The 55571-nt window shown below is 71.9% G+C and carries 50 protein-coding genes, 2 pseudogenes and 1 riboswitch (1 of these 53 running past the window's edge); of the genes and pseudogenes, 35 read left to right on the top strand and 17 right to left on the bottom strand.

The window, feature by feature from the left end; translation table 11 throughout:
* Both AB0G17_RS18110 and AB0G17_RS18105 read left to right on the top strand, forming a co-directional pair.
* On the top strand, window positions 1-474 hold the 3' portion of the coding sequence (locus AB0G17_RS18110; protein ID WP_361383044.1) for a DUF485 domain-containing protein. Its footprint begins 3 nt before the window's first position; only the last 474 of its 477 coding nucleotides appear in the window; its start codon lies off the left edge, out of view; it ends in the stop codon at window positions 472-474.
* Window positions 471-2069, top strand: a complete 1599-nt coding sequence (locus AB0G17_RS18105) for a cation acetate symporter (RefSeq protein WP_361383041.1) — start codon at window positions 471-473, stop codon at window positions 2067-2069. Before AB0G17_RS18110 ends, AB0G17_RS18105 begins: the two co-directional genes overlap by 4 nt.
* A gap of 186 nt (window positions 2070-2255) precedes the next feature.
* On the opposite strand, the gene AB0G17_RS18100 is transcribed toward AB0G17_RS18105, so the two are convergent.
* On the bottom strand, window positions 2256-2945 hold the full coding sequence (locus tag AB0G17_RS18100) for a response regulator (RefSeq protein WP_361383038.1): 690 nt from the start codon (window positions 2943-2945) through the stop codon (window positions 2256-2258).
* A 150-nt stretch (window positions 2946-3095) separates the two neighbouring features.
* On the opposite strand from AB0G17_RS18100, the gene AB0G17_RS18095 reads away from it, so the two are divergent.
* From AB0G17_RS18095 to AB0G17_RS18085, 3 genes are all read left to right on the top strand, one after another.
* Window positions 3096-3941 (top strand): ABC transporter ATP-binding protein, encoded by an 846-nt coding sequence (locus AB0G17_RS18095; RefSeq protein WP_361383035.1) that lies wholly within the window; start codon window positions 3096-3098, stop codon window positions 3939-3941.
* Window positions 3931-4791 (top strand): ABC transporter permease, encoded by an 861-nt coding sequence (locus tag AB0G17_RS18090; protein ID WP_361383032.1) that lies wholly within the window; start codon window positions 3931-3933, stop codon window positions 4789-4791. Before AB0G17_RS18095 ends, AB0G17_RS18090 begins: the two co-directional genes overlap by 11 nt.
* Window positions 4792-4864: 73 nt before the next feature.
* Complete coding sequence (locus AB0G17_RS18085) at window positions 4865-5908, top strand: ABC transporter substrate-binding protein (protein WP_361383029.1); 1044 nt, start codon at window positions 4865-4867, stop codon at window positions 5906-5908.
* Window positions 5909-5919: 11 nt separating this feature from the next.
* Here the strand turns inward: AB0G17_RS18085 and AB0G17_RS18080 are convergent, their stop codons facing one another.
* The 5 genes and pseudogenes from AB0G17_RS18080 to AB0G17_RS18060 all read right to left on the bottom strand — a co-directional run bounded on the left by AB0G17_RS18080 (window position 5920) and on the right by AB0G17_RS18060 (window position 10157).
* Entirely contained in the window at window positions 5920-6597 is a 678-nt protein-coding gene (locus AB0G17_RS18080; protein ID WP_361383026.1) for a response regulator, read from the bottom strand.
* Window positions 6594-8294, bottom strand: coding sequence for a sensor histidine kinase (locus tag AB0G17_RS18075; RefSeq protein ID WP_361383022.1), 1701 nt, complete (start codon window positions 8292-8294; stop codon window positions 6594-6596). Before AB0G17_RS18075 ends, AB0G17_RS18080 begins: the two co-directional genes overlap by 4 nt.
* 276 nt (window positions 8295-8570) lie before the next feature.
* A pseudogene (locus AB0G17_RS18070) lies at window positions 8571-8808 on the bottom strand (hypothetical protein).
* A 95-nt stretch (window positions 8809-8903) separates the two neighbouring features.
* A complete protein-coding gene (locus AB0G17_RS18065) occupies window positions 8904-9515 on the bottom strand; it encodes a DUF6082 family protein (protein ID WP_361383020.1) in 612 nt (203 codons plus the stop codon).
* A 21-nt stretch (window positions 9516-9536) separates the two neighbouring features.
* Window positions 9537-10157, bottom strand: coding sequence for a DUF6082 family protein (locus AB0G17_RS18060; RefSeq protein WP_361383017.1), 621 nt, complete (start codon window positions 10155-10157; stop codon window positions 9537-9539).
* A gap of 407 nt (window positions 10158-10564) precedes the next feature.
* Here AB0G17_RS18060 and AB0G17_RS18055 point away from each other — a divergent pair, with 407 nt between their 5' ends.
* Window positions 10565-11692: a CobW family GTP-binding protein gene (locus tag AB0G17_RS18055; protein ID WP_361383014.1), complete on the top strand. Its 1128-nt coding sequence runs from the start codon at window positions 10565-10567 to the stop codon at window positions 11690-11692.
* Between the two features lie 256 nt (window positions 11693-11948).
* Here the strand turns inward: AB0G17_RS18055 and AB0G17_RS18050 are convergent, their stop codons facing one another.
* Window positions 11949-14399 carry a DNA topoisomerase IV subunit A gene (locus AB0G17_RS18050; RefSeq protein WP_361383011.1) on the bottom strand — a complete coding sequence of 817 codons (2451 nt, stop codon included), beginning with the start codon at window positions 14397-14399 and terminating at the stop codon, window positions 11949-11951.
* Between the two features lie 181 nt (window positions 14400-14580).
* Here AB0G17_RS18050 and AB0G17_RS18045 point away from each other — a divergent pair, with 181 nt between their 5' ends.
* From AB0G17_RS18045 to AB0G17_RS18030, 4 genes are all read left to right on the top strand, one after another.
* Entirely contained in the window at window positions 14581-15933 is a 1353-nt protein-coding gene (locus tag AB0G17_RS18045) for a pitrilysin family protein (RefSeq protein ID WP_361383008.1), read from the top strand.
* On the top strand, window positions 15930-17318 hold the full coding sequence (locus tag AB0G17_RS18040; protein WP_361383006.1) for a pitrilysin family protein: 1389 nt from the start codon (window positions 15930-15932) through the stop codon (window positions 17316-17318). The genes AB0G17_RS18045 and AB0G17_RS18040 overlap by 4 nt, the downstream gene beginning before the upstream one ends.
* A 239-nt stretch (window positions 17319-17557) precedes the next feature.
* A riboswitch (cyclic di-AMP (ydaO/yuaA leader) is annotated at window positions 17558-17718 on the top strand.
* A gap of 13 nt (window positions 17719-17731) precedes the next feature.
* Window positions 17732-18502 (top strand): M23 family metallopeptidase, encoded by a 771-nt coding sequence (locus AB0G17_RS18035; protein WP_361383003.1) that lies wholly within the window; start codon window positions 17732-17734, stop codon window positions 18500-18502.
* A gap of 206 nt (window positions 18503-18708) precedes the next feature.
* A complete protein-coding gene (locus AB0G17_RS18030; RefSeq protein ID WP_361383000.1) occupies window positions 18709-19386 on the top strand; it encodes a GntR family transcriptional regulator in 678 nt (225 codons plus the stop codon).
* 205 nt (window positions 19387-19591) lie between these two features.
* Here the strand turns inward: AB0G17_RS18030 and AB0G17_RS18025 are convergent, their stop codons facing one another.
* Entirely contained in the window at window positions 19592-19873 is a 282-nt protein-coding gene (locus AB0G17_RS18025; protein ID WP_361382997.1) for an HPr family phosphocarrier protein, read from the bottom strand.
* A 171-nt stretch (window positions 19874-20044) separates the two neighbouring features.
* Between AB0G17_RS18025 and AB0G17_RS18020 the strand changes: the two genes are divergently transcribed.
* From AB0G17_RS18020 to AB0G17_RS18005, 4 genes are all read left to right on the top strand, one after another.
* The gene (locus AB0G17_RS18020) at window positions 20045-23242 is read left to right on the top strand and encodes a GNAT family N-acetyltransferase (protein ID WP_361382994.1); all 3198 of its coding nucleotides are present in this window, start codon (window positions 20045-20047) and stop codon (window positions 23240-23242) included.
* 36 nt (window positions 23243-23278) lie between these two features.
* On the top strand, window positions 23279-23866 hold the full coding sequence (locus AB0G17_RS18015; protein ID WP_283141062.1) for a DUF5998 family protein: 588 nt from the start codon (window positions 23279-23281) through the stop codon (window positions 23864-23866).
* Window positions 23866-25059: a nucleotide pyrophosphatase/phosphodiesterase family protein gene (locus AB0G17_RS18010; protein WP_361382991.1), complete on the top strand. Its 1194-nt coding sequence runs from the start codon at window positions 23866-23868 to the stop codon at window positions 25057-25059. Before AB0G17_RS18015 ends, AB0G17_RS18010 begins: the two co-directional genes overlap by 1 nt.
* 69 nt (window positions 25060-25128) lie before the next feature.
* Complete coding sequence (locus tag AB0G17_RS18005; RefSeq protein ID WP_067165158.1) at window positions 25129-25776, top strand: thymidine kinase; 648 nt, start codon at window positions 25129-25131, stop codon at window positions 25774-25776.
* 114 nt (window positions 25777-25890) lie between these two features.
* On the opposite strand, the gene AB0G17_RS18000 is transcribed toward AB0G17_RS18005, so the two are convergent.
* Window positions 25891-26664, bottom strand: coding sequence for a VOC family protein (locus tag AB0G17_RS18000; protein ID WP_361382988.1), 774 nt, complete (start codon window positions 26662-26664; stop codon window positions 25891-25893).
* A gap of 223 nt (window positions 26665-26887) precedes the next feature.
* Between AB0G17_RS18000 and AB0G17_RS17995 the strand changes: the two genes are divergently transcribed.
* A complete protein-coding gene (locus tag AB0G17_RS17995; protein WP_361382986.1) occupies window positions 26888-27736 on the top strand; it encodes a sulfurtransferase in 849 nt (282 codons plus the stop codon).
* A 95-nt stretch (window positions 27737-27831) separates the two neighbouring features.
* Here the strand turns inward: AB0G17_RS17995 and sepH are convergent, their stop codons facing one another.
* Window positions 27832-28866, bottom strand: coding sequence for a septation protein SepH (sepH, locus tag AB0G17_RS17990; protein WP_361382983.1), 1035 nt, complete (start codon window positions 28864-28866; stop codon window positions 27832-27834).
* Window positions 28867-29365: 499 nt separating this feature from the next.
* Here sepH and AB0G17_RS17985 point away from each other — a divergent pair, with 499 nt between their 5' ends.
* Window positions 29366-30217: a hypothetical protein gene (locus AB0G17_RS17985; protein ID WP_361382980.1), complete on the top strand. Its 852-nt coding sequence runs from the start codon at window positions 29366-29368 to the stop codon at window positions 30215-30217.
* 26 nt (window positions 30218-30243) lie between these two features.
* On the opposite strand, the gene AB0G17_RS17980 is transcribed toward AB0G17_RS17985, so the two are convergent.
* Window positions 30244-31554: a D-arabinono-1,4-lactone oxidase gene (locus AB0G17_RS17980; RefSeq protein ID WP_361382977.1), complete on the bottom strand. Its 1311-nt coding sequence runs from the start codon at window positions 31552-31554 to the stop codon at window positions 30244-30246.
* Window positions 31523-32761 (bottom strand): MFS transporter, encoded by a 1239-nt coding sequence (locus tag AB0G17_RS17975; protein ID WP_361382974.1) that lies wholly within the window; start codon window positions 32759-32761, stop codon window positions 31523-31525. Before AB0G17_RS17975 ends, AB0G17_RS17980 begins: the two co-directional genes overlap by 32 nt.
* A gap of 146 nt (window positions 32762-32907) precedes the next feature.
* On the opposite strand from AB0G17_RS17975, the gene AB0G17_RS17970 reads away from it, so the two are divergent.
* Window positions 32908-34059 (top strand): ferrochelatase, encoded by a 1152-nt coding sequence (locus AB0G17_RS17970; RefSeq protein WP_361382968.1) that lies wholly within the window; start codon window positions 32908-32910, stop codon window positions 34057-34059.
* Between the two features lie 10 nt (window positions 34060-34069).
* Entirely contained in the window at window positions 34070-34951 is an 882-nt protein-coding gene (locus tag AB0G17_RS17965) for an inositol monophosphatase family protein (RefSeq protein ID WP_361382965.1), read from the top strand.
* Window positions 34952-35026: 75 nt separating this feature from the next.
* Here the strand turns inward: AB0G17_RS17965 and AB0G17_RS17960 are convergent, their stop codons facing one another.
* Window positions 35027-35200 carry a hypothetical protein gene (locus AB0G17_RS17960; RefSeq protein ID WP_361382962.1) on the bottom strand — a complete coding sequence of 58 codons (174 nt, stop codon included), beginning with the start codon at window positions 35198-35200 and terminating at the stop codon, window positions 35027-35029.
* Window positions 35201-35599: 399 nt separating this feature from the next.
* Here AB0G17_RS17960 and AB0G17_RS17955 point away from each other — a divergent pair, with 399 nt between their 5' ends.
* The 4 genes from AB0G17_RS17955 (at window position 35600) to AB0G17_RS17940 (ending at window position 39189) form a co-directional block, all read left to right on the top strand.
* The gene (locus tag AB0G17_RS17955; protein ID WP_067165171.1) at window positions 35600-36253 is read left to right on the top strand and encodes a response regulator transcription factor; all 654 of its coding nucleotides are present in this window, start codon (window positions 35600-35602) and stop codon (window positions 36251-36253) included.
* Window positions 36254-36258: 5 nt separating this feature from the next.
* A complete protein-coding gene (locus tag AB0G17_RS17950) occupies window positions 36259-37503 on the top strand; it encodes a HAMP domain-containing sensor histidine kinase (RefSeq protein ID WP_361382959.1) in 1245 nt (414 codons plus the stop codon).
* A 393-nt stretch (window positions 37504-37896) separates the two neighbouring features.
* Window positions 37897-38193 carry a DUF4193 domain-containing protein gene (locus AB0G17_RS17945; RefSeq protein WP_067165176.1) on the top strand — a complete coding sequence of 99 codons (297 nt, stop codon included), beginning with the start codon at window positions 37897-37899 and terminating at the stop codon, window positions 38191-38193.
* Window positions 38194-38205: 12 nt separating this feature from the next.
* Window positions 38206-39189 (top strand): hypothetical protein, encoded by a 984-nt coding sequence (locus AB0G17_RS17940; protein ID WP_361382955.1) that lies wholly within the window; start codon window positions 38206-38208, stop codon window positions 39187-39189.
* Between the two features lie 257 nt (window positions 39190-39446).
* Here the strand turns inward: AB0G17_RS17940 and AB0G17_RS17935 are convergent, their stop codons facing one another.
* Window positions 39447-39911 carry a DUF3093 domain-containing protein gene (locus AB0G17_RS17935; protein ID WP_361382952.1) on the bottom strand — a complete coding sequence of 155 codons (465 nt, stop codon included), beginning with the start codon at window positions 39909-39911 and terminating at the stop codon, window positions 39447-39449.
* A gap of 58 nt (window positions 39912-39969) precedes the next feature.
* On the opposite strand from AB0G17_RS17935, the gene AB0G17_RS17930 reads away from it, so the two are divergent.
* The 8 genes from AB0G17_RS17930 to AB0G17_RS17895 all read left to right on the top strand — a co-directional run bounded on the left by AB0G17_RS17930 (window position 39970) and on the right by AB0G17_RS17895 (window position 47469).
* On the top strand, window positions 39970-40554 hold the full coding sequence (locus AB0G17_RS17930; RefSeq protein ID WP_361382949.1) for a PaaI family thioesterase: 585 nt from the start codon (window positions 39970-39972) through the stop codon (window positions 40552-40554).
* Window positions 40551-41066, top strand: a complete 516-nt coding sequence (gene dut / locus AB0G17_RS17925; protein ID WP_361382946.1) for a dUTP diphosphatase — start codon at window positions 40551-40553, stop codon at window positions 41064-41066. The genes AB0G17_RS17930 and dut overlap by 4 nt, the downstream gene beginning before the upstream one ends.
* Window position 41067: 1 nt before the next feature.
* Window positions 41068-41859 carry a DUF3710 domain-containing protein gene (locus tag AB0G17_RS17920; protein ID WP_361382944.1) on the top strand — a complete coding sequence of 264 codons (792 nt, stop codon included), beginning with the start codon at window positions 41068-41070 and terminating at the stop codon, window positions 41857-41859.
* A gap of 140 nt (window positions 41860-41999) precedes the next feature.
* A complete protein-coding gene (locus AB0G17_RS17915) occupies window positions 42000-42731 on the top strand; it encodes an ABC transporter ATP-binding protein (RefSeq protein ID WP_361382941.1) in 732 nt (243 codons plus the stop codon).
* 181 nt (window positions 42732-42912) lie between these two features.
* Window positions 42913-45456: a sensor histidine kinase KdpD gene (locus AB0G17_RS17910; protein WP_361382938.1), complete on the top strand. Its 2544-nt coding sequence runs from the start codon at window positions 42913-42915 to the stop codon at window positions 45454-45456.
* A gap of 46 nt (window positions 45457-45502) precedes the next feature.
* Entirely contained in the window at window positions 45503-46192 is a 690-nt protein-coding gene (locus tag AB0G17_RS17905; RefSeq protein ID WP_361382935.1) for a response regulator, read from the top strand.
* A gap of 131 nt (window positions 46193-46323) precedes the next feature.
* Window positions 46324-46722: an OB-fold nucleic acid binding domain-containing protein gene (locus AB0G17_RS17900; protein ID WP_361382932.1), complete on the top strand. Its 399-nt coding sequence runs from the start codon at window positions 46324-46326 to the stop codon at window positions 46720-46722.
* Between the two features lie 3 nt (window positions 46723-46725).
* The gene (locus AB0G17_RS17895) at window positions 46726-47469 is read left to right on the top strand and encodes a DUF3159 domain-containing protein (protein ID WP_361382929.1); all 744 of its coding nucleotides are present in this window, start codon (window positions 46726-46728) and stop codon (window positions 47467-47469) included.
* 148 nt (window positions 47470-47617) lie between these two features.
* Here AB0G17_RS17895 and AB0G17_RS17890 read toward each other — a convergent pair whose 3' ends face one another.
* Both AB0G17_RS17890 and AB0G17_RS17885 read right to left on the bottom strand, forming a co-directional pair.
* The gene (locus tag AB0G17_RS17890; RefSeq protein WP_361382926.1) at window positions 47618-48295 is read right to left on the bottom strand and encodes a TrkA family potassium uptake protein; all 678 of its coding nucleotides are present in this window, start codon (window positions 48293-48295) and stop codon (window positions 47618-47620) included.
* Window positions 48295-48963: a TrkA family potassium uptake protein gene (locus tag AB0G17_RS17885; RefSeq protein ID WP_361382923.1), complete on the bottom strand. Its 669-nt coding sequence runs from the start codon at window positions 48961-48963 to the stop codon at window positions 48295-48297. Before AB0G17_RS17885 ends, AB0G17_RS17890 begins: the two co-directional genes overlap by 1 nt.
* Before the next feature lie 157 nt (window positions 48964-49120).
* Here AB0G17_RS17885 and AB0G17_RS17880 point away from each other — a divergent pair, with 157 nt between their 5' ends.
* The 4 genes from AB0G17_RS17880 (at window position 49121) to AB0G17_RS17865 (ending at window position 54212) form a co-directional block, all read left to right on the top strand.
* Window positions 49121-49957, top strand: coding sequence for a hypothetical protein (locus AB0G17_RS17880; RefSeq protein ID WP_361382920.1), 837 nt, complete (start codon window positions 49121-49123; stop codon window positions 49955-49957).
* Window positions 49958-50009: 52 nt separating this feature from the next.
* The gene (locus tag AB0G17_RS17875; RefSeq protein ID WP_361382913.1) at window positions 50010-52061 is read left to right on the top strand and encodes an APC family permease; all 2052 of its coding nucleotides are present in this window, start codon (window positions 50010-50012) and stop codon (window positions 52059-52061) included.
* Between the two features lie 96 nt (window positions 52062-52157).
* Window positions 52158-53492, top strand: a complete 1335-nt coding sequence (locus AB0G17_RS17870; RefSeq protein ID WP_361382910.1) for a class I SAM-dependent RNA methyltransferase — start codon at window positions 52158-52160, stop codon at window positions 53490-53492.
* A 582-nt stretch (window positions 53493-54074) separates the two neighbouring features.
* Entirely contained in the window at window positions 54075-54212 is a 138-nt protein-coding gene (locus tag AB0G17_RS17865) for a hypothetical protein (protein WP_361382907.1), read from the top strand.
* A 15-nt stretch (window positions 54213-54227) separates the two neighbouring features.
* Here the strand turns inward: AB0G17_RS17865 and AB0G17_RS17860 are convergent.
* Window positions 54228-54326 (bottom strand): annotated as a pseudogene (locus AB0G17_RS17860) (DNA-binding protein); the annotation flags it as partial.
* Window positions 54327-54722: 396 nt separating this feature from the next.
* Between AB0G17_RS17860 and AB0G17_RS17855 the strand changes: the two are divergent.
* Window positions 54723-54926: a cold-shock protein gene (locus AB0G17_RS17855; protein WP_030664939.1), complete on the top strand. Its 204-nt coding sequence runs from the start codon at window positions 54723-54725 to the stop codon at window positions 54924-54926.
* Window positions 54927-55571 lie beyond the last annotated feature (645 nt).

Raw genomic sequence — 55571 nt, 5'->3', positions numbered from 1 at the left:
GAGAAACAGGAACGGCACGAACCGGCGGCGGCTCGGATCGACGACCCTTGGTACGACGCGCTTGCCTCCGGGTGGGGCGAGCTGGACGCCACGGTGCCCGCGTTCGCCCCGCCGTGGCAGCGGGCGGCCGAGCCGGAGCCGGGGCGCAGCGCGGCCGAGATCTATCTGGAGGTGCAGCGCAGCGCCGCGTTCCAGGAGGTGCGCAGCCGTTATCGCAGGTTCGTGGTCCCGGCTGTGATCGCGTTCCTCGCCTGGTACATCGCGTATGTCGTCGCCGCGACCACCGCACCGGGCCTGATGGCCCGTCAGGTGAGCGGGGCGGTCAATGTCGCCATGGTCGCCGGGCTCGGCCAGTTCCTCTCCACCTTCCTGCTGACTTGGGCGTACGCCCGTCATGCGCGGCTGCGCCGGGACCGGGCCGCGCTCGAACTGCGCTGGGACACCCAGGAGATGACACGGGGGATGGCCAGGTGAGCGTCGGCAGGGACCATCAGGCGCTGGCGCTGCTGCTGTTCAGCGCGTTCGTGGCGGCGACGCTGGCCATCACCACCTGGGTGAGCCGCAACCGGCACGGGTCGGCGGAGGAGTTCTATGCGGGGGGTCGGCTGTTCTCCCCCATGGAGAACGGTTTCGCCATCGCCGGCGACTACATGTCGGCTGCCTCGTTCCTGGGGATCTCCGGGCTCATCGCGCTCTTCGGGTACGACGGGATGCTCTACTCCGTCGGGTTCCTGGTGGCCTGGCTGGTGGTGCTGCTGCTGGTGGCCGAACTGGTCCGCAACTGCGGGCGGTTCACCCTCGCCGATGTGATCGCCGCCCGGATGAGCGAGCGCCCGGTGCGGATCGCGGCGGGAACTTCCTCGGTCACCGTGTCCGTTCTCTATCTGGTGGCGCAGATGGTCGGCGCGGGCAGTCTGGTGGCGCTGCTGCTCGGCGGCTCCAGCGGCGCGGCTCGTGCGTGGACCGTCATCGGCGTGGGCGCGCTGATGGTGATCTATGTGTCGCTCGGCGGGATGAGGGCGACCACCTGGATCCAGATCGTGAAGGCCGTCCTCCTCATGGCCGGAGCGGTCACGCTCACCGTGCTGGTGCTGATGCGCTTCCACGGAAACATCAACCTGCTGCTCAACACGGCGGCCGAACGGAGCGGCCACGGAAAGGAGTTCCTCTCCCCGGGGCTCAGATACGGCGGTGGCTGGACCGCGCGGCTCGACTTCATCAGCCTGGGCCTGGCCCTGGTGCTCGGTACGGCGGGGCTGCCGCACATCCTCTCCCGCTTCTACACGGTGCCGACCGCCCGGGCCGCGCGCCGCTCGGTCGTCTGGGCGATCTGGCTCATCGGCGGCTTCTATCTGATGACCATCGTGCTCGGCTTCGGCGCGGCCGCCGTGGTCGGCTCCGCCGAGGTGAGGTCCGCGAACGCGGCGGGGAACACGGCCGTACCGCTGCTGGCGCTCGATCTGGGCGGCGGCGCGGCTTCCACAGGCGGAACGGTTCTCTTCGCGGTCGTGGCCGCGGTGGCCTTCGCGACCATCCTGGCCGTCGTCGCCGGGATCACGCTCGCCTCCTCCGCCTCCGTCGCCCATGACCTGTACGCCTCGCTGCGGCGGCGGCACGCCAAGCAGCACGGCGAGGTGGCGGTGGCCCGGGTCGCCGCCGCCGGGATCGGGGCGGTCGCCATCTGCCTAGGGCTGCTGGCCCGGGACCTGAACGTGGCGTTCCTGGTCGGGCTGGCCTTTGCGGTGGCGGCCTCGGCCAATCTGCCCGTGCTGCTCTACTCGCTGTTCTGGCGGAACTTCACCACCCGGGGCGCGGTCTGGTCGGTCTACGGCGGGCTGGTTCCGGCGCTGGTCCTGGTGGTGCTCTCGCCGGTGGTCTCGGGCGGGCCCCATGCGCTGTTCCCCGGGGTGGACTTCCAGTTCTTCCCGCTGGAGAACCCGGGCCTCGTCTCCATCCCGCTGGGCTTCCTGGCCGGCTGGCTGGGCACGCTGACCTCCGCCGAGCCGCCGGACGAGGCCCGCCACGCAGAGACGGAGGTGCGCTCGCTGACGGGGGCGGGCGCGGTCTAGCGGCCCGGCAGGATCGATCCTCCCGAGGTCAGGGACACGCGGATCCTCCCGAGGTCAGGGCCGCGCGGCCAGGAACCCGGCGCCGGGGACGCGCACCGGGGCCGCCCGGCTGTCGGCACCTCTGGCCCGGCGCCCTCTGGCCCGGCGCCCTCCGGCCCGTCGCTGCCGGGTCCGTGCCGCTGTCCCTCACACCGCCCAGGCGTACCGGTGTTCCGGGCGGCCCGTCTCCCCATACCGCAGGGAGAGGCGCAGGCGGCCGGACTGTTCCAGGAGCCGGAGGTACCGCTGGGCGGTGGAGCGGCTCAGGCCGGTGCGCCCCGCGACCTCGTGGGCCGAGAGCGGATGGTCCGCGTGGTGCAGCACCTCGCGGATCAGCTCCGCCGTCGGCAGGGAGTGGCCGCTGGGCAGTCCGGGGGCGGTCGTGGCGGTCCGCAGCGCCCCGAAGATCCGGTCGACCTGGTCCTGTCCGGTGCCCTCGGCGCCGTCCTCCCCGGCCCGGTCCACGGTGCGGCGCAGGGTCGCGTACGCGTCGAGTTTGTTCCGCAGGCTCGCGAAGGTGAACGGCTTCACCAGGTAGTGCAGTGCGCCGTGGCGCATCGCGGCCTGGACGGTGGCCACGTCGCTGGCCGAGGTCACCATGATCACATCGGTGTGGTGGCCGAGCTGGCGCATCCGGCGGACCAGTGAGAGGCCGGTCTCGTCCGGCAGGAAGTGGTCGAGCAGCACCAGGTCGACCCGGTGGCGTTCCAGCGTCGCCAGCGCCTGGGCGGCGCTGTGCGCGCGGGCGACGACCCGGAACCCGGGAACCTTCCCGACGTACGCCGCGTTGATCTCGACGACACGGAAGTCGTCGTCCACGACAAGGACGTCTATCAACGTGCTTCCTTCCCGTCCGTTTCCCTCCCCGTCGAATCCCCGCAGTTGTAGCGCGAGCAAAACGAGCACAACAGGGGTCAGTGAGCAGAAGTGTGTCTTGCGCCCACAAGGCTGCCGCTGTGCCCCGCGCCACATCTACGGTCCCGCTCCATGAGCACAGAGCAGAGGGGCAAAGAGCACAGAAGCCCCGACCGAAGCCCCGCCATCGAGTTGCTGAGCGCGAGCAAAGCGTTCCGTACGCCGTCCGGGGCGCTGCACACGGCCGTGCGGGACCTGGACCTGACCGTGGAGCGGGGTGAGTTCGTCGCCGTGGTCGGTCCCACCGGCTGCGGGAAGTCGACGACCCTGACCCTGGTCAGCGGCTTGGAGGAGCCCACCGAGGGCGAGGTCCTGGTGGCCGGGGAGCCGGTCGACGGCATCGGCGACAAGGTGGGCTTCGTCTTCCAGCAGGACGCGGTCTTCCCTTGGCGGACCGTCCTGTCGAACGTGATGGCGGGGCCGCGCTTCCGGGGCGCGTCCAAGGCGGAGGCCAGGGAGCGGGCCCGCGCATGGCTGGACCGGGTCGGACTCGCCTCCTTCGAGGACCGCTATCCGCACCAGCTCTCCGGCGGCCAGCGCAAGCGCGTCGCCCTCGCCGCGACCTTCGTCAACGACCCCGAGATCCTGCTGATGGACGAGCCGTTCTCGGCGCTCGACGTACAGACCAGGGCGCTGATGTCCGACGAACTTCTCGACCTGTGGTCCGGAACGGGTTCCTCCGTCGTCTTCGTCACCCATGACCTGGAGGAGTCGATCGCCCTCGCCGACAAGGTCGTCGTGATGACCGCGGGCCCCGCGACCGTCAAGCAGGTCTTCGACATCGACCTGCCGCGCCCCCGCAAGGTCGAGTCGATCCGGCTGGAGCCCCGGTTCATCGAGATCTACCGGGAGATCTGGGAGTCGCTCGGCGAAGAGGTCCGCATCACCCGGGAGCTGGGTGCCGCCGATGTCGCCTGACACGATCGCCGCAGCCCCGGTCAAGCCCGCCGAACGCACCAGGGCACGGGCGCGCGCCGCACGCAACCGGCGCTTCCTCGTTCACGGAAGCCGCGTCCTGCTGTTGGTCGCCGTGATCGCGCTCTGGGAGACCCTGGCCCGCACCAAAGCCATCGACCCCTTCAACTTCTCGATGCCGTCGAAGATCTGGGAGCAGATACGCGACTGGGCCGTGCACGGCACCGCGCAGGGCTCCCTTTGGGAGCAGATCTGGTACACGCTGTACGAGGCGCTCCTCGGCTGGATCATCGGCGTCCTGGGCGGTGTCGTCCTCGGCATCACCCTCGGCCGGATCCGCTTCCTCGCCGATGTCCTCGGCCCGTACATAAAGGTCCTCAACGCGATCCCGCGCATCGTGCTCGCGCCGATCTTCCTCATCTGGTTCGGGCTCGGCCCGGCCTCGAAGGTCGCCTCGGCGGTCGTGCTGGTCTTCTTCCCGGTCTTCTTCAACGCGTTCCAGGGCGCCCGCGAGGTCGACCGCAATCTGGTGAACAACGCCCGCATCCTGGGCGCGAGCAACCGCCGGGTCACCCTCCAGGTCGTCGTCCCCTCCGCCACGTCCTGGATCTTCACCAGCCTCCACGTCAGCTTCGGGTTCGCACTGATCGGCGCGATCGTCGGCGAGTACATCGGCGCGACCAAGGGCCTCGGGCTGCTCGTCGCCGCCTCGCAGGGGACGTTCAACGCCGCCGGTGTGTACGCGGCGATGGTCATCCTCGCGGTCGTCGCCCTGCTCACCGAGGGGCTGCTCACCTTCGCCGAACGCCGGCTGTTCCGCTGGCGGCCCGCCGAGCCCGGCGCCGAACGCTGACGGCTCCGCCCCGGACGACCGCCCTGGCCCTCCCCGTATGCCCCCCTCCACAGATCACCGGGACGTGATTGACATGCGCAGCAGCCACCACTTCAGCAGAATCCCCGCCGCCCTCCTGGCGGGCGCCCTGGCCGCGACCACCCTGACCGCCTGCGGCTCGGACGACTCGGGCTCCGGCTCGTCCAACAAGGTCAAGATCATGGTCGGCGGCTTGGACAAGGTCATCTATCTGCCCGCGATGCTCACCCAGCAGCTCGGCTTCTTCAAGGCCGAGGGCCTGGACGTCCAGCTGCTGAGCGAACCCGCCGGGGTGCAGGCCGAGACCGCGCTGATCTCCGGCGACGTCCAGGGCGCCGTCGGCTTCTACGACCACACGCTCGACCTCCAGGTCAAGGGCAAGCAGGTGGAGTCGGTGGTGCAGTTCTCGCACGCGCCCGGCGAGGTCGAGATCGTCTCCACCAAGGCCGAGGGTGACATCGCCACTCCCAAGGACTTCAAGGGGAAGAAGCTCGGCGTCACCGGCCTCGGCTCGTCGACCGACTTCCTCACCAAGTACCTGGCGGTCCGCGACGGGCTCAAGACCAGCGACTTCACCCCGGTCGCGGTCGGCGCGGGACAGACGTTCATCGCCGCCCTGAAGCAGGGCTCCATCCAGGGCGGCATGACCACCGATCCGACGGTCGCCAACGTCCTGGACCAGAAGCTCGGCAAGGTCCTGCTCGACATGCGGACGCCCGAGGGCTCGCAGTCCGCGCTCGGCGGCCCGTACCCCTCGTCGAGCCTCTACATGAACGCGAGTTGGGTGAAGGGGCACCAGGAGACCGTGCAGAAGCTGGCGAACGCGCTGGTCAAGACGTTGCGGTGGATGTCGTCGCACAGCGCGGAGGAGATCGCCGCGAAGATGCCCGCCGACTACGCGAAGGGCGGCAAGGCGCTCTACGCGCAGTCGATCAAGAGCACCCTGCCCATGTTCACCAAGGACGGGGTGATGCCCGCGGGCGGGCCCGAGACGGTCGAGAAGGTCCTGAAGGCGTTCAACCCCAACCTCAAGAACGCGGACGTGGACCTGTCCAAGACGTTCACGACCGAGTTCGTGAACAAGGTCCCCAAGGGCTGACCCCACCCGCCTCAGCGGCCGGTCGCCCACTCGTAGCGGTGCTCGGGGCGGCCGGTCTCTCCGTAGCGCAGACCGAGCCGTACCCGGCCCGCCCGCTCCAGGAGCTTCAGATAGCGCTGGGCCGTCTGCCGGCTCACCCCCGCCCGCTCCGCGATCTCCTGCGTCGAGAGCGGGCCGTCGGCGGCGAGCAGCACCTGGCGCAGCAGCTCGGCGGTGGTGGGGGAGTGGCCCTTGGGCAGGTTGGGCTCGGTAGAGACCGAGAGGGCGCCGAAGATCCGGTCCACCTGGGCCTGTTCGGCCTCGCCGCCGCCGTCGAGGGTGCGGCGCAGCGCGGCGTACGCCTCCAGCTTGGTGCGCAGGCCCGCGAAGGTGAACGGCTTGACGAGGTACTGGAGCGCCCCCTGGCGCATCGCGGCCTGGACGGTGCTCACGTCGCGAGCCGCCGTCACCATGATCACGTCGGTGTGGTGGCCGAGCCTGCGCAGCTCTCGTACGACGGCGAGGCCGTTCTCGTCCGGCAGATAGTGGTCGAGCAGGACCAGATCGATGGGGCGCTGGGCGATGAGCGCGAGCGCCTCCGCAGCCGAATGCGCCTTCGCCACCACCCGGAAACCGGGAACTTTCTCGGCGTACGCGGCATTGATGTCGGCGACCCGCCGGTCGTCGTCCACGACGAGGACGTCGATCATCGCGCCTCCTCGCTCAGTACGGTGACGTCCTGCGGGACGATCAGGCTGTCGGGGGTCGCGTCCGGCTCCCCCTCCAGGGCCTCGCTCAGCGCCTCCGGCAGCACGACGGTGAACTCCGCCCCGCCGGCCGGGCCCGTCGCCACGCGCGCGTGCCCGCCCTGCCGCTCGGCGAACCGGCGGACCAGGGCGAGTCCCAGGCCACGCTTGCCGTGGGCGGGCAGCTCCTTGGTGGTCCAGCCCTCGGTGAAGATCAGTTCGCGCTGCCCGTCCGGGACGCCAGGGCCGCTGTCGAAGACCCGCAGCACGGCCGTACGCCCCTCGGCGCGCAGGGTCACCCCGACCGAGGCGTCCGGAGTACCGGCGGCCGCGTCCAGCGCGTTGTCCACCAGGTTCCCGACGACGGTGACGATCCCGCGCGGGTCGACCAGCCGGTCGGGGAGCAGCGTGTCCGGGGTGATCCGCAGGGCGACCGCGCGTTCGGCGGCCACCGTGGCCTTGCCGACCAGCATCGCCGCGAGCAGCGGGTCGCGGACCTTCTCGGTGACCTGCTCGGCGGTGGTCCGGTGCACCCCGACGACCTCGGTGACGAACTCGACCGCTTCCTCGTGCATCTCCAGCTCCAGCAGGCCCAGCAGGGTGTGCAGCCGGTTGGCGTGCTCGTGGTCCTGGGCGCGCAGGGCGTCGATCAGGCCATGGGTGGAGTCCAGCTCGCGCCCCAGACGCTCCAGCTCGGTGCGGTCCCGCAGGGTGGCGACGGCGCCGCCGTCGTCGGTCGGCATGCGGTTGGCGACCAGGACGCGGTGGCCGCGCACCGTCAGAAGATCGGTGCCCGACACGCGGCCCGCGAGCACATCGGTCGTCCGTCCGGCGCCGAGCACCTCGTCCAGGGGGCGGCCCGCGGCCTCGGGGCCGACGCCGAGCAGCCGCTGGGCCTCGTCGTTGAGCAGCCGGATCCGGCCGCTCCGGTCGAGCGCCACCACGCCCTCGCGGATCGAGTGGAGCATGGCCTCGCGCTCCGCGAGCAGCGCCGAGATATCGGAGAAGGCCAGGTCACGGGTCTGTTTCTGGATCCGGCGGGAGATCAGATACGCGGCGAGCGCGCCGGCCGCGAGGGCGCCGCCCGCGTAGGCCAGCAGCCCAGGAATGGCGGCGAGCAGCCGGGCGCGCACGCTGTCGTACTCGATCCCGACCGACACCGCCCCCACGATGGCGCCGCCGGAGTCCCGCAGCGGCACCTTGCCGCGCGCCGAGCGGCCCAGTGTGCCGCTGTCGATCTCCATCACGTCCTCGCCCGCCAGCGCCTCGCTGGGGTCGGTGGAGACGACCTTGCCGATCTGCTCGCCGTCGGTGTGCGACCAGCGCACTCCGCGCCGGTCCATGACCACCACGTACTCGGCGCCGGTGGCCCGGCGGATCCGCTCGGCCTCGCGCTGCACCGGGCCGCCGGGGGTGGGCCGGGAGGCGACCAGGTCCGCCGCGATCTGCGGCTGCGCGGCCGTGGACTGGGCGATGGCGAGGGCCCGGCGCATCGCCTGGTCGTCGAGCTGGTGGCTGAGCGGGGCGAGGAACAGGCCGGTCGCGAGCACGGTGACACCGGCGGCGATGGCCAGCTGCATCAGCAGCACCTGGGAGAAGACGCGCTGCGGCCAGCCGAACCGCCGCCGTCCGGGTGCGGGCGTGCTGGGGACGGCACTCATGCCTATGCACGGTAGACGGCCCGGCGGCGCATTCGAAATCCGTCCATGGGCCGGTGAGGCTGCCGCCGGTCGCCTCGGCGCTGCTCTTCCCGTACTTCCAGGGCCCCGGCCACGGCCTCTGGCCTGGGCTCGATGCATACGCTCCGCTGCCGGGCGCCACGGCTGCGCCGCACCCTGCCCGGCTTCGCGCGGCGCCGCCCTGCGGCCGCGAGCGTGAATTCCCTATGCGCTTCTTATGTGCTTCTTATGCGCCTCTATTCGTTCCTCGTCCGTTCCTTACGCCTCAGGGATGTCCGCCTTGGCACGCACCAGCGTGTCGCGGGTGATCACGACGATCCGCTCGTCATCGGCACGCGCGGCGGTCAAAGGGCAGCTTGCCGTCCAGGATTTCGGTCACGTCCGTGCCGATGATGGCGAAACGGCCGTCGCTCAGCTCGAAGATGTCGGGGCATGTCTGCCCCGACAGGCTGCCGCGTTCTCGTGGGGAAACACCGACCCTGCGCAGGATATTCACCAGGGACCGTTCCAATGGCTCGGAGGAGTCTGGGTCGTAGGACAGAGAACCAGACTCGCGCAGGCTGCGGTAGATCCCCATGGAATTGGTGAGGATTACCTCAACTGGCTGATGTTTTGCACGATCTCGTCGACACGCCGGCCGAGCCGTGCCTCCTGCGAGTCCTCCTGGAGTACGGCCCGGTGCTGCCGGGTGAACTCCCAGTATTCGCGGAAAATAGGACTGCGGCAGATGACACGCAGATGTCCGCCGACCTCGCTCTCGCTCGTCGAACCGGTCCGGTACGCGTGCAGCACATTGCTGTAGAGCGCGTTGGCGTAGAGAAACTGCCGCTGTTTCACCGGGGGCACATCCTCCTCGAACGTGTCCAGGACGGCTGCCAGCTCGGGGTCGTCCATGGCCTTGCTGAGCAGGTCGAAGTGGAGCCGGTGCTGGTGGGTGAGGGTGATCCGGCGGGCCAGCAGCCGGTGCTGAAGGGCGAGTCCCGCGGCGCCCCCGGCGACCGCGAGCCCGGCGAAGACGCCGCCGGCGGAGGCCCCGCCGGCCGCCGGGGCGATCGCGTGAAACCCGGCGCCGAGCGCCAGGCTGAGGACGGCGGCCAGCGCCACGGCGCCCGCCGCGAGCGCCGCCGTCGCCGCCGTGCCGTCGTGCTGTCCGATTCCGATTCCGATTCCGGTTCCGGTTCCGGTTCTGTGCTGGCTGGTCATGTCTCTTCTCCCGTACGACTGTTACTGCTGTGGGGGAGTGGGCGGCCCCGGGGTGGTCCTGATCTCCTCGTCGATCAGCTCTGCCAATTTCCTTTCGTGGCTGTCCCCGGGGAGAGCGAATTTCGCGCCCCTGGAGAGTGCCCAGTACCGAAGATAGGGCTCACTGCTCCGTAATGACCGTGCGTGTACGCGCAGTTCGTCGTCGGAATAGCTGCCCCACTGGCGGGCGAGCAACAGGTGCCCGAACGTCAGGTTGGCGAACAGGTACTGTCGCTCCTCCTCGTGAGGGATACCCGGAAAGCCGTTCCACACTGCCGCCAGCGACGGATCGTCCATGGCCATCCGGGTCAGCTGGACATGCAGCGAGCGCATATTCGCCTCGGCGCTTCGGTGCAGTTCCTGGCGGGACTGGGTCAGTTCCTCGCGCTGGTCGGCGAGTTCGCGCCGCTGCAGACGCAGTTCCTGGTATTGGAACAGCAGCGCCACCACGAGTATGAGGAATGCCAGGCCGGAGAAGACGGCGCTCGCGGCGCCGAAATAGTTCCCGATCTGGCTGCGGCCCTCGGCGCGGTCAAGGCTGCCTTCGCGCCGCTGGACGCTGTCGATGAGCCAGCCGCTGACCAGGACGGCGGCGGCGCTCACCAGGGCGGTTCCGGCGAGCGTGGCGGCCGTCCAGAGGGCGAACTTCGCGGTGGAGCGGAGTGGGCGCAGTGAGCGGAGTGAGCGGAGCCAGGCGGATGGGCTTGTCGATCCTGTCATGAGGCCTCCCGGGTGTGGGCAGTCAATCTGCCCGCGAGCCCCCCGGGCGACGCGCGGCCGGGACGGCGGGCGCGGGCGTTCCGGCCCCGTGCGGTGGGCGCTCGGGCGCGTGGGGGTGCGCCGGGTGGCGCCGTCCCGGGCGCTCGGTCCCCGGCCGGTCGCCCTCCGGCCGGTCGCCCTCCGGCCGCCAATATCCTGGAGCGGGCCGGGGGAGAACCCCCGCGCCCCGCCGTCCGCGCCCGCCCGCCCCGCGCCCCGCGTCCCGCCTGAGCCTGAGAGAGGTCCCCCTCGTGAGTCCGACCGGTCCGGCCCCGCAGATCCCCGTCGTCGTCCTCGCGGGCTTCCTCGGCTCGGGCAAGACCACCTTGCTCAACCACCTGCTCCGGGCCAGCAGGGGCACCCGGATCGGGGCGATCGTCAACGACTTCGGGGCCATCGAGATCGACGCGATGACCGTGGCCGGACAGCTCGGCGACTCGACGCTGTCGCTGGGCAACGGCTGCCTGTGCTGCGCCGTCGACGCGAGCGAGCTGGACGTCTATCTGGAGAAGCTGACCCGGCCCGCCGCCCGCCTCGACGTCGTCGTCATCGAGGCGAGCGGCCTCGCCGAGCCGCAGGAGCTGGTCCGGATGGTGCTGGCCAGCGACAACCCCCGCGTCGTGTACGGCGGGCTCGTCGAGGTCGTCGACGCGGCCGAGTACGGGGCGACCCGCGAGAAGCACCCCGAGATCGACCGGCACCTCGCGGTCGCGGACCTCGTGGTGCTCAACAAGACCGACCGGGTGCCGAGGCCCGCCCTCGACCGGCTGCGCGCGTCGCTGGGCGGGGCCGCGTCGGTGGTGGAGTCCGTGTACGGGCGGGTCGACCCGGAGCTGTTCTTCGACCGCAGACCGAGCGCCGAGCGGGTCGGGCAGCTGGCCTTCGAGGACCTGCTGGACGACGACGATCACGACGACGATCACGGCGGCGAGCGAGGGGAGGCGTGCGGAGAGGCGGCGTGCGCTCCTGGGTGCGGACACACGGCCCATCTGCACACCGCGTACGAGTCCGTCGCCTTCACCTCGGCCGTGCCGATGGACCCGCGTCGGCTGATGGCCTTCCTCGACAGCCGCCCCGAGGGCCTGTACCGCATCAAGGGGTACGTCGACTTCGGCGCGGCCGATCGGCGCAACCGCTACGGCGTCCACGCCGTGGGCCGCTTCCTGCGCTTCTATCCGGAGCCGTGGCCGTCCGGCGAGGAGCGGCTCACCCAGCTCGTCCTCATCGGGTCCGGGGTCGACGCCGAGGGCTTGCGCAAGGCGCTGGACGAGGCGGTGGCGACGGCCCCGCAGGGCACCCCGGACGAGCACGCCATGTGGGGCGTCCTGCGGTACGTACAGCGGGACGAGGCGGAGGAAGCGCCGGGCGCGGACGACTGACCGCGCTGACGGCCGACTGCGGGCCGGTGCTGCCGGTCGGCCACGGCCGGTGGGGACCGGCCGTCCGGTCCCCACGCCCCTGACGGGGCGAGCCCGCCCGACATGGGGCGCCGGCGGCGCCGGGTGCGGCCCAAGGCCGTCGGGCCCCCGCGCCCCTGAGGGGGCGAGCCCCTCGGCCGCGCGCGGCGGCGCCGGGCGCGGCCCGAAGCCGTCGGGCCCCCGCACCCCCGAGGGGCACGGGGGCCCGCGCCAGCCCCTACAGCGTCGGTCCCGCCAGCGCCGTCACCGTGTGGCCCAGCGGCGTGCCCGAGCCGTCGCGGCGGGGGTCCGGCTCGGGGAGCTCCGCCGGTGTGCCGTTGGCCTGGGCCGCCTTCGCCGGGGCCGCGCCCGCCCAGGCCAGGACCAGCATGTCCTCACCCTTCAGGAACCGCTGGCAGCGCACACCGCCGGTGGCCCGGCCCTTGCGCGGATACTGGTCGAACGGGGTCAGCTTGACCGTCGCCGCCGAGTCCCCGAGCAGCGTGCCGCGCGAGCCCGCCACGGTGAACACCACCGCGTCCGCCGCCGGGTCGACCGCGCTGAAGGCGATCACCTTGGCGCCCTCGGCCACCTTGATGCCCGCCATGCCGCCCGCCGGACGGCCCTGCGGCCGCACCTGCGAGGCCTGGTAGCGCAGCAGCTGGGCGTCGTCCGTGATGAAGACCAGGTCCTCCTCGCCGGTGCGCAGCTCCACCGCGCCGACGATCCGGTCGCCGTCCTTCAGGGAGATGACCTCCAGCTCGTCCTTGTTGGCCGGATAGTCGGGCACCACACGCTTGACCACGCCCTGCTCGGTGCCGATCGCCAGACCCGGTGACGACTCGTCCAGCGTCGTCAGACAGACCAGCGTCTCGTCCGCCTCCAGGGACAGGAACTCCGAGACCGGGGCGCCGCCCGAGAGGTTGGGCGCCGCCGCCGTGTCCGGCAGCTGCGGCAGGTCGATCACGGCGAGCCGCAGCAGCCGCCCGGCCGAGGTGACCGCGCCGACGTCGCCGCGCTGGGTCGCGGGCACCGCGGACACGATCACATCGTGCTTGGTGCGCCGCTCGGCCTCCGCGAGCGGTTCCGCGTTCGCCGTACGCGCCAGCAGGCCCGTCGAGGAGAGCAGCACCCGGCAGGGGTCGTCCGCGACCTCCAGGGGCACGGCCGCGACCGGCGCGCCCGCCGACTCCAGCAGGACCGTCCGCCGCTCGGTGCCGAACTTCTTGGCCACCGCGGCCAGTTCGGTCGAGACCAGCTTGCGCAGTTCGCTGTCCGACTCCAGGATCCCGGTCAGCTCGTCGATCTCGCCGGTGAGCCGGTCGCGCTCGCTCTCCAGCTCGATGCGGTCGAACTTGGTGAGGCGGCGCAGCGGGGTGTCCAGAATGTACTGCGTCTGGATCTCGCTGAGCGAGAAGTGCTCGATCAGGCGCTGCTTGGCCTGCGCCGAGTTGTCGCTCGACCGGATGAGACGGATGACCTCGTCGATGTCGAGGAGCGCGACGAGGAGGCCCTCGACCAGGTGCAGCCGGTCGCGGCGCTTGGTGCGCCGGAACTCGCTGCGGCGGCGCACGACCTCGAAGCGGTGGTCGAGGTAGACCTCCAGGAGCTCCTTGAGGCCCATGGTGAGCGGCTGGCCGTCCACCAGCGCCACGTTGTTGATGCCGAAGGACTCCTCCATCGGCGTCAGCTTGTAGAGCTGCTCCAGGACGGCCTCGGGGACGAAGCCGTTCTTGACCTCGATGACCAGACGCAGACCGTGCGAGCGGTCGGTGAGGTCCTTGACGTCGGCGATGCCCTGGAGCTTCTTCGAGCCGACCAGGTCCTTGATCTTGGAGATCACCTTCTCCGGGCCGACCGTGAACGGCAGTTCCGTGACGACCAGGCCCTTGCGGCGGGCCGTCACGTTCTCCACGGACGCCTTGGCGCGGATCTTGAAGGTGCCGCGGCCCGACTCGTACGCGTCCTTGATGCCGGAGAGGCCGACGATCCGGCCGCCGGTCGGCAGGTCGGGGCCGGGGACGAAGCGCATCAGCGCTTCCAGGTCCGCGTTGGGGTGGCGGATCAGATGGCGGGCGGCGGCGATGACCTCGCCCAGGTTGTGCGGCGGCATATTGGTCGCCATGCCGACCGCGATCCCCGTCGCGCCGTTGACCAGCAGGTTCGGGAACGCGGCGGGCAGGGCCACCGGCTCCTGCTCCTGGCCGTCGTAGTTCGGCGAGAAGTCGACGGTGTCCTCGTCGATCGACTCGGTCATGAGCGAAGTGGCGTCGGCCATCTTGCACTCGGTGTAGCGCATCGCGGCCGGCGGGTCGTCGTTGCCGAGCGAACCGAAGTTGCCGTGGCCGTCGACGAGCGGCAGGCGCATGGAGAAGGGCTGCGCCATCCGCACCAGCGCGTCGTAGATCGACGCGTCGCCGTGCGGATGGAGCTTGCCCATGACCTCGCCGACCACGCGCGCGCACTTCACATAGCCGCGCTCGGGGCGCAGGCCCATCTCGTTCATCTGGTAGACGATGCGGCGGTGGACCGGCTTCATGCCGTCGCGGGCGTCCGGCAGGGCCCGCGAGTAGATCACCGAGTAGGCGTACTCGAGAAAGGAGCCCTGCATTTCGTCCACGACGTCGATGTCGAGGATCTTCTCCTCGAAATCGTCCGGCGGCGGGGTCTTCGTGCTGCGGCGGGCCATCGCGGCTGCGGCTCCTTCACCAACGAGTTCTTCTTAGCGACCACCAACAAGGTCTGCTGCTGACGCCGACCATTGTGGACCGTCCCACTGACAACGCAGACCGCGACCCGGGAACTTCGCCAGGTGTCGGTGCGCTTGCATACAGTGGCAGGACTTCTTCACCGCGATCGAAGGGACGTACATGCCCATGGGTCACACGGCCACCGCCCAGGCCGGCTCCGGCGGCCTGACAGCGACCGAGCACCGGCTGGCCAACGGCCTGCGCGTGGTGCTCTCCGAGGACCACCTGACCCCGGTCGCCGCGGTCTGCCTCTGGTACGACGTGGGTTCCCGCCACGAGGTCAAGGGCCGCACGGGCCTGGCGCACCTCTTCGAGCACCTGATGTTCCAGGGCTCGCACCAGGTCCACGGAAACGGTCACTTCGAGCTGGTGCAGGGCGCGGGCGGCTCGCTCAACGGCACCACCAGCTTCGAGCGCACCAACTACTTCGAGACCATGCCCACGCACCAGCTGGAGCTGGCCCTGTGGCTGGAAGCCGACCGCATGGGCTCGCTGCTCTCCGCGCTCGACGACGAGTCCATGGAGAACCAGCGCGACGTCGTCAAGAACGAGCGCCGCCAGCGGTACGACAACGTGCCGTACGGCACGGCGTTCGAGAAGCTCACCGCGCTGGCCTACCCCGAGGGCCACCCGTACCACCACACGCCGATCGGCTCCATGGCCGACCTGGACGCGGCGACGCTGGAGGACGCGCGCGAGTTCTTCCGTACGTACTACGCGCCGAACAACGCGGTCCTCTCGGTCGTCGGCGACATCGACCCCGAGCGCACCCTCGCCTGGATCGAGAAGTACTTCGGCTCCATCCCGTCCCACGACGGCAAGCAGCCGCCGCGCGACGGCGTGCTGCCCGGCGTCATCGGCGAGCAGCTGCGCGAGGTCGTCCACGAGGACGTCCCCGCGCGCGCCCTGATGGCCGCCTACCGGCTGCCGCACGACGGCACCCGCGAGTGCGACGCCGCCGACCTGGCGCTCACCGTCCTCGGCGGCGGCGAGTCCTCCCGGCTCCACAACCGTCTGGTGCGCCACGACCAGAGCGCCGTGGCGGCCGGTTTCGGCCTGCTGCGGCTGGCCGGCGCCCCCTCGCTCGGCTGGCTGGACGTGAAGACGTCCGGCGGCTTCGAGGTCCCCGACATCGAGTCGGCCGTCGACGACGAGCTGGCCCGGTTCGCCGAAGAGGGCCCCACGGCCGAGGAGATGGAGCGCGCCCAGGCCCAGCTGGAGCGCGAGTGGCTGGACCGGCTCGGCACGGTCGCCGGCCGCGCCGACGAACTGTGCAGGTACGCGGTCCTGTTCGGCGACCCGCAGCTCGCCCTGACCGCCGTCGACCGGGTGCTCGACATCACCGCCGAGGAGGTGCGGGACGTGGCCCGGGCCACCCTGCGCCCGGACAACAGGGCGGTGCTGGTGTACGAGCCGACCGCCGCCGAAGCAGACGACGCGGCCGACGCCGACGCCAAGGGAGCAGAGCAGTGAGCGAGACCGGCGTGACCATGCAGTTCCACCCCCAGCCGGCCGCCGGCACCGCGCGTCCCTGGGCGTTCCCCGCCCCCGGCCGCGCCACCCTGCCCAACGGGCTCACCGTGCTGCGCTGCGACCGCCCCGGCCAGCAGGTCGTGGCCGTGGAGATCTTCCTCGCCGCCCCGCTGGACGCCGAGCCGGCCGGCCTGGACGGCGTCGCCACGATCATGGCGCGCGCGTTCTCCGAGGGCACCGACAAGCGCTCCGCCGAGGAGTTCGCCGCCGACCTGGAGCGCTGTGGCGCCACCCTGGACGCGCACGCGGACCACCCGGGCGTGCGGGTCTCCCTGGAGGTGCCGGTCTCCCGGCTGCCCAAGGCGCTCGGCCTGCTCGCGGAGGCGCTGCGCGCCCCCGCGTTCGCCGACGCGGAGGTCGACCGGCTGGTCCGCAACCGCCTCGACGAGATCCCGCACGAGCTGGCCAACCCGGCCCGCCGCGCCGCCCAGCAGCTCTCCCGGGAGCTCTTCCCGGCCACCGCGCGCATGTCGCGCCCGCGCCAGGGCACCGAGGAGACCGTCACCCGGATCGACGCCGGGGCCGTGCGCGCCTTCTACGAGGCGTACGTACGCCCCGCCGCGGCCACCGCGGTCATCGTGGGCGACCTGGGCGCCACCGACCTGGACGCGGTCCTGGCGGACACCCTGGGCGCCTGGACCGGCACCCCGGCCCAGGAGCGCCCGATGCCGCCGGTCACCGCCGACGACACCGGCCGCGTGGTCATCGTCGACCGGCCCGGCGCCGTCCAGACGCAGCTGCTGATCGGCCGGATCGGCCCGGACCGCCACGACCGCGTCTGGCCCGCCCAGGTGCTCGGGACGTACTGCCTGGGCGGCACGCTCACCTCCCGCCTGGACCGCGTCCTGCGCGAGGAGAAGGGCTACACGTACGGAGTACGTGCGTACGGTCAGGTGCTGCGCTCCGGCGCGGAGGGCACCGGCGCGGCCATGCTCGCCATCAGCGGCTCGGTCGACACGCCCAACACCGGCCCGGCCCTGGACGACCTGTGGACGGTGCTGCGCAAGCTCGCCGCCGAGGGTCTGACGGACGCCGAGCGGGAGACCGCCGTGCAGAACCTGGTGGGCGTGGCCCCGCTGAAGTACGAGACGGCGGCCGCCGTCGCCGGGACGCTGGCCGACCAGGTCGAGCAGCACCTCCCGGACGACTTCCAGGCGCAGTTGTACGCGCGGCTGGCCGACACGGGCACCGTGGAGGCCACGGCGGCGGTCGTCAGCGCCTTCCCGGTGGACCGTCTGGTGACGGTCCTCGTCGGGGACGCGGCGCAGATCGAGGAGCCCGTCAAGGCGCTCGGGATCGGTGAAGTCACCGTCGTCGCGGGCTGATTGAGCCTCCGCCAGGGCTGTCCGCCGAAGGCGGCCGGACGAGGCGGGCGGACGAGGCGGGCGAGGACCCCGGTGGCCCAGTGGCCGCCGGGGTCCTTCCTTATGTCCGTTTTATTGGGGAGGTTGCCTGTCTGTCATGTGGCGTGCGCTACAAAAAGACGTGTCTGTTTGGTGATTGAAAGATCAGCCGTCTAGCGTCAATCGCGCTGTCCGTCACCACCCGTCGCAGCCGCGGCACCGGACAGCGATCGCCGAGTCCCCAACTGGCGCGAGCCAGGGGAGCCGGGGACCCACTCAGTCCCTGGGGTGAATCGGACGCCTCCGCCCGCGGAGGGGCCCGTAGGAGACCTTCCTGCTCCGAACCCGTCAGCTAACCCGGTAGGCGAGATGGAAGGAAAGGACACCGCCACTTCATGGCGTTCACCCGTGCCACCGGGAAGCACCGTCGTCCGAGCGCCATGTCGCGCAAGAGCGCGAACATAGCGGGCATCGCCACTCTCGCCACCGCCGGCGTCGTGGGCACCCTCGCCTCCCCGGCCCTGGCCGCCGAGAACTCGGCGCCCGCCGCGGCCTCCGTCGAGGACACCGGCATCACCCAGGCCATCGTGATCGGCGACTCCCTCGCCGACCGCATCGACGCCCAGGCCGCCGCCCAGAAGCACGCCGCCGACAAGGCCCGCGCCGCCGCCGAGGCGAAGCGCATGGCCGAGGCGAAGGCCAAGGAGGAGCGTGCCGCCAAGGAGCGCGCCGCCCGCGAGGCCGAGCGCAAGCGCCTCAACTCCTTCGTCGCCCCGATCGACGGCAGTTACGTCTCCACCGGCTACAAGACCGGCGGCTCGATCTGGTCCTCCGGCAGCCACACCGGCATCGACTTCCACGCGGGCAGCGGCACCTCGGTGCACGCCGTCGGCCTGGGCACCGTCGTCGAGGCGGGCTGGGGCGGCGCCTACGGCAACAACATCGTCATCCGCATGAACGACGGTACGTACACGCAGTACGGCCACCTGTCGTCCATCGGCGTCTCCGTCGGCCAGCGCGTCGAGCCGGGCCAGCAGATCGGCCTCTCCGGCAACACCGGCAACACGACCGGCCCGCACCTCCACTTCGAGGCCCGCACCTCCCCGGAGTACGGCTCGGACATCGACCCGATCGCGTATCTGCGCTCGCACGGCGTCAACGTCTGACGCGGTCCGTCCGCACACTCCACCGAAGCCCCCGGCGCCCCGCGCCGGGGGCTTCGGCGCTGCCGCCGCCGTGCGGTGAGCGGGCCGTGGCCAAAAGATATGCATTGCATACGGCATGTCACAGGGAATTAACAGCCGCTGGAATAGAGTCGCCGAACAGGCGTCGATCGACCGCGTTTCGCGGGGATTAAGGCGGAGGTTCGGTCATGCGCATTCCGGCGCAATCGGTATGCACGGCAATCCGCGACGACATCGTCGCGGGACTCTTCGCGCGCGGCAGCCGGCTCACCGAGGAAGTCCTCGCCCGGCGGTACGGGGTCTCCCGCGTCCCGGTCCGCGAGGCGCTGCGCACGCTGGAGTCCGAGGGCTTCGTCACCACGCGCCGGCACGCCGGGGCGTGTGTCGCCGAGCCGACCGAGCAGGAGGCCGCCGACCTGCTCGAACTGCGCACGATGCTGGAGCCACTGGCCGCCTCGCGGGCCGCCGCCCGGCGCACCGAGGCCCATCTCAAGGTGCTGCGCGGCCTGGTCAGGCTCGGTCAGGAGCGCATCCGGCGGGCCCAGGGCGAGGATCTGCGCTCGCTGGACGTCTGGTTCCACGAGACGCTCACCCAGGCCTCCGGCAGCCCCGGCCTGATCGCGCTGCTCACCCAGCTGCGGCACAAGATCGCCTGGATGTATGTGGTGGAGCAGCCCGCGCTGCCCGCCGAGTGCTGGGCGGAGCACGGGGCGATCGTGGACGCGCTGGCACGCGGCGACGCCGAGCGGGCCAGATCGCTGGCCGCCCACCACGCCGAGCGCGCGTTTTCCGCCTATCGCCTGCGGCGCCCGGCGGACGTGAGGACTTCGCAACACGCCGTAAACACCGCGAGCGTCCGCGCTTAACGGCGTCGCCGTATACAAAGGAAGTGATTCTGCGGGGTGGATTTATGCTGCCCGAAATCGCCGCCGGAAATCAGTGACGTACACAAGGCTCCGGGCGGCCCGCGTAAAGCAAAGGAGCCGCGGACCCTGAATTCAGGGTCCGCGGCTCCGATCGCGAAGTGCGGTGACGCGCCGGCCCGGGCCGGGGTTCGCCGGCCGGGTGCGGTCAGACGGTCTCGGGGAGCTCCTCAAGGCCTTCCTCGACCAGCTTCGCCAGACGGTCCAGGGCCACCTCGGCGCCGTCCGCCTCGGAAGCCAGCACGATCTCCTCGCCGCCCTGCGCGCCCAGGCCGAGCACCGCGAGCATGGAGGCGGCGTTGACCGGGCTGCCGTCGGCCTTGGCGATCGTCACGGGGACGCCGGAGGCCGTGGCGGCGCGGACGAAGATGGAAGCGGGGCGGGCGTGCAGGCCCTCGGCCCAGCCGACATTGACGCGGCGCTCAGCCATGGTGATGCCCTTCGAAATCTCTGACGGTTGTCTAGACCAGTCTCTCATGTCCTGCGCGGTGCTCGTGCCGACCTCGGTCCAGGATCCGGCGGCCCTTCGGCCCTGGCCGCCTCTCCACTTGCCCCTACCTTGACCTGACCGCACCGGCCCCGCGACCCGTAGGCTGCCGGTATGCAGGCTCCGCAGGAGAAGACGCAGGACCCCGCGTACCCGGCCCACTGGGAGGCCGACGTCGTGCTGCGCGACGGGGGGACCGCGCGGATCAGGCCCATCACCACCGACGACGCGGAGCGGCTCGTCTCGTTCTACGAGCAGGTGTCGGACGAGTCCAAGTACTACCGCTTCTTCGCGCCCTACCCCCGGCTGTCGGCGAAGGACGTGCACCGCTTCACCCATCACGACTACGTGGACCGTGTCGGGCTCGCGGCGACGGTGGGCGGCGAGTTCATCGCGACCGTCCGCTACGACCGGATCAACGCCCAGGGCAGGCCCGCCTCGGCGCCGGCCGACGAGGCCGAGGTGGCGTTCCTGGTCCAGGACGCCCACCAGGGGCGCGGAGTCGCCTCCGCGCTGCTCGAACACGTGGCGGCGGTGGCCCGTGAGCGGGGGATCCGGCGGTTCGCGGCGGAGGTGCTGCCCGCCAACAACAAGATGATCAAGGTGTTCACGGACGCGGGCTACCAGCAGAAGCGTTCCTTCGAGGACGGCTCGGTCCATCTCACGCTCGATCTGGAGCCGACCGCCGAGTCGCTGGCCGTGCAGCGCGCCCGCGAGCAGCGGGCGGAGGCGCGCTCGGTGCAGCGGCTGCTCGCCCCCGGCTCGGTGGCCGTGATCGGCACCGGACGCGCGCCGGGCGGCGTGGGGCGCACCGTGCTGCGCAATCTGCTCGGGGCGGGGTTCACCGGTCGCGTGTACGCGGTCAACCGGGCCTTCCCGGAGGGCGGTTCGCAGGTCGACGGCGTCCGTGGCGTCCGCTCGCTCGGCGACATCACCGAACAGGTCGACCTCGCGGTCGTCGCGGTCCCGGCCGAACGGGTGCCGGAGGCGGTCGCGGAGTGCGGCGAGCACGGGGTGCAGGGCCTGGTCGTCCTCTCCGCCGGGTACGCCGAGAGCGGCGCGGCCGGGCGCGAGCGCCAGCGTGAACTGCTGCGCCAGGTGCGGTCGTACGGGATGCGGCTGATCGGGCCGAACGCGTTCGGCGTCATCAACACCGCGCCCGGGACGCGGCTGAACGCCTCGCTCGCGCCCGAGCCGCCGCAGCGGGGCCGGATCGGTCTGTTCACCCAGTCGGGCGCGATCGGGATCGCGCTCCTGTCGGGCCTGCACCGGCGCGGCGCGGGCCTGTCGACCTTCATCTCGTCGGGCAACCGGGCGGACGTCTCGGGCAACGACATCCTCCAGTACTGGTACGAGGACGCGGACACGGACGTGGTCCTGCTGTACCTCGAATCCATCGGCAACCCGCGCAAGTTCACCCGGCTCGCGCGGCGCACGGCGGCGGTGAAGCCGGTGGTCGCGGTGAAGGGCGCCCGCCACAGCGGCTCGACCCCGCCCGGCCACGCGGTCCCGGTGACCCGGGTCCCGGACGCGGCGGTCTCGGCGCTGCTGCGCCAGGCGGGCGTGATCCGGGTGGACACGGTGACCGAGCTGGTCGACGCGGGCGTCCTCCTGGCGGGCCAGCCGCTCCCGGCCGGCCCGCGCGTGGCGATCCTGGGCAACTCGGAATCCCTGGGCCTGCTCACCTACGACGCCTGCCTCACGGAGGGCCTGCGCCCGCACCCGCCCGTCGACCTGACGACGGCGGCCACCCCCGCGGACTTCCGCGACGCGCTGGCCCGCGCCCTGGCGGACGAGTTCTGCGACGCGGTGGTGGTCACGGCGATCCCCTGGGTGGGCGAGCCCGGCTACCCCGACGAAGCCCTGGCCACGGCCCTCCAGCAGGCCACGTCCACGGCCCCGGCGAAGCCGGTGGCGGTGGTCCACGTGGAGCTGGGGGGTTTGGCGGAGGCGCTCGCCAGCGCGGCGAGCACGGGGCGGCGGGGCACGGCTGCGGCCCGGTGGTCCGCTGTGCCCACCCTCCCCCAAGCTCTCGGCTCCGCCAGAGCAGGGGGGACCGCCATCGCCCCAGCGGAACGACTGCCCACAACGGACGGCAACGATCAGGCGCGGCGGGGCGGGGCGACTGCCCCCGAGGCGGCCCCGGAGCAGAGCCTCCAGGGGATGCAGGGGCGCACCCCCGCCGACGGCACGGGCGTGGCCCCCACGGTGATGCCCGGGGCGCAGCCCCAGCGGGGTGCAGGGGCCGCAGGCCCCGTCGGGGTTCCGGGGCGGAGCCCCGAGGGGGTGCAGGGGCGCAGCCCCGTCGGGGGTTCGGGGGCGCAGGCCCCGAGGGTTTCCGCTCACCTCACCCCGCCCCCACCCCCGGAGGGTCTCGGGAAGGGGCGGGGCGGGGGACAAGCCCCCAGCCCTGACGTACCCGCACCCGAACCCTCCGCCCACCCCCACCGCATCCCCGCCTACCCCGCCGCGGAGCGCGCCGTACGCGCCCTGGCGGAGGCCGTCCGGTACGGCCAGTGGCGGCGGCAGGCAGCCGAGCAGGGCCGGGTGCCGGAGTACGACGACATCGACGAGGCCGCGGCCGCCGCCGACATCGAGCGGCTGCTCGGGGACGCGGACCCGAGGGGCACGACCCTCGCCGCCGAAGAGGCGGGGGCACTCCTCGGCCGCTACGGCATCCCCGTGCGCCCAGCCCTGCCCGCGCCCCACCCCGACGCCGCCGTCACGGCCGCCGCCCGCCTCGGCTACCCCGTGGCCCTCAAGACCACCGCCCCGCACCTGCGCCACCGCCCCGACCTCGGCGGCGTCCGCCTCGACCTCGCCGACGAGGAACAACTGCGGCGCGCGTACGCCGAGTTGACGCAGGCCCTCGGCAAGCCCGAGGAGCTGCGGCCGGTCGTCCAGGCGATGGCGCCGCGCGGCGTGGACACCGTCGTGCGCGCCGCCATCGACCCGGCCGTCGGCGCCGTGCTCTCCTTCGGCCTCGCCGGAGCCGCCTCCGAGCTGCTCGGCGACACCGGCCACCGGCTCGTCCCCGCCACCGACCGGGACGCCGCCGAGCTTGTCCGGTCGATCCGGACCGCACCCCTGCTCTTCGGCTGGCGGGGCTCCGCACCGGTGGACACGGCGGCCCTCGAAGAGCTGCTGCTGCGGGTCTCGCGCCTGGTCGACGACCACCCGGAGGTCGTCGCCGTCTCCCTGGAACCGGTCGTCGTGGCCCAGCACGGCGTGTCCGTACTCGGCGCGAGCGTCCGCCTCGCACCCCCGCCGCCCCGCTCCGACCTGGGCCCGAGGCGCCTGCCCAGCTACTGAAACGATCGGGCCCCGGGGCCCCGTAGGATGGAGCCCATGGCGAAGACCGGCACGATGACCCAGGGGCTGCGCGCGGCGATCGAGCGCAGCGGCTACTACCCGGCCCTTGTGGCCGAGGCGGTGGAGGCAGCCGTCGGTGGTGAGCCCATCGCGTCGTACCTGGTCCACCAGGAGACCACCTTCGACGCCAACGAGGTGCGCCGCCACGTGACGGTCCTGGTTCTGACGGGCAACCGTTTCATCGTCAGCCACACCGACGAGCAGAACGCCGACACCAGCTCCCCGACGCCGTACGCCACGACCTCCACCGAGTCCGTGAAGCTCGACCGGATCTCGTCCGTGGTCGTCAGCCGCGTGGTCGCCAACCCCGAGTCGTACACCCCGGGCACCCTGCCCCGCGAGGTCGTCCTGACCATCGGCTGGGGCGCCGTCTCCCGTATCGACCTGGAGCCCGCCGCCTGCGGCGACCCCAACTGCGACGCCGACCACGGCTACACCGGCAACGCCACCGCCGACGACCTGAGCCTGCGCGTCAGCGAGGCCGGGGACGGCCCGGACACCGTGCGCCAGACGCTCGACTTCGCCCAGGCGCTCTCCGAAGCCACCGCGGCCACCGCCCGCTGATGGCCCAGCCCGCCTGGCAGGACCCGGAACCCCTCGCCCTCGACACCGCCCCCGTGCCCGAGTACGGCAGCGGCTCGCTCGCCGATCTGCTGCCCACCCTCTCGGCCGGCATGGGCGTGCCCGGTGTGAGCGCCACCATCCCCGAGCTGGCCCCGGCCGACCGGAACTGCGTGTTCCTGATCGACGGGCTCGGCTGGGAACAGATCAAGGCCCACCCCGACGAGGCGCCCTATCTGCACGGGCTGCTCGCCACCTCGCGCGGCGGCACCGGACGGCCGATCACCGCCGGGTTCCCGGCCACCACCGCCACCTCGCTCGCCTCCGTCGGCACCGGCCTGCCGCCCGCCGCGCACGGCCTGCCCGGCTACACCGCGCGCAATCCGGAGACCGGCGAGCTGATGAACCAGCTCCGCTGGAAGCCGTGGACCGACCCGCACGTCTGGCAGCCGTACCCCACGGTCTTCCAGCTGGCCGACGCGGCCGGCGTGCACACCGCCCAGGTGTCCTCGCCGACCTTCCAGCACACCCCGCTCACCAAGGTCGCGCTCAGTGGCGGAACGTTTCATGGCCGGCTGACCGGCGAGGACCGCATGGACCTGGCCGCCCACCAACTGGCCGCCGGGGACCGCTCGCTGGTCTACACGTACTACAGCGAGGTCGACGGCAAGGGCCACCGCTTCGGTGTGGACTCGGACGCCTGGCGCGGCCAGTTGATGTACGTCGACCGGCTGGTCCAGCGCCTGGCCGAGCAGCTGCCGCCGCGCTCCGCGCTCTACGTCACCGCCGACCACGGCATGATCGACATCCCCTTCGACGAACAGTCCCGCATCGACTTCGACGAGGACTGGGAGCTGCGCGCCGGAGTGGCCCTGCTCGGCGGCGAGGGCCGGGCGCGCCACGTGTACGCGGTGCCGGGCGCCCAGGCCGACGTGCTCGCCGTCTGGCGCGAGGTGCTCGGCGAGCAGTTCTGGGTGGCGAGCCGCGACGAGGCCATAGCGGCGGGCTGGTTCGGGCAGCCGGGCGCCTGCGACGAGCGCGTGTACGGGCGGATCGGCGACGTCGTCGCGGCCGCGAGCGCCGATGTGGTGATCACCGCCTCGCAGAACGAGCCGCACGAGTCCGCGATGGTCGGCATGCACGGCTCGATGACCCCCGTCGAGCAGCTCGTGCCGCTCCTCGAAGTACGCTCGTAACCCTCCCGCACCTCCCCCTGTCTCCTGTACGCGGACGCGTGCGCAGATCCGAAAGGCCGTCACCTTCCCATGCCCGAGCTGGTGTTCTTCTCCGGAACGATGGACTGCGGAAAGAGCACCCTCGCTCTTCAGATCGAGCACAACCGCTCCGCGCGCGGCCTCCAGGGCATGATCTTCACGCGGGACGACCGCGCGGGCGAGGGCAAGCTGTCCTCCCGGCTCGGCCTGGTGACGGACGCCGTCGAGGCCGCCGAGGGCTTCGACTTCTACGCGTACCTCGTCGCCCACCTCTCCAAGGGCGGCCGCTGCGACTACGTGATCGCCGACGAGGCGCAGTTCCTCGCGCCCGGTCAGATCGACCAGCTCGCCCGGGTCGTCGACGACCTCGACCTGGACGTCTTCGCGTTCGGCATCACCACCGACTTCCGGTCCAAGCTCTTCCCCGGCTCCCAGCGGCTGGTCGAACTGGCCGACCGCGTCGAGGTCCTCCAGGTCGAGGCGCTCTGCTGGTGCGGGGCGCGGGCCACGCACAACGCCCGTACCCGGGGCGGCGAGATGGTCGTCGAGGGCGCGCAGGTCGTGGTCGGGGACGTCAACCAGTCCGAGGACGAGATCGGCTATGAGGTGCTCTGTCGGCGCCACCACCGCCGGCGGATGACGGCGGCGGCAGCGCGGGCGGCGGCGCTGTCGCCGGACGTGCTGCCGGTCGACGCGTAGCGCTCCGGGGGCCCGGATTCCGTCTGCGGGCCGGTGGGGGCCGGGCGCGCCCGCGCGGCGGAGCCGCATGTGTCACAGCCCCGCGCCCCTGAAGGCCGACCCGGTCGGGCCGGATCAATCGTGCGACCGGACCACCGTGAACACCGCCCCCTCCGGGTCCGTCACCGTCGCCGTGCGGCCGCTCTGGTCCTCGTGCGGGGGTCTGAGCACCTGGCCGCCCAGCTCCGTGACCCGGGCCGCCGCCTCGTCCGTGTCCGCGACCTCGAAGTACGTCATCCAGTGCGCGCCCTTGTCCCGCGGCAGGGCGTGGCCCACGCCGTGCAGCGAGCAGACCGGGCGCCCCTCGATGTGCAGCGTCACGTGGTCGAGGTCGGGCGAGTCCAGCGTCTGCTTCTCGTAGCCGAACAGCGACTCGTAGAACTTGCCGACGGTGGACGTCTCGCGGGTCACCAGCTCGTTCCAGACGGGCGTGCCCGGGGCGCCCGCCACCATCGTGCCGACGTGCGCCTGGGCCTGCCAGGCGCCGAAGACCGCGCCCTCCGGGTCCGAGGCGATCACCAGGCGTCCGGCGTCGCCCGCGTCGAGCGGACCGACCCCGACCGTGCCGCCGCAGTGCCGGATCGTCTCGGCCGTCGCGTCGGCGTCGTCGGTGGCCAGATACGTCGTCCAGGCGATCGGCAGATGGCGGTCGGGCGGAAGCTGCCCGATGCCCGCGACCTCGGCGCCGTCGAGCAGCGCCCGCACATAGGGGCCGAGCGAGGCGGGCCCCGGCCGGAACTCCCAGCCGAACAGCGCCGCGTAGAACTCCTGGGTGGGAGCCAGACCGTGCACCATGAGGCTCACCCAGCAGGGTGTGCCGGGCGTGCGCCGGGTCTCTGCCTGGGACATCGTGACTCTCTCCTCGGACCATCGCTGTGAGAACGCGCCCTGAAGAGGCGGGCGGTCGGGCCGCGCCGACGCCCACCCCTCGCAGATGCTTGCACCACCGACGGCCAAGCGCGCCCCGGCCGCGCCGCTTTTGGCGCGTTCCCGCAGGAGGATGCCCGCTTTGGTATTTCTCACCCTTTTCGCTCCTGTTACGTGGCGCCGCGTGCTGCGCGAGGATGGCCCCATGAACGCCATCATCAGCGCACCCGAACTGGCGCACGAGCTGGCCGGGGCCCGCCCTCCGGTCCTCCTGGACGTCCGCTGGCAGCTCAGCCTGGCGACGGCGGCCGGCGCCGTCCCCTTCGACGGCCGGGCCGCGTACGAGGCCGGGCATCTGCCCGGCGCGGTCTTCGTCGACCTCGACGCGGAACTCGCCGGGCCGCCGGGCGCCGGTGGCCGCCACCCGCTGCCCGATGTGGCCGAGTTCGGCGCCGTGATGCGCCGCGCGGGCGTGTCGGCCGGGACGCCGGTGGTCGTCTACGACGGCGGCCAGGGCTGGGCGGCCGCGCGCGCCTGGTGGCTGCTGCGCTGGACGGGTCACCGGGACGTCCGCGTCCTCGACGGCGGCCTCGCCACCTGGACCGGCGCCCTGTCCACCGACGTCCCCGAGCCCGCCGAGGGTGACTTCGCCCCCGAGCCCGGCGCGGTGGGCCTGCTGGACGCGGACGGGGCGGCCGCGCTGGCCCGCTCCGGACTGCTGCTCGACGCCCGGGCGGGGGAGCGGTACCGGGGCGAGGTCGAGCCCATCGACCGCGTCGGCGGCCACATCCCGGGCGCGGTCTCCGCCCCGACCACCGAGAACGTGGGCCCCGACGGGCGCTTCCTGGCCCCCGAGGTGCTTGCCGAGCGCTTCAAGGCCCTGGGCGCCTCGGGCACCGAGGTCGGCGTTTACTGCGGCTCCGGGGTCTCCGGCGCCCACGAGGTGCTGGCCCTGGCGGTCGCGGGCATCCCCGCCGCGCTCTACGCCGGGTCCTGGTCGCAGTGGTCCTCGGACGAGTCGCGCCCGGTCGCCACGGGCCCCGACCCGCAGTAGCGCGCACCGAGGGGCCCGCGCTCGGCGCGGGCCCCTCGGCTCGTAGCCCTGTGCGAGGCGTCTCCACGGACGAGACGTCCTGCTCCTGGTGCTTGCTACTCCTGCTTCTTGCGACGCGTGCCGAAGACGATCTCGTCCCAGCTCGGCACCGCCGCCCGCCGCCCGGGCCGCACGCCGTCCGCCTCGGCCTGGCGGTCCGTGGTGCCGGTGAGGCGGTCGCGGTGGCCGGTCACCGAACGGGGCATCAGGACGTCCGCGTACGCCGCGCCGGCGCCCGCCGACGCCGCCGGTGCGGGCGGCTCCTCGACCTCGGGCTCCGCCTCGGGCTCGCTCGCCGGGGGCTCCGGCGGCGCGGCGGGCCGCTCAGGCACCACCATGTCGCCCCGGAAGCTCGGCACGGCCTCCAGCAGGCTGGTGAGCGAGTCGCTCTCGTCCGGCGCGGGCTCCGGTGCGGGCGCCGTGGGGCGCTCCAGCTGCCGGTCCAGGGCGCGGTCCAGCGGCCGGTCCCGGGGCAGTCTGGCGATCCTCGGCACGAACGGGAAGCTCGGCTCGGGGGTGTCGTCGGTCTCGCCGATCAGCGAACGGGCCTCGTCGTCGACGGCCTGGACGAGCCGGCGCGGCGGGTCGTAGGTCCAGCTCGCGGCGTGCGGCTCGGTGGCCACCCGGTAGACGAGCAGGACTTCCCAGGTGCCGTCGTCGCGGCGCCAGGAGTCCCACTGGACGCTGTCCTTGTCGGCGCCGCGCAGCAGCAGCCGCTCCTGGACGGCCTCGCCGAGCTGGGGGCCGGTGTTCTCGCCGGGACGCCGCACGGGGGTCTTGCGCGCCCGCTCGGCCATGAAGGCGCGCTCCGCGAGCACCGGGCCCTCGAAGCGCCGGACCCGGTCGACCGGGATCCCGGCGAGCTGGGCGACCTCCTCGGCCGAGGCACCCGCCCGTATCCGCGCCTGGATGTCGCGAGGCCGGAGGTGGCTTTCGACCTCGATCTCGATCTGCCCGAGCCGGGCGCGGTCGTTGCGCACGGCGGCGCGCAGCCGCTCATCGATCGGAAGCGTGTACTCCGTGCTGTCCGCAGCCTTGAGCACCAGTCGTGTGCCGTCGTTGGAGACGGCCACGACACGCAGTTCGGGCATGGGGACCTCCCGGGTGGTGCCTGCCGACGTCACCTGCGTCGCTGCTTCCGCTAGTCGAGTGTGGCCTGCCCGGGTGCAGCCTGCCACAACCTTGCCGAGTTGCCCGGCGTGTCGGGCATGGGCCCTGGAACGCCGTTATGGCACGGTTACCTGTTTGCAACGCAGAGTGACCGAAGTGGTCGCCCTGGACAGCAGGCGCCCGTGCGGTGCCGCGGCGCCGCCGGTTCGAGTGCCGCTTTCGGCCCCCTCCCGCAGAGCCCGGAAACCCGAGAGGGAGACCAGGCCCAGGGCTCGCCACAGTACTCCATTCGGGCCACCTGGGTGGACCGCCGCGCCGCCGAAGTTCTCCTGGGGGGCGGGAGTTGGACGCCGCGCGCCGTGCGTACACGTACTTCGTACGTGTCGTGGTTCACAGAATCGCCAGAAACGGAACTTTTCGCTTCGCCCATAGGTCCCCACTACGTACAAGCTGGCGGAGAAGGGCGAACAGAGGCTGTAGATGGGTGAGAAGCCGGATATCGGGACCAAACAGGACGAGAGGCGACTCGACCTGAGTGTGCCCCAGGTCGCGGGCAGCGCTCTCGCCGCGATCGCGGCCGCCGTGCTCGCCTCCAGACTCGGTGTCTACGGGACGGTCATCGGCGCCGGTGTGGTGAGCGTCGTCGCCACCTGTGGCGGCACGGTCTTCCAGCACCTGTTCCGGCGTACCGGGGAACAACTGCGCGATGTCACCGTCCAGTCGCTGCCCAGGGCGCGCCGCGACGCGGGCCTTCCGGTGTACGAGGACGCGCGCGAGGGCGAGTTCGGCGCGGCCACCGTCCACGGCACCCGGCTGCGGGGCTGGAAGCGGTCGGCGCTGGGCGCCGCCGTGGTCTTCGCGGTAGCGATGGGCGGCATCACGGCGTACGAACTGGCGTCCGGCGGCGAGCTGGGCGGCGGCGGGGGCACCACATTCGGCTCGGTCGTCAGCGGGAGCGGCGGCACGTCGTCGCAGAAGGACTCGGAACCCGAGCGGCGCGCCCCGCACACGCCCGGCACGGGAGCCGACGGCGGCACCGACGGGGGCACGCCCTCCTCGCCGGATCCCGGGAAGCCGTCTCCGGGGAAGTCCGACCCCGGGAAGGGGGCCGGCGGAACGTCCGCCACAGGCGGCACCACGGGCTCGGGAGGCACCACCCCGTCGCCCACGCCCAGGCCCTCCACCGGTGGTGGTCCGGGGGCGTCGGGCGGCACCCCCGGCCCGCCGCCCTCGCCGTCGCCTTCCAAGGACGGCGTGGCCACCGGCTCGGGCGGCGCCACCCCGGACCCGGACGCGGGAACGGGCTCCGGAGCGGCCCCGCCCGCCCCCTAGCAGGTCAGTGGGACATCAGGGGGACGTCAGTCCCCGAGCACCCGGCGCAGATACGCGTTGCCGAACAGCCGGTCCGGGTCGAGCCGGTCGCGCAGCGCCGTGAACTCGCCGAAGCGCGGATAGGCCTCGGCGAAGTACTCGGCGTCGCGGGTGTGCACCTTGCCCCAGTGCGGACGGCCCGCGTGCGCGGTCATGATCCGCTCCACGGCGGTGAAGTACGCCTGATACGGCGTGCCCTTGTACATGTGTACGGCGATGTACGCGGTGTCGCGCCCCGACGCCGTGGAGAGCGCGATGTCGTCGGCCGGGGCGGTGCGCACCTCCACCGGGAAGCTCACCCGCAGGTTCGACCGGTCGACCAGCGCCCGCACTTCGCGCAGCGCCCCCACCACGGCCTCGCGCGGCAGGGCGTACTCCATCTCCACGAACCGCACCCGGCGCGGACTGGTGAAGACCTTGTACGGAATGTCGGTGTACGTCCGGGCGGAGAGGGCGCGGCTGGACACCTTGGCGATCGCGGGGATCGTCGCGGGGACGGCCCGGCCCAGCGAACAGACGACCTGGAAGAGGCCGTTCGACATGAACTCGTCCTCGATCCAGCCGCTCACCCGTCCGGGCGGGGCGGCGGGACCGACGCTGCGGTTGTTGCGCTTGGTGTTGCAGTTGCCGGTGTGCGGGAACCAGTAGAACTCGAAGTGCTCGTTCTCGGCGTGCAGCGCGTCGAACTCCGAGGTGACCTTGTCGAAGGCCATCGGCTCCTCGCGCGCGGTGAGCAGGAACTCGGGCTCCACGGCGAAGGTGATGGCCGAGACGACGCCGAGCGCCCCGAGCCCGATCCGGGCCGCGGCGAAGACCTCGGGATTCTCCTTGGCCGAGCACTTCAGCAGCGAGCCGTCGGCCGTGATCAGCTCAAGACCCGTGATCTGCGCGGCTATCGACGCCGAGTCGCGGCCGGTGCCGTGCGTGCCGGTGGAGGTGGCCCCGGCCACCGTCTGCTCCATGATGTCGCCCATGTTGGTGAGCGAGAGGCCCTCGCGCGCGAGGACCGCGTTCAGTCGCTTCAGGGACGTGCCCGCCTCGACGGTCACGGTCATCGCCGTACGGTCGATCCCCCGGATGCCGGTGAGCAGATCCGGGCGTATGAGCACGCCGTCGGTGGCGGCGGCCGTGGTGAACGAGTGGCCGGTGCCGACCGCCTTCACCTTCAGACCGTCCTCGGCGGCCCGGCGCACGGCGTCGGCCAGCTCGGCCACCGAGGCGGGGGAGACCTCCCGCACCGGCCGGGCCGTGACGTTGCCCGCCCAGTTACGCCACGCGCTGCTGCTCGCTCCGCTCATCTGCTCCGAGCCCCTCCCGTTGCGGTGCCGGCCTGCGCAGCCGGCGGTACCCCAGGAACGCCACCGCGGCCGCGAGCGCTCCCGCCACGACGGGCACCAGATACCCCGAGCGCGCGCCCGCCGCGTCCACCGCCCAGCCGGCGGCCGACGAGCCGAGCGCCACACCGACCGCGAGCCCGGTACTGGTCCAGGTCATGCCCTCGGTGAGCTTGCTGCGCGGTACGTGCTGTTCGACGAGGGCCATGGTGGTCACCATCGTCGGTGCGATGGACAGGCCCGCGACAAAGAGCGCCACGGCCAGGAACGGCAGGCTCCCGGCCAGTTGGAGCGGGATCATACTCACCGCCATCGCACACATTCCCACCAGCCACCTCGTGGCAGGGGCGCCCTTGAGGCGCAGCAGCCCGAAGACCGCTCCGGCGAGGCAGGAGCCCAGCGCGTACACGGCGAGCACCAGGCTGGCCGCCGCCTTGTGGCCGCGCTCGTCGGCGAAGGCCACGGTGACCACGTCGACCGCGCCGAAGATCGCGCCGGTGGCGACGAAGGTGGCGACCAGGACCTGGAGCCCGGGAGAGCGCAGCGCGGAGCCGCCGGTGTGGTGCTCGCGGGGGTGCGGGACCGGCTCGGTGGCGCGCTGGGCGGTCAGCCAGAAGACGCCGACGACCAGGAAGGCGGCCGCGATCAGCGGGCCCGCCTCCGCGAACCAGGCGGTGGACAGCCCGATGGAGAGGATCGGCCCGACGATGAAGCAGAGCTCGTCGACGATCGATTCCCACGAGTACGCGGCGTGCAGGCTCTGCCCGTCGCCCCGGTAGAGCTCGGCCCAGCGCGCCCGGACCATCGAGCCGACGCTCGGCACACAGCCCGCGGCCGCCGCGAAGACGAACAGCGACCAGTCCGGCGCGCCCTGCTGGGCGCAGACGAGCAGCCCGGCCACGGCGGCCACCGCCGCGAGCGTGGCGGGCCGCAGCACCCGGCGCTGGCCGTGCCGGTCGACCAGGCGGGAGATGTACGGGCCGAGCACGGCGGCCGACATGGCGAGGGTCGCGGAGAGCGCCCCGGCCAGGCCGTAACGGCCGGTGAGCTGGGAGACCATCGTGACGATGCCGATGCCCATCATGGACAGCGGCATCCGCCCGAGCAGCCCGGCCGCGGAGAACCGCTTGGTGCCGGGGGCGGCGAAGATCGCGCGGTACGGACTGGGCATGGGGGCTCCGGCTTCCGGCTCAACCGTGTACTTAACGTTTAAAGCTTACGGTGTTGAACTCTACGGCTTCGGGCGTCGCGGACGCACGGGGTTTTCCGGGCTTCCCGGTGGCCCGGCTGTCAGTGGCGGATGGCAGGATCGGTGTCATGTCCGATCTGCGCGATCAAGCTCCTGGAGCGGCCGGCGAAGCGGCTCCGTACGACGCCCTGCTGCTGCTCTCCTTCGGCGGCCCCGAGGGCCCGGACGACGTGGTCCCGTTCCTGGAGAACGTGACGCGCGGCCGGGGCATCCCCAAGGAGCGACTCAAGGAGGTGGGGCAGCACTACTTCCTGTTCGGCGGGGTCAGCCCCATCAACGACCAGAACCGCGCCCTCCTGGACGCCCTGCGCCAGGACTTCGCGGAGAACAGCCTGGACCTCCCGGTCCACTGGGGCAACCGGAACTGGGCGCCGTATCTGACGGACACCCTGCGCGAGATGGCCCGGGCGGGCCACCGCCGCATCCTCGTGCTGACGACCAGCGCCTACGCGTCGTACTCGGGCTGCCGCCAGTACCGCGAGAACCTGGCGGACGCGCTGGCCGCGCTGGAGGCGGAGGGCATCGAGCCGCCCCGCGTGGACAAGCTGCGGCACTACTTCAACCACCCCGGCTTCGTGCGCCCGATGATCGACGGCGTCCTCGCCTCGCTGGCGGAGCTCCCCGAGGAGGTCCGCGCCGGCGCCCACCTCGCGTTCACCACGCACTCGATCCCGGACGCCTCCGCCGACACCTCCGGCCCGGCCGAGGAGCACGGCCAGGGCGGCGCCTACGTCCGCGAGCACCTGGACGTGGCCCGGCTGATCGCCGACGCGGTGCGCGAGGAGACCGGGGTGGAGCGGCCCTGGGAGCTCGTCTACCAGTCACGCTCCGGCGCCCCGCACGTCCCCTGGCTGGAGCCGGACATCTGCGACCACCTGGAGACGCTGCACGGCAAGGGCGTGCCCGCCGTCGTGATGGTGCCCATCGGCTTCGTCTCGGACCACATGGAGGTCCTCTACGACCTGGACACGGAGGCCACCGCCAAGGCCGCCGAGCTCGGTCTGCCGGTCGTGCGCTCCGCCACGGTCGGCGCGGACCCCCGGTTCGCCGCCGCCGTGCGCGAGCTGGTGCTGGAGCGGGCGGCGGCCGAGCGCGGGCAGAGCGTCGAGCGCTGCGCCCTGGGCGCGCTCGGCCCCTCGCACGACCTGTGCCCGGTCGGCTGCTGCCCGGCCCGCGCCCCCCGACCGGCCGCGGCCGGCGCCGACAGCCCGTACGCGTAAGGAGCGACGCATGACCGCGCACCACACCGACCAGGACGCCGAGAGCGCAGGTCAGACCGAGAGCGCCGGGCAGACCGAGCAGGCCGAGCACGCCGAGCACGCCGAGAACACCGAGCTGCTCGCGCTCGCGCTGGAGGCCGCCCGCCGGGCCGGCGCGCTGCTGCGGGACGGGCGCCCGGACGACCTGGGCGTCGCCGCCACCAAGACGAGCTCCATCGACGTCGTCACCGAGATGGACATCGCCGCCGAGAAGCTGATCACCGGCTTCCTCTCCGAGCACCGCCCCGCCGACGGCTTCCTCGGCGAGGAGGGCGCCTCCAGCGAGGGCACCAGCGGCATCCGCTGGGTCATCGACCCGCTGGACGGAACCGTCAACTACCTGTACGGGCTGCCGACTTGGGCCGTCTCCATCGCCGCCGAGCGCGACGGCGTGCGGGTAGCGGGCGTGGTCGAGGCCCCGATGCGCGGCGAGACGTACCACGCGGTGCTCGGCGGCGGCGCCTTCCTGGGCGAGCGGCGGCTGCGCTGCCGCCCGTCCGCCCCGCTGGAGCAGTCGCTGCTGGGCACCGGCTTCGCCTATGTGCAGTCGGTCCGGGCCCACCAGGCGTCGGTCGTGGAGCGGCTGATCCCGCGGTTCCGGGACATCCGGCGAGGCGGCTCGGCGGCGATCGACCTGTGCGACGTGGCGGCCGGGCGCCTCGACGCGTACTACGAGCGCGGGCTCAACCCCTGGGACCTGGCGGCGGGCGACCTCATCGCGCGCGAGGCGGGCGCCCTGACCGGCGGGCGCGCGGGCGACCCGGCCTCCCGGGAGCTGACCATCGCGGCGACCCCGGAGCTCTTCGGCCCGCTCCAGGCGCTCCTGGAGGAGCTCGGCGCCTGGCACGACTGAGCCGGCCCGCAGCCGTCCCCGGACAGCGGAGACCCCCGGCACCGTCCCGCGGTGCCGGGGGTCTCCTCCGGCGCGTCAGTGTGCCGCGGCCGCCACCTCGACGCCGTGTTCGGCGGCGAGGCGATGGAGATCGTCGAGCTCGGCCTGCTCGACCTCCGCGAGGAAGTCGTCGCCGGTCTCGCGGGCCAGCGTGAGGTCCGTCTCCGTGGCCCTGATGCGCTGCAGGAGTCCTGCGGTGAATGCGTCCATGAATGCGCCCCCTCGTCGTGGGTCGGTGGCGGTGGCACGGGGGTGTGCCGACGGTGGATCACGATCACGATCACTGGCAGCGGGTAGTGGCATGCCACATACAGGGCGTGATCGCGGATGTGCAGTCGTCCTCCCCCGGCCCGGTCTGCCAGAAACCTCAACTCGCGCGGCAATCCCGGGAATTCCCGGACGGCCCTGGAAGCCGCAGGTCGCGGGGTGCCTGGGCGGCGGCACCGTCTTACCGCCGGTTTATGGCCGTAAGGGGCAGGATGGAAGCACACAGTCACTGCTCCAGTGCCCACAGAAGGGCCCGTACGGGCTCAGGAACCGCCCGCGCGGGCCCTCGGGCGCCCGTGGGGCATCAGCGGCCCGCGAGGGCTCACAGGAAGGAAATGCGCCGTGCGCGTACTCGTCGTCGAGGACGAGCAGCTGCTCGCCGATGCGGTGGCCACCGGACTGCGCCGGGAGGCCATGGCCGTCGACGTCGTGTACGACGGCGCGGCCGCCCTGGAGCGCATCGGGGTCAATGACTACGACGTGGTCGTGCTCGACCGGGACCTCCCGCTGGTGCACGGCGACGACGTCTGCCGCAAGATCGTCGAGCTGGGCATGCCCACCCGGGTCCTGATGCTGACCGCCTCCGGCGACGTCAGCGACCGGGTGGAGGGCCTGGAGATCGGCGCGGACGACTATCTGCCCAAGCCGTTCGCCTTCAGCGAGCTCACCGCGCGCGTGCGCGCCCTGGGCCGGCGCACGACGGTGCCGCTGCCGCCCATCCTGGAGCGCGCCGGCATCAAGCTCGACCCCAACCGGCGCGAGGTCTTCCGCGACGGCAAGGAGATCCAGCTGGCCCCCAAGGAGTTCGCGGTCCTGGAGGTGCTGATGCGCAGCGAGGGCGCGGTCGTCTCGGCCGAGCAGCTCCTGGAGAAGGCCTGGGACGAGAACACGGACCCGTTCACCAACGTGGTGCGCGTGACGGTCATGACGCTGCGCCGCAAGCTCGGTGAGCCGCCCGTCATCGTCACCGTGCCGGGCTCCGGATACCGGATCTGACGGCGATGGCCACCACGCCCGCGCCACCCACGGCGCCACCGAAGCCGACCTGGGCCCCCCGGGGCGCCGAACCGCCCTTCCCGTGGGTGCGCCCGACCATCCGCATAAGGCTGACCCTGCTCTACGGCGGCATGTTCATGATCGCGGGCATCCTGCTGCTCTCGATCATCTACCTGCTCGCGGCGTCGGCTCTGCACACCGGCGGCAACCAGCCCTTCAAGCTCGTCGGCGGGCAGAACGTGACGGTGCAGAGCGGCAGCTGTCAGCTCCCCACCACCTCGGGCAACATCGCGGAGTTCAACGAGGCGATCGGTACCTGCATCGCCCAGCAGCGCCAGCACGCGCTCGACGACCTGCTGACCCGCTCGCTGATGGCGCTGGTGGGCCTGAGCGTCATCGCGTTCGCCTTCGGATACGCGATGGCGGGCCGCGTCCTGTCGCCGCTGGGCCGGATCACCCGCACCGCCCGCCGGGTGGCCGGGACCGACCTGACCCGGCGGATCGAGCTGGACGGCCCGGACGACGAGCTCAAGGAGCTCGCCGACACCTTCGACGACATGCTGGACCGCCTGGAGCGGGCCTTCACCGCCCAGCAGCGGTTCGTCGCCAACGCCTCGCACGAGCTGCGGACCCCGCTGGCGATCAACCGCACGCTCCTGGAGGTCCACCTCTCCGACCCCGGCGCGCCCATGGAGCTCCATCAGCTGGGCAAGACGCTCCTGGCCACCAACGAGCGCAGCGAGCAGCTGGTGGAGGGCCTGCTGCTGCTCGCCCGGAGCGAGAACGAGATCGTCGACCGCAAGCCGGTCGACCTGGCCGAGGTCGCCTCCCGCGCCATCGACCAGGCGCGCGGCGAGGCCCAGGCCAAGGGCGTGGAGATCCGCGGCGAGCGGGCCCTCGCGGTGGTCCAGGGCAACGGCGTGCTGCTGGAGCGGATCGCCCTGAACCTGGTGCAGAACGCCGTGCGCTACAACGTGCCGCAGGACGGCTGGGTCTCGGTGACCACCGAGCTCAAGGAGGGCCAGGCGGTCCTGGTGGTGTCGAACACCGGGCCGGTGGTTCCCGCGTACGAGATCGACAACCTCTTCGAGCCGTTCCGGCGGCTGCGGACCGAGCGGACCGGGAGTGACAAGGGCGTCGGTCTCGGCCTGTCCATCGCCCGGTCGGTCGCGCGGGCCCACGGAGGCCGTATCATCGCGGAGCCCCGTGAGGGCGGGGGTCTCGTGATGCGTGTCACCCTGCCCGTCTGAGATGCTTTTCGATGCCGTCGAGAAGTTCGCTTTGAGCGGAATTTTCGGGACCTGTTCCGAAGATATCCGTGTGTGATCAATCACAGGGGCAAATTTCCGGCCATCTACTCTCCGTGATCAAGGCTTCCCCCGGAAAACCGGGAAAAGTCCGGGTTTCCGGGGGGTGAGATCACGGGAAGTACACGGGGTGACGCCCGTGAAGTGCGACATTCGGACCGTGTACGGTCCCGATCGCCATCCAAGACGATCACTCTTGAGGAGTGCGGCTGGGTGTCGATTGAGTAACAGACCTTGATGTGAGGCAAAATCTCCGCCTCGGGTCGGGCACAAGTCCGGCCTCTCACGCGTTACGTGCGCTGGAGACACCGCAACCACCCAGAGGGGGAGAGCGACATGGCAACGGACTACGACACCCCACGCAAGACCGATGACGACGTCGATTCCGACAGTCTTGAAGAACTGAAGGCCCGGCGGAACGACAAGTCCGCCTCGGCCGTCGACGTCGACGACTTCGAGGCCGCGGAGGGCATGGAACTGCCCGGCGCGGACCTTTCCAACGAGGAACTCGCCGTCCGCGTCCTGCCCAAGCAGGCCGACGAGTTCACCTGCATGAGCTGCTTCCTCGTGCACCACCGCAGCCAGCTGGCCCGGGAGAAGAACGGCCAGCCGATCTGCCGCGACTGCGACTGATCAGGCAGGGCCGTGACAGGCAGGGCAGGCGCTGAACCGCCCCGGAAGCGACCGTTCCGGCGAAAGGGTGCCCCGGGTACGCCCGAGGCGTCACAGGGCGGCACAGGCCCAGCAGAGGGCGTCCAGACGCCCGCTGAGCCCTCCGCCCTCCCCGCGGTGAGCTCTGCCGCCCGTGCATATGAGGACGAGCGGGGCCGGCCGGCCTCGCTCGAAGCAGCACTGGACGACCAGGCGGGGCCCGCGGCCGGGGCCCGACGCCTGGACGCCCTGCGCCGAGCCGCCGCCACCAAGGGCGTCCCGGCCCTCAAGAAGGGGGTCCGCAAGAGCGGCGCGAGCGCCAAGGCCGGAATCGTCCACCTCGCCGACCGCGTCATCGAGATCGCCCCCCGCATTCCCGTCCGGGACCTGGCCACCCTGCGCGGGCAATTCCCGGGTCTCGGCCCGGAGGAAATCGCGGACAAACTGATCGCGGGCGCCGCGAACGCCACGTCGACGGTGGGCGCGGGCATCGGCGCCGCCGCGATGCTCCCCGTCCCGCCGGCCATGCCGGCCGAGCTGGCCGCCGAGATCACCGGCGTCGCCGCCATCGAACTGAAGCTCATCGCCGAGCTCCACGAGGTCTACGGGATGCGGCCGCCCGGCAATCTGATGGAGCGCTCCATGGCGTATCTGACGTCCTGGACCGAGGAGCGCGGCGTCCAGGTGACCAAGCCGGCGACCTTCAATGCGGCGCTCGGCGGCCAGATGAAGCGCGAACTGCGCCAGCAGATCATGAAGCGCATGTTCCGCAACCTGCCGAGCCTGACGCCGTTCATGGTCGGGGCGGCGGTGGGGGCGGTGATGAACCGGCGCGATACGAAGAAGGTCGCGGCGCATGTCCGCGACGATCTGCGCAAGCGGCAGGTGCCGTGGGATGCGCTTCCCTCGCTGCCTCCGCTGGAGCAGCCCGCCGATCCGCTGCGGCCCGGGGAGCTTCCCAAGGAGCTCGGGTCCTAGGGCCTGTCCGGTGGGTCCGGTCGGCTTCGGCGCGGGGTGCGTTTTCGGTGCTGGGGAGCGGGGGTCTGGTGCGTGCAGCTGCAAGGCGGAGGAGGGAGTCGACGCGGAGCGTCGGCGAGTGACGACAACGCCGCAGATGGGCGTGCCAGACCCCCGCGTGCCGGCCGGACCCACCGGACAGGCCCTAAGTGGCTCGTCGGAGGAGTTGTTCCTGGACAGCGGGCCGGTGGGGGCCGGTCGCGCGGTTCCCCGAGCCCCTAAAGACCGGCTGACCGCACCCCGTCCAGCGCCGCCTTGAGCGCCTGGGGGTTCCGTGTGGAGACGTAGGCGTACGGGGTCGGGTCCTCGGGGTCGGTGATCTCCACCCGTACCGCCGTCGGGATGTAGCTGCGCAGCAGCATGAAGGCGCGCGGGTCGGCCTTGTGCAGGCGCCAGGCCCGGGCCTCCTCCGCGTCCAGCACCTCGGGCTCGCCGAGCGCGGTCACCGGGATCCGCGCGTCGCCCGCCACCAGCGTGCCCGCCACGACCCGGATCCGTACCGAACCGTACGAACTCACCACCACCGCGGCCGCGGCCGTGCCCCCGATGAGGCCCGCCAGGAGCGGCAGACCGCCCAGCGGCAGCAGCATCAGCGCGCACGCCACCCCGACCAGGGCGGCGATCAGCCACCACGAGCGGGGGGCGGTGAGGCGTTCGGTGTACTGGGGGGCGTTCGGCTGCATGACAGCAAGCTTGGCACGGCGCGACCGGCGCCCGGGACCGCGGGTAAGGTCAGCGGCTGTGACTGCTAGATCTGCGTCCCTGACGCCCCCGGCCGACGCGAAGCCGCCGGTCCGGCACCCCGACGCGCCCGCCCCGGGCGAGCTGCTCGGCGCGCACTACGAGCACTGCTTCGGCTGCGGCGGCGGACAGCCCCACGGACTGCACCTGGAGGCGCGGGCCGGTGAGGGCGTGACCGTCACCGCCGAGTTCACCGTGCGCCCCGCGCACCAGGGCGCGCCCGGCCTGGCACACGGCGGGGTGCTCGCCACCGCGCTCGACGAGACGCTCGGCTCGCTGAACTGGCTGCTCCAGACCATCGCGGTGACCGGCCGCCTGGAGACCGACTTCGTGCGGCCCGTGCCGGTGGACACCGTGCTGTTCCTGGAGGCCGAGGTCGCCGCCGTCGACGGCCGGAAGATCTATTCCAGGGCGACCGGGCGGATAGGCGGCCCCGAGGGGCCGGTGGCGGTCCGGGCCGACGCTCTCTTCATCGAGGTGAAGGTCGACCACTTCATCGAGAACGGCCGTCCGCAGGAGATCCAGGCCGTCATGTCCGACCCCGACCAGGTCAGGCGCGCCCGCGCCTTCGAGGTGAACCCGTGACCCGTAACCCCGTAGACGTCCTCATCCGCCGAGTCGACCCGCAGGTGCCGATACCGGCGTACGGGCACCCCGGCGACGCGGGGGCCGACCTCGTCACCACCGAGGCCGCCGAACTCGCGCCGGGGGAGCGGGCCGTCCTGCCCACCGGGGTGAGTATCGCCCTGCCCGACGGGTACGCGGCCTTTGTGCATCCGAGGTCGGGCCTTGCCGCACGCTGCGGTGTCGCCCTGGTGAATGCCCCGGGGACGGTGGATGCCGGGTACCGTGGGGAGATCAAGGTGATCGTGGTCAATCTCGACCCGCGCGAGACCGTGCGGTTCGAGCGATTCGACCGGATTGCCCAACTTGTCGTCCAGCAGGTCGAGAAGGTCCGCTTCCACGAGGTGGCGGAGCTTCCCGGTTCGGCGCGGGCCGAGGGGGGCTTCGGTTCCACCGGCGGTCATGCCGCCGTGGGCGGCACAACGGGTGGGAATCGATACGCTTCGGTCGTATCCGACCGGGAAGGACAGTGACGTGTTCGGACGTCGCAAGAAGAGCGGATCCGCCGAAGACACGGCGGGCGAGGCCGAGCAGGTCGTCGACGGCATCGATGCTGAAGACGGCGACTACGCCGATGCCGACTACGCCGGTGACGCGGACGAGCCGCGCAGGGTGAACCTGCCGCCGGCCCCCCGGCCGGACGGCCCGTGGGACATCTCCGAGGTCTCCGAGCCCGGCGAGGGCCGGGTCGACCTGGGCGGCCTGTTCGTCCCCGGGGTCGAGGGCATGGAGCTGCGGGTCGAGGTCGCGGGCGACGCGATCGTCGCGGCGACCGTCGTGCTGCGCGACAGCGCCGTACAGCTGCAGGCCTTCGCGGCCCCCAAGAACGAGGGCATCTGGGGCGAGGTCCGCGAGGAGATCGCCTCCGGCATCACCCAGCAGGGCGGCATCATCGACGAGGTCGAGGGCCCGCTCGGCTGGGAGCTGCGCGCCCAGGTGCCGGTCCAGCTCCCGGACGGTACGAACGGGGTGCAGCTGGTCCGCTTCGTGGGCGTGGACGGGCCGCGCTGGTTCCTGCGCGGTGTGATCTCCGGCCAGGGCGCGGTGCAGCCGCAGGCCGCGGGGCTCCTTGAGCAGATCTTCCAGGACACGGTCGTCGTGCGCGGCGAGGGCCCGATGGCCCCGCGCGACCCGATCGTCCTGAAGCTGCCGGACGACGCGCAGATGATGCCCGACGGCGTCCAGCAGGAGGAGCAGGAGGGCTCGCGCTTCTCCGGCGGCATGGGCCAGCTCCAGCGCGGCCCGGAGATCACCGAGGTGCGCTGACCGCTTCCGGTCCTTCGGCGGGCCGTACCCCTTTGCGGGGTGCGGCCCGCAGGCGTTTTCGGGCCTCGCGCTCATTGCCCGGACGGGCGCCTCCTGCACATACTGGCGCGGCCGGGGAACAGACGTACGGGGGAGCGGGCATGAGCGAGAGCACCAGCGGGCGGGGCACGGCCGTCGCCGAGGAGCCGGGCACCGGCCCGATGGTCCGCGTCGAGGACCTGCGCCGCTCGTACGGAGAGGGCGCCGCCGCCGTGCACGCGCTGCGCGGGGTGTCCTTCGAGGTGCCGCGCGGCGAGCTCGTCGCGCTCAAGGGGCGCTCCGGATCCGGCAAGACGACGCTGCTCAACCTGGTCGGCGGGCTCGACCGGCCGGACGGCGGCCGGATCACGGTCGACTCCACGGACCTGGCGGACCTCGGGGAGGAGGGGCTGCTCGCGCTGCGCCGGGACCGGGTCGGCTTCATCTTCCAGTCCTTCGGACTGATCCCGATCCTGTCGGCCGCCGAGAACGTCGGCGTGCCGATGCGGCTGCGCAAGGCCGACCCGCGCGAGCGCGACGCGCGCGTGGAGCTGCTGCTCGGCCTGGTCGGGCTCGCCGACCACGCCCAGCAGCGCCCCGGCGAGCTCTCCGGCGGCCAGCAGCAGCGCGTCGCCATCGCCCGCGCGCTCGCCAACCGGCCCGCGCTCCTGATCGCCGACGAGCCCACCGGCCAGCTGGACGCCGAGACCGGGCTGGCCGTCATGGAGCTGCTGCGCGCGGTCGTACGCAGCGAGGGCGTCACCGCCCTGGTCGCCACCCACGACACCCAGCTGCTCGGGCTCGCGGACCGCGTCCTGGAGCTGAGCGACGGGCGGATCACCGACCACGGCTGACGGCCTGGGCCCCGCCCTCCGTGTCAGCGCCCCGCGTATCAGCGCGCCCCGTATCCGAGCCCCGCGTATCAGAATCGCGTCAATTCGGCAGCTCAGCCGGGCGCCCGGTCCGATTTGCCGGAATCGGTGGCCGTAATGTCGGCATCGGGTACGCAGCAGTTCTCTGAAAGACAATGGGGCCATGGCACGCGGCAAGCTACGGATCTACCTCGGCTCGGCACCGGGCGTCGGCAAGACGTACGCGATGCTGTCCGAGGGCCACCGGCGCGTGGAACGCGGCACCGACTGCGTGGTCGCCTTCGTGGAGCACCACGGCCGCCCCCGCACCGAGGTGATGCTGCACGGCCTGGAGCAGATCCAGCGCCGCACGGTCGAGTACCGAGGCTCGACGTTCACCGAGATGGACGTCGACGCGGTCCTGGAGCGGGCGCCCGCCGTCGCCCTGGTGGACGAGCTCGCCCACACCAACGTTCCCGGCTCGCGCAACACCAAGCGCTGGCAGGACGTCGAGGAGCTGCTCCAGGCGGGCATCGACGTGGTCTCCACCGTCAACATCCAGCACCTGGAGTCGCTGGGCGACGTCGTCGAGTCGATAACCGGCGTGCGCCAGCGCGAGACGGTGCCCGACGAGGTGGTGCGGCGGGCCGGCGAGATCGAGCTCGTCGACATGTCGCCCCAGGCGCTGCGCCGCCGGATGGCGCACGGCAACATCTACACGTCCGACAAGGTCGACGCGGCCCTGTCCAACTACTTCCGCCCCGGCAATCTGACCGCGCTGCGCGAGCTCGCGCTGCTGTGGGTCGCGGACCGGGTCGACGAGTACCTCCAGCAGTACCGGGGCGAGCACGACATCCGCTCCACCTGGCAGGCCCGGGAGCGGATCGTCGTCGGTCTGACCGGCGGGCCCGAGGGCCGCACCCTGATCCGGCGCGCGGCCCGGATGGCCGCCAAGGGCTCCGGCAGCGAGATCCTCGCGGTCTACGTGGCCCGCAGCGACGGGCTGACCTCGGCCTCGCCCAAGGAGCTGGCCGTCCAGCGCACCCTGGTCGAAGACCTCGGCGGAACCTTTCACCACGTCATAGGCGACGACATCCCCGCCTCCCTGCTGGAGTTCGCCCGGGGCGTCAACGCCACCCAGATCGTCCTCGGCTCCAGCCGCCGCAAGACCTGGCAGTACATGTTCGGGCCCGGCGTCGGCGCGACCGTGGCCCGCGAGTCCGGGCCGGACCTCGACGTCCACATCGTCACCCACGACGAGGTCGCCAAGGGGCGCGGCCTGCCGGTGGCGCGCGGCGCCCGGCTGGGGCGGGCCCGGAGCATCTGGGGCTGGCTGTCGGGCGTCGCGGGACCCGCGCTGCTCACCCTGCTGCTGACCAACGTCGACGCGGACCTCGGGCTCGCCAACGACATGCTGCTCTTCCTGACGCTCACGGTCGCCGCGGCCCTGCTCGGCGGACTGCTCCCGGCGCTCGCCTCCGCCGCGTTCGGCTCGTTCCTGCTGAACTACTACTTCACCCCGCCCGTCCACCAGATCACCATCGCGGACCCCAAGAACATCCTCGCCATCGCGATCTTCTTCCTGGTGGCGGTCTCGGTGGCCTCCGTGGTCGACCTCGCGGCCCGCCGCACCCACCAGGCCGCCCGGCTGCGCGCCGAGTCGGAGATCCTGTCGTTCCTGGCGGGCAGCGTGCTGCGCGGCGAGACCACGCTGGACGCGCTCCTGGAGCGGGTCCGCGAGACCTTCGCCATGGAGTCCGTGGCCCTCCTGGAGCGGGCGGGCGACGTCGAGCCGTGGACCCGCGCGGGCAGCGTCGGCCCGCACCCCGCGGCCCGCCCCGAGGACGCCGACGTGGACATGCCGGTCGGCGACCACATGGCGCTGGCCCTGAGCGGCCGCGTGCTGCCCGCCGAGGACCGCCGGGTGCTCGGCGCCTTCGCCGCCCAGGCCGCCGTCGTCCTCGACCGCCAGCGCCTGGTCGACGAGGCCGAGGAGTCGCGCAAGCTCGCCGAGGGCAACCGCATCCGCACCGCGCTCCTCGCCGCCGTCAGCCACGACCTGCGCACCCCGCTCGCCTCCATCAAGGCCGCCGTCACCTCGCTGCGCTCCGACGACGTCGACTGGTCCGAGGACGACGAGGCCGAGCTCCTCGCGGGCATCGAGGACGGCGCCGACCGGCTCGACCACCTCGTCGGCAACCTGCTCGACATGTCCCGCCTCAATACCGGAACCGTCCGGCCGATCATCCGCGAGATCGACCTCGACGAGGTGGTCCCGATGGCGCTCGGCGGCGTCCCCGAGGACAGCGTCGAGCTGGACGTCCCCGAGAGCCTGCCGATGGTCGCCGTCGACTCCGGGCTCCTGGAGCGGGCGGTCGCCAACATCGTCGAGAACGCGGTCAAGTACAGCCCCGCCGCCGTGCCCGTCCTGGTGGCCGCCAGCGCCCTCGGCGACCGGGTGGAGGTCCGGGTGGCCGACCGCGGCCCCGGCGTCCCGGACGACAGCAAGGAACGCATCTTCGAGCCCTTCCAGCGGTACGGTGACGCCCCGCGCGGCGCCGGAGTGGGCCTCGGCCTCGCGGTCGCCCGGGGGTTCGCCGAGTCGATGGGCGGCACGCTGACCGCCGAGGACACCCCCGGCGGCGGTATGACCATGGTGCTCACCCTGCGGGCGGTGCCCGGCCCCGCCCCGGTCGTCGCCGGCCTCTCCGCCCAGGTCACCTCATGACCCCCGGCCCCCGGGCAGCACGCCCCCGACAGAAAGCAGGATCCGCATGACCCGGGTGCTCGTGGTGGACGACGAGCCGCAGATCGTCCGCGCCCTCGTGATCAACCTCAAGGCGCGGAAGTACGAGGTGGACGCGGCCCCCGACGGGGCGACCGCCCTCCAGCTCGCGGCCGCCCGCCACCCCGACGTGGTCGTCCTGGACCTCGGTCTGCCCGACATGGACGGCGTCGAGGTGATCAAGGGGCTGCGCGGCTGGACCCGGGTGCCGATCCTGGTGCTCTCCGCCCGGCACACCTCCGATGAGAAGGTCGAGGCGCTGGACGCGGGCGCCGACGACTATGTCACCAAGCCGTTCGGCATGGACGAGCTGCTCGCGCGGCTGCGCGCGGCCGTCCGCAGGGCCGAGCCGGTCGGCGGCGAGGGCGCGGACGACGTGGTGACGGTGGAGACCGAGGGCTTCATGGTCGACCTGGCCGCGAAGAAGGTCAACCGGGAGGGCCGGGACGTACGCCTCACGCCCACCGAGTGGCACCTGCTGGAAGTGCTGGTCCGCAACACCGGCCGGCTGGTCAGCCAGAAGCAGCTCCTCCAGGAGGTCTGGGGCCCCTCCTACGGGACGGAGACGAACTACCTGCGCGTCTACATGGCCCAGCTGCGCCGCAAACTGGAGCTCGACCCCTCGCACCCGCGCCACTTCATCACCGAGCCGGGGATGGGATACCGGTTCGAGCGGTGAGCGGGGGAGGTCCGCGTGTCGGTCCGGGCGGTGAGCGGGCTGTGTCCGGGCGGTGAGCGGGCTGTGAGCGGCCGCGTGGAGGGGGGACCGCGGACGCCTCCCGTGTCGGTGGGGGCCGGTACGCTTTCTGTATGAGTGCTGACCTTCGAACCGAGAAGCCCGCGGGGCGTTTCCGCCGGATGCTCGACCGGCTGTCCACCTCGCTGGAAGAGCTGCACTCCGCGGAACTGCAGGAGGACACGCAGGCCACGGGGTGCACCCGCATCTCCGACTGCGACGACCGTCAGATCGTCAAGGTGACTGGTACCTTGCGGACGGTCACCCTGCGCCCGAGGGCGGGCGTCCCGGCGCTGGAAGCCGAGCTCTTCGATGGGACCGCCCCGCTGGACGTGGTGTGGCTGGGACGGCGCTCGATCGTGGGCATAGAGCCGGGCCGGAAGCTGATCGCCTCGGGCCGGATCTCGATGAGCCACGGCCGGCGGGTGCTGTTCAACCCCAAATACGAACTCCGACCGCTCGGACAGGAGTAGCCGGTGACGTCAGTCGACAAGCCGACCACCACGACCCCCGCCAGGCACGCGCGCACCGCACCGGACGCCGACGCCAAAGCCGTCACCGAAGCCGCGCTCTTCGAGGCGTTCGGTGGGATCCGGGGCATGGTGGAGACGTGCCTGCCCGGGCTCCTCTTCGTCACGATCTTCACGGTCAACAAGGACCTGCACAGCTCGGCGATCGCCGCCGTCGCGGTCTCGCTGCTGCTCCTCGTGGTCCGGCTGATCCGCAAGGACACCGTCAAGCACGCCTTCAGCGGCGTCTTCGGCGTGGCCTTCGGCGTGGTCTTCGCGATGATGACGGGCAACGCGAAGGACTTCTACCTGCCGGGCATGCTCTACACCCTGGGCCTGGCCCTCGCGTATCTGGTGACGACGCTCTTCGGGGTCCCGCTGATCGGGCTGATGCTGGGCCCGGTCTTCAAGGAGAACCTGACCTGGCGCACCAGGAACCCCGGCCGCAAGAAGGCGTACGCGAAGGCGAGTTGGGCCTGGGGCCTGATCCTGCTCGCCAAGTGCGCGATCCTCTTCCCGCTCTACTGGTGGGCCAACACCTCCCAGCTCGGCTGGGTGCTGATCGCCCTGAAGATCCCGCCGTTCCTGCTGGCGGTCTGGCTGACCTGGATCTTCCTGGCCAAGGCCCCGCCGCCGATCGACGTGTTTGCGGAGATGGAGGCGGAGGAGGAAGCCGCAAAGGCGGCGAAGGCCGCGGAAGCGGCCCCGTAAGGGGCGCGGAGCTGCGACATTGTGCGGCTCCGCCGCGTGGGCGCGACCAGCCACAGAGCACCCGCGGCGGCAGTCGGCGCGACGCCCATGGGAAGGGGCCGGGAGTACGTGACGTACTCCCGGCCCCTTCCCATGGTGTGAGGGAGCGTCAGCTCGCCGCGTCGTCCCGCCGCACCGACAGCAGGTCCTCCAGCTGCTCCTCGCGGGCCTGCGCGGCCACGAACAGCAGCTCGTCGCCCGCCTCCAGGGTCTCCTCCGCCTGCGGAGTCAGCACCCGGGTGCCCCGGATGATCGTGACCAGCGAGGTGTCCTGGGGCCACGCCACCTCCCCGACCTGCGTGCCCGCCAGCGCCGACTCCGGCGGCAGCGTCAGCTCGACCAGGTTGGCGTCGCCGTGGCTGAAGCGCAGCAGCCGTACGAGGTCGCCGACGCTCACCGCCTCCTCGACCAGCGCCGACATCAGACGCGGGGTCGAGACGGCGACGTCCACGCCCCACGACTCGTTGAAGAGCCACTCGTTCTTCGGGTTGTTGACCCGGGCGACCACGCGCGGCACGCCGTACTCGGTCTTCGCGAGCAGCGAGACGACCAGGTTGACCTTGTCGTCACCGGTGGCCGCGATGACCACGTTGCAGCGCTGCAGCGCCGCCTCGTCCAGCGAGGTGATCTCGCAGGCGTCGGCCAGCAGCCACTCGGCCTGCGGCACCCGCTCCACCGAGATGGCGGTGGGCGCCTTGTCCACGAGGAGCACCTCGTGACCGTTCTCCAGAAGCTCGCCCGCGATGGAACGACCCACCGCGCCGGCCCCGGCAATCGCGACGCGCATCAGTGATCGCCCTCCTCGGGACCCTGGGCGAAGGCCGCCTCGACCTTCTCGACCTCGTCCGTACGCATCATCACGTGGACCAGGTCGCCTTCCTGCAGGACCGTCTGGGAGCTCGGCAGCACCGCTTCGCCCAGCCGGGTGAGGAACGCGACGCGCACGCCCGTCTCCTCCTGCAGCTTGCTGATCTTGTGGCCGATCCAGGCCGCGGAGGTGTGGACCTCCGCGAGCTGCAGCGCCCCGCTCGGGTCGCTCCACAGCGGCTCCGCGCCGGACGGCAGGAGCCGCCGCAGCATCTGGTCGGCGGTCCAGCGGACCGTGGCGACGGTCGGGATGCCGAGCCGCTGGTACACCTCGGCGCGGCGCGGGTCGTAGATGCGGGCCGCGACGTTCTCGATCCCGAACATCTCGCGGGCCACCCGGGCCGCGATGATGTTGGAGTTGTCGCCGCTGGAGACCGCCGCGAACGCGCCGGCCTCCTCGATCCCGGCTTCACGCAGGGTGTCCTGGTCGAAGCCGACGCCGGTGACCCGGCGCCCGCTGAACCCGGAACCGAGCCTGCGGAAGGCCGTGGGGTCCTGGTCGACGACGGCGACCGTGTGCCCCTGCTGCTCCAAGGTCTGCGCGAGAGCGGCTCCCACTCGCCCGCAGCCCATGATGACGATGTGCACGTCCCCTCACATACTTCCTTGTCGGCGTTGCCCGGTGACGAGCTTATGCGGCTCGCGGTGGGATGCACTCACCAGCGTCGGTACTTCCGCGGGCGCAGTCAGTGAGCCTCCCACCGTGGGACGCTCCGGCGCACATCCGTCGCGCAGGCTGAGACGCATGGAAACGAGAAGGCGTTCACTCCGAACGGAAGCCGAACGCGACCCGGCCGCGCCCGGCCAGCGCACCGGCCCCGACGACCGCCCGCACACCGGCGCCCGCCCCGCCCGCGCCGAGCGCCTCGCTCTGGCCACCGCGGCCGTCCTGTTCGCCTCCGGGCTGTTCCATCTGGGCGTGTTCGCGGTGGCGGGCGGCCCCTGGGACGGCCCGGTGTCCTGGCGCAAGCCCGCCACCTTCGGTCTCTCCTTCGGCCTCACCCTGGCCGCGCTCACCTGGGTGACCTCGTACGTACGGACCGGGGCGCGCGTCAGGGCGGTGCTGCTGGGGCTGCTGGCGGCCGACAGTGTCCTGGAGGTGGCCGGGATCACGCTCCAGGCGTGGCGGAAGGTGCCCTCGCACCTCGACATGGAGACGCCGTTCGACTCGGCCGTCTCGATGACGCTGGCCGTCGGCGGCGGTCTGCTGGTGGTGATCCTCACGTATTTCGCCGTCGCAGCGTTCCGCCGCCCGCCCTCCGGACCCGCCGCAATGGCGCTCGCGGTGCGGGCGGGCTTCGCGATCCTGCTGGTCGCGCTCGCCTCCGGCGCCGCGATGATCGCCCGGGGCGTGGTGCTCACCCGCACCGGCCACCAGCTCGCCGCCTACGCCTCGACCGCGCCGCTCAAGCCGCTGCACGGGGTGAGCCTGCACGCGGTCCTGGTGCTGCCGGCGCTCGCGTGGCTGCTGTCCCGTACGTCACTCGGTGCGGAGACGCGCGAACGGACGGTGGCCGCGGCGACCGGCTGCTACCTCCTCGCGGTCGCCGCCACCGCCGTGTGGGCGGCTCTGTCGTACTGATGGGGGGTGGCGGGTGGGCCGCGGCGATCGGCAGCCCTTACGCTTCTCTGTTGTGTCCAAACTGACCGACGTGCCCAAACGGATCCTGATCGGCCGGGCGCTGCGCAGCGACAAGCTGGGAGAAACGCTCCTCCCCAAGCGCATCGCGCTCCCCGTCTTCGCGTCCGACCCGCTCTCGTCCGTTGCGTACGCACCCGGAGAAGTCCTCCTGGTGCTCTCCGTGGCGGGTGTGTCGGCGTACCACTTCAGCCCCTGGATCGCCGTCGCGGTCGTGGTGCTGATGTTCACCGTGGTCGCCTCGTACCGGCAGAACGTGCACGCCTACCCCAGCGGCGGCGGTGACTACGAGGTCGCCACCACCAACCTGGGGCCGAAGGCCGGACTGACCGTCGCCAGCGCGCTCCTCGTCGACTACGTCCTGACCGTCGCCGTCTCGATCGCCTCCGGCATCGAGAACCTCGGCTCGGCCGTCCCGTTCGTGGTCGAGCACAAGGTGCTGTGCGCGGTCGTCGTGATCGTCCTGCTGACCCTGATGAACCTGCGCGGGGTCAAGGAGTCCGGCAAGCTCTTCGCCATCCCCACGTACGTCTTCGTGGGCGGCGTCTTCGTCATGATCGCGTGGGGTGCCTTCCGGGGCATGGTCCTCGACGACACGATGAAGGCCCCCACGGCCGACTACACGATCCACGCCGAGCACCAGGGACTCGCGGGCTTCGCGCTCGTCTTCCTGCTGCTGCGCGCCTTCTCCTCCGGCTGTGCCGCGCTCACCGGCGTCGAGGCGATCAGCAACGGCGTCCCGGCCTTCCGCAAGCCCAAGTCGAAGAACGCGGCGACCACGCTCGCCCTGATGGGCGGCCTCGCGGTCACCATGTTCTGCGGCATCATCGCGCTGGCCATGACCACCAAGGTGCGGATGGCCGAGAAGCCCGCCACCGACCTGCTGAGCAACGGCGTCCCGGTCGGTGACGGCTACGTCCAGAACCCGGTGATCTCCCAGGTCGCCGAGGCCGTCTTCGGCAAGGGCAGCTTCCTCTTCGTCATCCTGGCGGCGGCCACCGCGCTGGTCCTGTTCCTGGCCGCCAACACCGCGTACAACGGCTTCCCGCTGCTCGGCTCGATCCTCGCCCAGGACCGCTACCTGCCGCGCCAGCTGCACACTCGCGGCGACCGCCTGGCGTTCTCCAACGGCATCGTGCTGCTGGCCGGGGCCGCGATCCTGCTCGTGGTGATATACGGCGCGGATTCGACCCGGCTGATCCAGCTCTACATCGTCGGTGTCTTCGTCTCCTTCACGCTCAGCCAGACCGGCATGGTCCGGCACTGGAACCGGCACCTGGCGAGCGAGCAGGACCCGGCCAAGCGCCGCCACATGGTCCGCTCCCGCGCGATCAACACCTTCGGCGCCTTCTTCACCGGCCTGGTCCTGGTCGTCGTCCTCGCCACCAAGTTCACCCACGGCGCCTGGGTCGCCCTGATGGGCATGGTGATCTTCTACGGGACGATGACCGCGATCCGGAAGCACTACGACAAGGTGGCCGACGAGATCGCGGCGGCCGAGGAGCGCCCGGACGAGTACGTGCGCCCCTCGCGCGTCCACTCCGTGGTCCTGGTCTCCAAGCTCCACAAGCCGACCCTGCGCGCCCTCGCCTACGCCAAGCTGCTCCACTCCAACCAGCTGGAGGCGATCAGCGTCAGCGTCGACGCCGCCGAGACCAAGGCGCTCAAGGACGAGTGGGAGCGGCGCGGCATCGACGTACCGCTGAAGATCATCGACTCGCCGTACCGCGAGATCACCCGCCCGGTCATCGAGTACGTCAAGGGCCTGCGCCGCGAGAGCCCGCGCGACGCGGTGAGCGTCTACATCCCCGAGTACGTGGTGGGTCACTGGTACGAGCACCTGCTGCACAACCAGAGCGCGCTGCGTCTGAAGGGCCGCCTGCTCTTCACCCCGGGCGTGATGGTGACCTCGGTCCCGTACCAGCTCCAGTCCTCCGAAGCGGCCAAGAAGCGGGCCCGCAAGCGGCAGGAGTGGAACGCGCCGGGTTCGGTGCGGCGCGGTCCGGTGGCACCGCACCGGCCGAAGGAGCCGAGCGGCAAGGGCTGAGCGGTCCGCGCTGTGGGCGCGCGCACGTAGACTGGGGGGCTGCCGTCCGTATGCGGAGGGCAGCCCCTCCCTCACCACTTCTGGAGTCATCCCCACATGCAGAACGAGTCTGAGCCTTCGTCTTCGCTGGTCGGGGAGGAGTACGAGGTCGAGGTCGGCCCCGTGGCACACGGTGGCCACTGCATCGCCCGCACGGAGCAGGGCCGGGTGCTGTTCGTGCGGCACGCGCTGCCGGGCGAGCGGGTCGTGGCCCGCGTGACGGAGGGCGAGGAGGACTCCCGCTACCTGCGCGCGGACGCGGTCGAGGTGTTGTCGCCCTCCAAGGACCGCGTCGAGGCGCCGTGCGTGTTCGCGGGCCCCGGCAAGTGCGGCGGCTGCGACTGGCAGCACGCGAAGCCGGGCGCGCAGCGCCGACTCAAGGGCGAGGTCATCGCCGAGCAGCTGCAGCGCCTCGCCGGGCTCACCCCCGAGGAGGCCGGCTGGGACGGCACGGTCATGCCCGCCGAGGGCGACAAGCTCCCCGCGGGCCAGGTCCCGGCGTGGCGCACCCGTGTCCAGTACGCCATCGACGAGGACGGCCACGCCGGCCTGCGCAAGCACCGCTCGCACGACGTCCAGGTGATCGACCACTGCATGATCGCGGCGCCCGGCGTCAGCGAGCTGGGCATCGAGAAGCGCGAGTGGCCGCAGATGGAGTCGGTCGAGGCGATCGCCGCGACGGGCTCGCACGACCGCCAGGTGGTCCTGACCCCGCGCGCGGGCGGTCGCCTCCCGCTGGTCGAGCTCGACAAGCCGGTCTCGGTCCTGCGGGTGGAGGAGAAGGACGGCGGCGTCCACCGCGTGCACGGCCGCGCGTTCGTGCGCGAACGCGCCGATGAGCGCACCTACCGCGTGGGCATGGGCGGCTTCTGGCAGGTCCACCCGCAGGCCGCCGACACCCTGGTCAAGGCCGTGATGCAGGGCCTGATGCCGCGCAAGGGCGAGATGGCGCTCGACCTGTACTGCGGCGTCGGCCTCTTCGCGGGCGCGATCGCCGAACGCGTCGGCGAGCAGGGCGCGGTGCTGGGCATCGAGTCCTCCAAGCGCGCGGTCGAGGACGCCCGCCACAACCTGGCGGACCTGCCCCGGGTCCGCGTCGAACAGGGCAAGGTCGAGCAGGTCCTGCCCCGCACGAAGATCACCGAAGCCGACCTGATCGTCCTCGACCCGCCGCGCGCGGGGGCGGGCAAGCAGACGGTCAAGTACCTCGCGGGCCTCGGCGCCCGCCGCATCGCCTACGTCGCCTGCGACCCGGCGGCGCTGGCGCGGGATCTGGCGTACTTCCGGGAGGGCGGGTACCGGGTGCGGACGCTGCGGGCGTTCGATCTGTTTCCGATGACGCATCATGTGGAGTGCGTGGCAATTCTGGAGCCGGTGCGCGAGGACGCCTGATCTGCGGGTTTGGGGGGTGGGTGTTATCTGCGGGTTGCGGCACATGCAGCACCGGAGCACAGCCCTGGCCCGGTTGCCAGAGCTCACCGATCGTCATGCAGCCGTGGGAGCCATAGTCGACGGCGCTCGGCTTCCACACGGCGCGTGAACTCACCGACAGGTACCCCGACGGAGTGTTCTATGCAGGCCTCGACGATCGGCGCCGCGACGGTGTCGTCGACGTCTCGGACGCTGCAGGAGAGCTCCTGACGGGCCTGGGGGTGTCCCCGGAGTGGAGGCGGCCGAGCACCTGCGGCACGCCCTCAACGCCGCCGAGGCGCTCGGAGCGTCGGTTCAGGAGCGGAAGCTGAGGGCCTCATCCGTGGAGTTCTTGGGCCTGTTCAAGGCAGAGACCGGAACTGGGCCGGCGCCGCGCGGACTTCGAGGCGTCGATGGCGTTCCGTGCGGAGATCGGCAACGAGTACGGCGTACTGCTGCAGACCTACTGCTGGGACGGACGGTGCTGCGCAGCGGGCAGTGCCGTGAGGCGTCCCCCTGCTGTGGCGGCCCCACGAGATGGCCCTGGCTCAGGAGCGAGAGCGCATGACGGCGCGGACGGGGTTCGAACTGGGGCGCGCCGTGCGGCTGAGCGGCCGCCCCGAGGAAGGCCGGCCCTTGGTCGAGGCCGCGCTGCTCGGGGCCCGCAGGCGAGGCTCCCGCATGGACGAGGTCAGGGTGTGAAGGAGCTCGCCGACGGTCCGCGTCGCGGGCGGCGGTGAGCCACTCGTGGACCTCGCGGTCACGCTGAACGGCCTTGGCCAGACCTTCGCTGTCCAGGATGAGGGCGCCGCTCAGGCAGCCGCACCGGCCCCGGGGGATGCGGTGCCGGTGAGCTTGGCTCGCTTGGCGGCAACGACTCAGGCGGTCAACGGGGAGATACCGGTCTTCCTGAAACGTCGCACTCCGAGAGGATCAATATCTGTGCCCGCGGAGTGAGGATTTCACGGACCATGAAGTGAGCGTTTTTGCCGCCCTGGGCGGAGGGGAATTATTCAACCGCACGGGCCGTTCCGGCGTGCTACTGTTGATGTCAGTTGCAGTTGTGGTTCCCAAACTTCAAGTGCCCCCACCCGGCCCGTGCCGGTGGGAGCACTTTTGTATTTCCGGTCATTTCCGGGCGGGGTAATCATCGCGGCGACACGGCGTCCGCACAGTGCGGATTCCGATGTACTGCCCCAAAGGAGATATGACATGGCTGCTGGTACCGTGAAGTGGTTCAACGCGGAAAAGGGCTTCGGCTTCATCGAGCAGGACGGTGGCGGCCCGGATGTGTTCGCCCACTACTCGAACATCGCCGCCCAGGGCTTCCGTGAGCTGCTCGAAGGCCAGAAGGTCAACTTCGACATCGCGCAGGGCCAGAAGGGCCCGACGGCTGAGAACATCGTTCCGGCCTGACGCTGACGCGCACTCTGCAGCTGGGGCCCGCATCCTTCGGGGTGCGGGCCCCAGCTGCACGCATTTCCCGCTCCACGCATTTCCCGCTCCACGCATTTCCCGCGGTGGTTTCGCCCGCGGGACGACTCGGAGAAATCCGCGGTCCCATCACATGCGGCTCCTCCTCCAGGCTGCGGACGCATCCTGAACAGCTGCACCGCAGTCGACGCCCCCCGGGTCTTACGTCCCCATCGCGTCACCCTTTCAGCGCCTGCGCCCCCGGAGATTTCCGTCGGCCAGATCTGCTTTCTTCTGCCGTCGGTTCATACCCGTTATTACGTGTCATTCTCCATGTCGCTCATCGCTGCGGGAATTCCCTGATATGTGCCACATCAAGGAAGGTTCCGCATGAACCGCACACGTACGGACGACCGTTCCGCCCGCGCCCGTAAGGCGGTGCAGACGCCGGAACGGTCCTAAAACCTTCGTGCTCGGGAAGCTGACCCATCTCCACATCTCTGCAGGAGGTACCTTTTGACGCTGGTTCAGATGCAGTCCCCCCCCCGTTATGTTTTTCGCGGTCCTGCAATGGGGCCGCTGGCCTCCGGGCCCGGTATGACTGTGTCCCCTCTGTCGAAGTGATGACCTGGGGGGTGGTGTCGCCGG

Source organism: Streptomyces sp. NPDC023838 (assembly GCF_040639555.1).
In the GTDB taxonomy this organism is placed as follows: Bacteria; Actinomycetota; Actinomycetes; order Streptomycetales; family Streptomycetaceae; genus Streptomyces.
This window is presented reverse-complemented; position numbering and strand designations above follow the sequence as displayed.

What these genes read in the sequence shown, in the direction of transcription:
- AB0G17_RS17880 (WP_361382920.1), top strand. Translation starts at nt 49,121, where the DNA reads ATGGAAACGAGAAGGCGTTCACTCCGAACGGAAGCCGAACGCGACCCG.
- AB0G17_RS17945 (WP_067165176.1), top strand. Translation starts at nt 37,897, where the DNA reads ATGGCAACGGACTACGACACCCCACGCAAGACCGATGACGACGTCGAT.
- AB0G17_RS17965 (WP_361382965.1), top strand. Translation starts at nt 34,070, where the DNA reads ATGACCGCGCACCACACCGACCAGGACGCCGAGAGCGCAGGTCAGACC.
- AB0G17_RS18025 (WP_361382997.1), bottom strand. Translation starts at nt 19,873, where the DNA reads ATGGCTGAGCGCCGCGTCAATGTCGGCTGGGCCGAGGGCCTGCACGCC.
- AB0G17_RS17985 (WP_361382980.1), top strand. Translation starts at nt 29,366, where the DNA reads ATGGGTGAGAAGCCGGATATCGGGACCAAACAGGACGAGAGGCGACTC.
- AB0G17_RS17855 (WP_030664939.1), top strand. Translation starts at nt 54,723, where the DNA reads ATGGCTGCTGGTACCGTGAAGTGGTTCAACGCGGAAAAGGGCTTCGGC.
- AB0G17_RS18090 (WP_361383032.1), top strand. Translation starts at nt 3,931, where the DNA reads ATGTCGCCTGACACGATCGCCGCAGCCCCGGTCAAGCCCGCCGAACGC.
- AB0G17_RS18065 (WP_361383020.1), bottom strand. Translation starts at nt 9,515, where the DNA reads ATGACCAGCCAGCACAGAACCGGAACCGGAACCGGAATCGGAATCGGA.
- AB0G17_RS17980 (WP_361382977.1), bottom strand. Translation starts at nt 31,554, where the DNA reads ATGAGCGGAGCGAGCAGCAGCGCGTGGCGTAACTGGGCGGGCAACGTC.
- AB0G17_RS17960 (WP_361382962.1), bottom strand. Translation starts at nt 35,200, where the DNA reads ATGGACGCATTCACCGCAGGACTCCTGCAGCGCATCAGGGCCACGGAG.
- AB0G17_RS18050 (WP_361383011.1), bottom strand. Translation starts at nt 14,399, where the DNA reads ATGGCCCGCCGCAGCACGAAGACCCCGCCGCCGGACGATTTCGAGGAG.
- AB0G17_RS17870 (WP_361382910.1), top strand. Translation starts at nt 52,158, where the DNA reads ATGCAGAACGAGTCTGAGCCTTCGTCTTCGCTGGTCGGGGAGGAGTAC.
- AB0G17_RS17905 (WP_361382935.1), top strand. Translation starts at nt 45,503, where the DNA reads ATGACCCGGGTGCTCGTGGTGGACGACGAGCCGCAGATCGTCCGCGCC.
- AB0G17_RS17975 (WP_361382974.1), bottom strand. Translation starts at nt 32,761, where the DNA reads ATGCCCAGTCCGTACCGCGCGATCTTCGCCGCCCCCGGCACCAAGCGG.
- AB0G17_RS18005 (WP_067165158.1), top strand. Translation starts at nt 25,129, where the DNA reads ATGCCCGAGCTGGTGTTCTTCTCCGGAACGATGGACTGCGGAAAGAGC.
- AB0G17_RS18015 (WP_283141062.1), top strand. Translation starts at nt 23,279, where the DNA reads ATGGCGAAGACCGGCACGATGACCCAGGGGCTGCGCGCGGCGATCGAG.
- AB0G17_RS18030 (WP_361383000.1), top strand. Translation starts at nt 18,709, where the DNA reads ATGCGCATTCCGGCGCAATCGGTATGCACGGCAATCCGCGACGACATC.
- AB0G17_RS17970 (WP_361382968.1), top strand. Translation starts at nt 32,908, where the DNA reads ATGTCCGATCTGCGCGATCAAGCTCCTGGAGCGGCCGGCGAAGCGGCT.
- AB0G17_RS18000 (WP_361382988.1), bottom strand. Translation starts at nt 26,664, where the DNA reads ATGTCCCAGGCAGAGACCCGGCGCACGCCCGGCACACCCTGCTGGGTG.
- AB0G17_RS17910 (WP_361382938.1), top strand. Translation starts at nt 42,913, where the DNA reads ATGGCACGCGGCAAGCTACGGATCTACCTCGGCTCGGCACCGGGCGTC.
- AB0G17_RS17995 (WP_361382986.1), top strand. Translation starts at nt 26,888, where the DNA reads ATGAACGCCATCATCAGCGCACCCGAACTGGCGCACGAGCTGGCCGGG.
- AB0G17_RS18080 (WP_361383026.1), bottom strand. Translation starts at nt 6,597, where the DNA reads ATGATCGACGTCCTCGTCGTGGACGACGACCGGCGGGTCGCCGACATC.
- AB0G17_RS17900 (WP_361382932.1), top strand. Translation starts at nt 46,324, where the DNA reads ATGAGTGCTGACCTTCGAACCGAGAAGCCCGCGGGGCGTTTCCGCCGG.
- AB0G17_RS17890 (WP_361382926.1), bottom strand. Translation starts at nt 48,295, where the DNA reads ATGCGCGTCGCGATTGCCGGGGCCGGCGCGGTGGGTCGTTCCATCGCG.
- AB0G17_RS18010 (WP_361382991.1), top strand. Translation starts at nt 23,866, where the DNA reads ATGGCCCAGCCCGCCTGGCAGGACCCGGAACCCCTCGCCCTCGACACC.
- AB0G17_RS17915 (WP_361382941.1), top strand. Translation starts at nt 42,000, where the DNA reads ATGAGCGAGAGCACCAGCGGGCGGGGCACGGCCGTCGCCGAGGAGCCG.
- AB0G17_RS18020 (WP_361382994.1), top strand. Translation starts at nt 20,045, where the DNA reads ATGCAGGCTCCGCAGGAGAAGACGCAGGACCCCGCGTACCCGGCCCAC.
- AB0G17_RS17865 (WP_361382907.1), top strand. Translation starts at nt 54,075, where the DNA reads ATGACGGCGCGGACGGGGTTCGAACTGGGGCGCGCCGTGCGGCTGAGC.
- AB0G17_RS18045 (WP_361383008.1), top strand. Translation starts at nt 14,581, where the DNA reads ATGCCCATGGGTCACACGGCCACCGCCCAGGCCGGCTCCGGCGGCCTG.
- AB0G17_RS17935 (WP_361382952.1), bottom strand. Translation starts at nt 39,911, where the DNA reads ATGCAGCCGAACGCCCCCCAGTACACCGAACGCCTCACCGCCCCCCGC.
- AB0G17_RS18095 (WP_361383035.1), top strand. Translation starts at nt 3,096, where the DNA reads ATGAGCACAGAGCAGAGGGGCAAAGAGCACAGAAGCCCCGACCGAAGC.
- AB0G17_RS17950 (WP_361382959.1), top strand. Translation starts at nt 36,259, where the DNA reads ATGGCCACCACGCCCGCGCCACCCACGGCGCCACCGAAGCCGACCTGG.
- AB0G17_RS18085 (WP_361383029.1), top strand. Translation starts at nt 4,865, where the DNA reads ATGCGCAGCAGCCACCACTTCAGCAGAATCCCCGCCGCCCTCCTGGCG.
- AB0G17_RS18075 (WP_361383022.1), bottom strand. Translation starts at nt 8,294, where the DNA reads ATGAGTGCCGTCCCCAGCACGCCCGCACCCGGACGGCGGCGGTTCGGC.
- sepH (WP_361382983.1), bottom strand. Translation starts at nt 28,866, where the DNA reads ATGCCCGAACTGCGTGTCGTGGCCGTCTCCAACGACGGCACACGACTG.
- AB0G17_RS18035 (WP_361383003.1), top strand. Translation starts at nt 17,732, where the DNA reads ATGGCGTTCACCCGTGCCACCGGGAAGCACCGTCGTCCGAGCGCCATG.